General features: G+C 30.7%; 71 protein-coding genes and 3 pseudogenes (2 of these 74 only partly in view). 46 read left to right on the top strand and 28 right to left on the bottom strand.

From position 1 onward, the window contains the following. Window positions 1–287: the beginning of an alpha/beta fold hydrolase gene (locus ACI48Q_RS12915; RefSeq protein ID WP_474919489.1), read on the bottom strand. Its footprint begins 658 nt before the window's first position; only the first 287 of its 945 coding nucleotides appear in the window; its start codon is at window positions 285–287; its stop codon lies beyond the left edge, outside the window. Beyond that, the gene (locus ACI48Q_RS12910) at window positions 268–912 is read right to left on the bottom strand and encodes a TetR/AcrR family transcriptional regulator (RefSeq protein ID WP_474919488.1); all 645 of its coding nucleotides are present in this window, start codon (window positions 910–912) and stop codon (window positions 268–270) included. The genes ACI48Q_RS12915 and ACI48Q_RS12910 overlap by 20 nt, the downstream gene beginning before the upstream one ends. A 297-nt stretch (window positions 913–1,209) precedes the next feature. On the opposite strand from ACI48Q_RS12910, the gene ACI48Q_RS12905 reads away from it, so the two are divergent. The 4 genes from ACI48Q_RS12905 to ACI48Q_RS12890 all read left to right on the top strand — a co-directional run bounded on the left by ACI48Q_RS12905 (window position 1,210) and on the right by ACI48Q_RS12890 (window position 3,902). Beyond that, window positions 1,210–1,665 (top strand): hypothetical protein, encoded by a 456-nt coding sequence (locus ACI48Q_RS12905; protein ID WP_474919487.1) that lies wholly within the window; start codon window positions 1,210–1,212, stop codon window positions 1,663–1,665. Between the two features lie 280 nt (window positions 1,666–1,945). Continuing rightward, window positions 1,946–2,554: a GNAT family N-acetyltransferase gene (locus ACI48Q_RS12900; protein ID WP_474919486.1), complete on the top strand. Its 609-nt coding sequence runs from the start codon at window positions 1,946–1,948 to the stop codon at window positions 2,552–2,554. Between the two features lie 398 nt (window positions 2,555–2,952). Next, the gene (locus ACI48Q_RS12895) at window positions 2,953–3,429 is read left to right on the top strand and encodes a GNAT family N-acetyltransferase (protein ID WP_474919485.1); all 477 of its coding nucleotides are present in this window, start codon (window positions 2,953–2,955) and stop codon (window positions 3,427–3,429) included. 8 nt (window positions 3,430–3,437) lie between these two features. Further along, window positions 3,438–3,902, top strand: coding sequence for a lysostaphin resistance A-like protein (locus ACI48Q_RS12890; RefSeq protein ID WP_474919484.1), 465 nt, complete (start codon window positions 3,438–3,440; stop codon window positions 3,900–3,902). Window positions 3,903–4,444: 542 nt separating this feature from the next. Here the strand turns inward: ACI48Q_RS12890 and ACI48Q_RS12885 are convergent. After that, complete coding sequence (locus tag ACI48Q_RS12885; RefSeq protein ID WP_474919483.1) at window positions 4,445–4,993, bottom strand: VanZ family protein; 549 nt, start codon at window positions 4,991–4,993, stop codon at window positions 4,445–4,447. A 470-nt stretch (window positions 4,994–5,463) separates the two neighbouring features. On the opposite strand from ACI48Q_RS12885, the pseudogene ACI48Q_RS12880 reads away from it, so the two are divergent. The 3 genes and pseudogenes from ACI48Q_RS12880 to ACI48Q_RS12870 all read left to right on the top strand — a co-directional run. Next, a pseudogene (locus tag ACI48Q_RS12880) lies at window positions 5,464–6,072 on the top strand (IS1595 family transposase); the annotation flags it as partial. A gap of 81 nt (window positions 6,073–6,153) precedes the next feature. Then, window positions 6,154–6,429 (top strand): nucleotide modification associated domain-containing protein, encoded by a 276-nt coding sequence (locus ACI48Q_RS12875; protein ID WP_474919482.1) that lies wholly within the window; start codon window positions 6,154–6,156, stop codon window positions 6,427–6,429. A 366-nt stretch (window positions 6,430–6,795) separates the two neighbouring features. Continuing rightward, the gene (locus ACI48Q_RS12870; RefSeq protein WP_474919481.1) at window positions 6,796–7,131 is read left to right on the top strand and encodes a DUF6483 family protein; all 336 of its coding nucleotides are present in this window, start codon (window positions 6,796–6,798) and stop codon (window positions 7,129–7,131) included. 261 nt (window positions 7,132–7,392) lie between these two features. Here ACI48Q_RS12870 and ACI48Q_RS12865 read toward each other — a convergent pair whose 3' ends face one another. From ACI48Q_RS12865 to ACI48Q_RS12845, 5 genes are all read right to left on the bottom strand, one after another. After that, on the bottom strand, window positions 7,393–7,758 hold the full coding sequence (locus ACI48Q_RS12865) for a hypothetical protein (RefSeq protein ID WP_474919480.1): 366 nt from the start codon (window positions 7,756–7,758) through the stop codon (window positions 7,393–7,395). A 125-nt stretch (window positions 7,759–7,883) separates the two neighbouring features. After that, a complete protein-coding gene (locus ACI48Q_RS12860; RefSeq protein WP_474919479.1) occupies window positions 7,884–8,555 on the bottom strand; it encodes a methyltransferase family protein in 672 nt (223 codons plus the stop codon). Window positions 8,556–8,655: 100 nt separating this feature from the next. After that, complete coding sequence (locus ACI48Q_RS12855) at window positions 8,656–9,111, bottom strand: hypothetical protein (RefSeq protein WP_474919478.1); 456 nt, start codon at window positions 9,109–9,111, stop codon at window positions 8,656–8,658. A gap of 59 nt (window positions 9,112–9,170) precedes the next feature. Continuing rightward, the gene (locus ACI48Q_RS12850; RefSeq protein WP_474919538.1) at window positions 9,171–9,488 is read right to left on the bottom strand and encodes an effector binding domain-containing protein; all 318 of its coding nucleotides are present in this window, start codon (window positions 9,486–9,488) and stop codon (window positions 9,171–9,173) included. A 220-nt stretch (window positions 9,489–9,708) separates the two neighbouring features. After that, window positions 9,709–10,266 (bottom strand): DUF3795 domain-containing protein, encoded by a 558-nt coding sequence (locus ACI48Q_RS12845; protein WP_474919477.1) that lies wholly within the window; start codon window positions 10,264–10,266, stop codon window positions 9,709–9,711. 845 nt (window positions 10,267–11,111) lie between these two features. On the opposite strand from ACI48Q_RS12845, the gene ACI48Q_RS12840 reads away from it, so the two are divergent. The 4 genes from ACI48Q_RS12840 to ACI48Q_RS12825 all read left to right on the top strand — a co-directional run bounded on the left by ACI48Q_RS12840 (window position 11,112) and on the right by ACI48Q_RS12825 (window position 13,336). Beyond that, window positions 11,112–11,630, top strand: a complete 519-nt coding sequence (locus ACI48Q_RS12840) for a GNAT family N-acetyltransferase (protein WP_474919476.1) — start codon at window positions 11,112–11,114, stop codon at window positions 11,628–11,630. 229 nt (window positions 11,631–11,859) lie between these two features. Further along, window positions 11,860–12,090: an RNA-directed DNA polymerase gene (locus ACI48Q_RS12835; RefSeq protein ID WP_474919475.1), complete on the top strand. Its 231-nt coding sequence runs from the start codon at window positions 11,860–11,862 to the stop codon at window positions 12,088–12,090. A gap of 72 nt (window positions 12,091–12,162) precedes the next feature. After that, a complete protein-coding gene (locus ACI48Q_RS12830; protein ID WP_474919474.1) occupies window positions 12,163–12,561 on the top strand; it encodes a CPCC family cysteine-rich protein in 399 nt (132 codons plus the stop codon). A 1-nt stretch (window position 12,562) separates the two neighbouring features. Further along, a complete protein-coding gene (locus tag ACI48Q_RS12825; protein WP_474919473.1) occupies window positions 12,563–13,336 on the top strand; it encodes an alpha/beta hydrolase in 774 nt (257 codons plus the stop codon). A gap of 55 nt (window positions 13,337–13,391) precedes the next feature. Here the strand turns inward: ACI48Q_RS12825 and ACI48Q_RS12820 are convergent, their stop codons facing one another. The 6 genes from ACI48Q_RS12820 to ACI48Q_RS12795 form a co-directional block, all read right to left on the bottom strand. Then, window positions 13,392–13,619, bottom strand: a complete 228-nt coding sequence (locus ACI48Q_RS12820; protein WP_474919472.1) for a DUF2922 domain-containing protein — start codon at window positions 13,617–13,619, stop codon at window positions 13,392–13,394. Between the two features lie 54 nt (window positions 13,620–13,673). Next, window positions 13,674–13,895 carry a DUF1659 domain-containing protein gene (locus ACI48Q_RS12815; RefSeq protein WP_474919471.1) on the bottom strand — a complete coding sequence of 74 codons (222 nt, stop codon included), beginning with the start codon at window positions 13,893–13,895 and terminating at the stop codon, window positions 13,674–13,676. A gap of 85 nt (window positions 13,896–13,980) precedes the next feature. After that, on the bottom strand, window positions 13,981–14,199 hold the full coding sequence (locus ACI48Q_RS12810; RefSeq protein WP_474919470.1) for a DUF2922 domain-containing protein: 219 nt from the start codon (window positions 14,197–14,199) through the stop codon (window positions 13,981–13,983). A 69-nt stretch (window positions 14,200–14,268) separates the two neighbouring features. After that, window positions 14,269–14,493, bottom strand: coding sequence for a DUF1659 domain-containing protein (locus ACI48Q_RS12805; protein WP_474919469.1), 225 nt, complete (start codon window positions 14,491–14,493; stop codon window positions 14,269–14,271). 221 nt (window positions 14,494–14,714) lie between these two features. After that, on the bottom strand, window positions 14,715–14,891 hold the full coding sequence (locus tag ACI48Q_RS12800) for a YvrJ family protein (RefSeq protein ID WP_474919468.1): 177 nt from the start codon (window positions 14,889–14,891) through the stop codon (window positions 14,715–14,717). A 119-nt stretch (window positions 14,892–15,010) separates the two neighbouring features. Next, a complete protein-coding gene (locus tag ACI48Q_RS12795) occupies window positions 15,011–15,451 on the bottom strand; it encodes a hypothetical protein (protein ID WP_474919467.1) in 441 nt (146 codons plus the stop codon). Window positions 15,452–15,855: 404 nt separating this feature from the next. Between ACI48Q_RS12795 and ACI48Q_RS12790 the strand changes: the two genes are divergently transcribed. Then, the gene (locus tag ACI48Q_RS12790) at window positions 15,856–16,095 is read left to right on the top strand and encodes a hypothetical protein (protein WP_474919466.1); all 240 of its coding nucleotides are present in this window, start codon (window positions 15,856–15,858) and stop codon (window positions 16,093–16,095) included. A gap of 127 nt (window positions 16,096–16,222) precedes the next feature. Here the strand turns inward: ACI48Q_RS12790 and ACI48Q_RS12785 are convergent, their stop codons facing one another. Next, window positions 16,223–16,786: a sigma-70 family RNA polymerase sigma factor gene (locus ACI48Q_RS12785; RefSeq protein WP_474919465.1), complete on the bottom strand. Its 564-nt coding sequence runs from the start codon at window positions 16,784–16,786 to the stop codon at window positions 16,223–16,225. A gap of 244 nt (window positions 16,787–17,030) precedes the next feature. Here ACI48Q_RS12785 and ACI48Q_RS12780 point away from each other — a divergent pair, with 244 nt between their 5' ends. The 4 genes from ACI48Q_RS12780 to ACI48Q_RS12765 all read left to right on the top strand — a co-directional run bounded on the left by ACI48Q_RS12780 (window position 17,031) and on the right by ACI48Q_RS12765 (window position 19,621). Next, window positions 17,031–17,240: an N-acetylmuramoyl-L-alanine amidase gene (locus tag ACI48Q_RS12780; protein ID WP_474919537.1), complete on the top strand. Its 210-nt coding sequence runs from the start codon at window positions 17,031–17,033 to the stop codon at window positions 17,238–17,240. Window positions 17,241–17,470: 230 nt separating this feature from the next. Further along, window positions 17,471–17,827, top strand: a complete 357-nt coding sequence (locus tag ACI48Q_RS12775) for a M3 family metallopeptidase (protein ID WP_474919536.1) — start codon at window positions 17,471–17,473, stop codon at window positions 17,825–17,827. A 71-nt stretch (window positions 17,828–17,898) separates the two neighbouring features. Beyond that, on the top strand, window positions 17,899–18,849 hold the full coding sequence (locus tag ACI48Q_RS12770) for an ABC transporter ATP-binding protein (protein ID WP_474919464.1): 951 nt from the start codon (window positions 17,899–17,901) through the stop codon (window positions 18,847–18,849). Next, window positions 18,824–19,621 carry an ABC transporter permease gene (locus ACI48Q_RS12765; protein WP_474919463.1) on the top strand — a complete coding sequence of 266 codons (798 nt, stop codon included), beginning with the start codon at window positions 18,824–18,826 and terminating at the stop codon, window positions 19,619–19,621. Before ACI48Q_RS12770 ends, ACI48Q_RS12765 begins: the two co-directional genes overlap by 26 nt. 315 nt (window positions 19,622–19,936) lie before the next feature. On the opposite strand, the gene ACI48Q_RS12760 is transcribed toward ACI48Q_RS12765, so the two are convergent. Together ACI48Q_RS12760 and ACI48Q_RS12755 are read right to left on the bottom strand one after the other, a co-directional pair. Next, window positions 19,937–20,440 carry a zf-HC2 domain-containing protein gene (locus tag ACI48Q_RS12760; protein WP_474919462.1) on the bottom strand — a complete coding sequence of 168 codons (504 nt, stop codon included), beginning with the start codon at window positions 20,438–20,440 and terminating at the stop codon, window positions 19,937–19,939. 36 nt (window positions 20,441–20,476) lie between these two features. Next, window positions 20,477–20,962 (bottom strand): zf-HC2 domain-containing protein, encoded by a 486-nt coding sequence (locus ACI48Q_RS12755; protein ID WP_474919461.1) that lies wholly within the window; start codon window positions 20,960–20,962, stop codon window positions 20,477–20,479. A gap of 125 nt (window positions 20,963–21,087) precedes the next feature. On the opposite strand from ACI48Q_RS12755, the gene ACI48Q_RS12750 reads away from it, so the two are divergent. Beyond that, a complete protein-coding gene (locus tag ACI48Q_RS12750; RefSeq protein ID WP_474919535.1) occupies window positions 21,088–21,234 on the top strand; it encodes a peptidoglycan-binding domain-containing protein in 147 nt (48 codons plus the stop codon). 972 nt (window positions 21,235–22,206) lie between these two features. Then, complete coding sequence (locus ACI48Q_RS12745) at window positions 22,207–23,427, top strand: alpha/beta hydrolase-fold protein (protein WP_474919460.1); 1,221 nt, start codon at window positions 22,207–22,209, stop codon at window positions 23,425–23,427. A gap of 277 nt (window positions 23,428–23,704) precedes the next feature. Here ACI48Q_RS12745 and ACI48Q_RS12740 read toward each other — a convergent pair whose 3' ends face one another. Next, window positions 23,705–23,842 carry a hypothetical protein gene (locus tag ACI48Q_RS12740; RefSeq protein WP_474919459.1) on the bottom strand — a complete coding sequence of 46 codons (138 nt, stop codon included), beginning with the start codon at window positions 23,840–23,842 and terminating at the stop codon, window positions 23,705–23,707. A 234-nt stretch (window positions 23,843–24,076) separates the two neighbouring features. On the opposite strand from ACI48Q_RS12740, the gene ACI48Q_RS12735 reads away from it, so the two are divergent. The 9 genes and pseudogenes from ACI48Q_RS12735 to ACI48Q_RS12695 all read left to right on the top strand — a co-directional run bounded on the left by ACI48Q_RS12735 (window position 24,077) and on the right by ACI48Q_RS12695 (window position 34,264). Continuing rightward, on the top strand, window positions 24,077–24,748 hold the full coding sequence (locus tag ACI48Q_RS12735; protein ID WP_474919458.1) for a response regulator transcription factor: 672 nt from the start codon (window positions 24,077–24,079) through the stop codon (window positions 24,746–24,748). Between the two features lies 1 nt (window position 24,749). Continuing rightward, window positions 24,750–25,757 (top strand): sensor histidine kinase, encoded by a 1,008-nt coding sequence (locus ACI48Q_RS12730; protein ID WP_474919457.1) that lies wholly within the window; start codon window positions 24,750–24,752, stop codon window positions 25,755–25,757. A gap of 100 nt (window positions 25,758–25,857) precedes the next feature. After that, a complete protein-coding gene (locus ACI48Q_RS12725; RefSeq protein WP_474919456.1) occupies window positions 25,858–26,541 on the top strand; it encodes an ABC transporter ATP-binding protein in 684 nt (227 codons plus the stop codon). A 15-nt stretch (window positions 26,542–26,556) separates the two neighbouring features. Next, window positions 26,557–28,764, top strand: a complete 2,208-nt coding sequence (locus tag ACI48Q_RS12720; protein WP_474919455.1) for an ABC transporter permease — start codon at window positions 26,557–26,559, stop codon at window positions 28,762–28,764. Window positions 28,765–29,045: 281 nt separating this feature from the next. Beyond that, the gene (locus tag ACI48Q_RS12715) at window positions 29,046–29,480 is read left to right on the top strand and encodes a GNAT family N-acetyltransferase (protein ID WP_474919454.1); all 435 of its coding nucleotides are present in this window, start codon (window positions 29,046–29,048) and stop codon (window positions 29,478–29,480) included. Window positions 29,481–29,668: 188 nt separating this feature from the next. Further along, window positions 29,669–29,731: pseudogene (locus ACI48Q_RS12710) on the top strand (IS200/IS605 family transposase); the annotation flags it as partial. A gap of 36 nt (window positions 29,732–29,767) precedes the next feature. Continuing rightward, window positions 29,768–31,681: a S41 family peptidase gene (locus ACI48Q_RS12705; protein ID WP_474919453.1), complete on the top strand. Its 1,914-nt coding sequence runs from the start codon at window positions 29,768–29,770 to the stop codon at window positions 31,679–31,681. Window positions 31,682–32,138: 457 nt separating this feature from the next. After that, the gene (locus ACI48Q_RS12700) at window positions 32,139–33,251 is read left to right on the top strand and encodes a helix-turn-helix domain-containing protein (RefSeq protein WP_474919452.1); all 1,113 of its coding nucleotides are present in this window, start codon (window positions 32,139–32,141) and stop codon (window positions 33,249–33,251) included. A gap of 2 nt (window positions 33,252–33,253) precedes the next feature. Continuing rightward, window positions 33,254–34,264 carry an alpha/beta fold hydrolase gene (locus ACI48Q_RS12695; protein WP_474919451.1) on the top strand — a complete coding sequence of 337 codons (1,011 nt, stop codon included), beginning with the start codon at window positions 33,254–33,256 and terminating at the stop codon, window positions 34,262–34,264. 141 nt (window positions 34,265–34,405) lie between these two features. Here the strand turns inward: ACI48Q_RS12695 and ACI48Q_RS12690 are convergent, their stop codons facing one another. Further along, window positions 34,406–35,341 (bottom strand): choloylglycine hydrolase family protein, encoded by a 936-nt coding sequence (locus tag ACI48Q_RS12690; RefSeq protein ID WP_474919450.1) that lies wholly within the window; start codon window positions 35,339–35,341, stop codon window positions 34,406–34,408. A gap of 337 nt (window positions 35,342–35,678) precedes the next feature. On the opposite strand from ACI48Q_RS12690, the gene ACI48Q_RS12685 reads away from it, so the two are divergent. From ACI48Q_RS12685 to ACI48Q_RS12665, 5 genes are all read left to right on the top strand, one after another. Continuing rightward, entirely contained in the window at window positions 35,679–35,891 is a 213-nt protein-coding gene (locus ACI48Q_RS12685) for an AbrB/MazE/SpoVT family DNA-binding domain-containing protein (RefSeq protein ID WP_474919449.1), read from the top strand. A gap of 195 nt (window positions 35,892–36,086) precedes the next feature. Further along, the gene (locus ACI48Q_RS12680; RefSeq protein WP_474919448.1) at window positions 36,087–36,356 is read left to right on the top strand and encodes a hypothetical protein; all 270 of its coding nucleotides are present in this window, start codon (window positions 36,087–36,089) and stop codon (window positions 36,354–36,356) included. A 318-nt stretch (window positions 36,357–36,674) separates the two neighbouring features. Beyond that, the gene (locus tag ACI48Q_RS12675) at window positions 36,675–37,115 is read left to right on the top strand and encodes an LNS2 domain-containing protein (RefSeq protein WP_474919447.1); all 441 of its coding nucleotides are present in this window, start codon (window positions 36,675–36,677) and stop codon (window positions 37,113–37,115) included. A 345-nt stretch (window positions 37,116–37,460) separates the two neighbouring features. Continuing rightward, entirely contained in the window at window positions 37,461–37,853 is a 393-nt protein-coding gene (locus tag ACI48Q_RS12670; RefSeq protein ID WP_474919446.1) for a hypothetical protein, read from the top strand. Between the two features lie 363 nt (window positions 37,854–38,216). Continuing rightward, window positions 38,217–38,999, top strand: a complete 783-nt coding sequence (locus ACI48Q_RS12665) for a class I SAM-dependent methyltransferase (RefSeq protein ID WP_474919445.1) — start codon at window positions 38,217–38,219, stop codon at window positions 38,997–38,999. Window positions 39,000–39,292: 293 nt separating this feature from the next. Here the strand turns inward: ACI48Q_RS12665 and ACI48Q_RS12660 are convergent, their stop codons facing one another. Continuing rightward, complete coding sequence (locus tag ACI48Q_RS12660) at window positions 39,293–39,568, bottom strand: helix-turn-helix domain-containing protein (RefSeq protein ID WP_474919444.1); 276 nt, start codon at window positions 39,566–39,568, stop codon at window positions 39,293–39,295. Between the two features lie 279 nt (window positions 39,569–39,847). On the opposite strand from ACI48Q_RS12660, the gene ACI48Q_RS12655 reads away from it, so the two are divergent. The 4 genes from ACI48Q_RS12655 to ACI48Q_RS12640 all read left to right on the top strand — a co-directional run bounded on the left by ACI48Q_RS12655 (window position 39,848) and on the right by ACI48Q_RS12640 (window position 41,744). Further along, on the top strand, window positions 39,848–40,048 hold the full coding sequence (locus ACI48Q_RS12655; protein WP_474919443.1) for a hypothetical protein: 201 nt from the start codon (window positions 39,848–39,850) through the stop codon (window positions 40,046–40,048). A gap of 112 nt (window positions 40,049–40,160) precedes the next feature. Further along, window positions 40,161–40,346: a hypothetical protein gene (locus ACI48Q_RS12650; protein ID WP_474919442.1), complete on the top strand. Its 186-nt coding sequence runs from the start codon at window positions 40,161–40,163 to the stop codon at window positions 40,344–40,346. 208 nt (window positions 40,347–40,554) lie between these two features. Then, complete coding sequence (locus ACI48Q_RS12645) at window positions 40,555–41,082, top strand: histidine phosphatase family protein (RefSeq protein WP_474919441.1); 528 nt, start codon at window positions 40,555–40,557, stop codon at window positions 41,080–41,082. Between the two features lie 338 nt (window positions 41,083–41,420). Further along, on the top strand, window positions 41,421–41,744 hold the full coding sequence (locus ACI48Q_RS12640; protein ID WP_474919440.1) for an antibiotic biosynthesis monooxygenase family protein: 324 nt from the start codon (window positions 41,421–41,423) through the stop codon (window positions 41,742–41,744). Here the strand turns inward: ACI48Q_RS12640 and ACI48Q_RS12635 are convergent. Then, window positions 41,737–41,892, bottom strand: a pseudogene (locus tag ACI48Q_RS12635) (TrmO family methyltransferase domain-containing protein); the annotation flags it as partial. The gene ACI48Q_RS12640 and the pseudogene ACI48Q_RS12635 sit on opposite strands and share 8 nt — an antisense overlap. 163 nt (window positions 41,893–42,055) lie before the next feature. Between ACI48Q_RS12635 and ACI48Q_RS12630 the strand changes: the two are divergent. From ACI48Q_RS12630 to ACI48Q_RS12615, 4 genes are all read left to right on the top strand, one after another. Then, window positions 42,056–42,274, top strand: a complete 219-nt coding sequence (locus tag ACI48Q_RS12630; RefSeq protein ID WP_474919439.1) for a hypothetical protein — start codon at window positions 42,056–42,058, stop codon at window positions 42,272–42,274. A 457-nt stretch (window positions 42,275–42,731) separates the two neighbouring features. Further along, the gene (locus ACI48Q_RS12625; RefSeq protein ID WP_474919438.1) at window positions 42,732–43,388 is read left to right on the top strand and encodes a hypothetical protein; all 657 of its coding nucleotides are present in this window, start codon (window positions 42,732–42,734) and stop codon (window positions 43,386–43,388) included. Between the two features lie 94 nt (window positions 43,389–43,482). Continuing rightward, window positions 43,483–44,055: a dTDP-4-dehydrorhamnose 3,5-epimerase gene (gene rfbC, locus ACI48Q_RS12620; protein ID WP_474919437.1), complete on the top strand. Its 573-nt coding sequence runs from the start codon at window positions 43,483–43,485 to the stop codon at window positions 44,053–44,055. Window positions 44,056–44,169: 114 nt separating this feature from the next. After that, entirely contained in the window at window positions 44,170–44,778 is a 609-nt protein-coding gene (locus ACI48Q_RS12615) for a GNAT family N-acetyltransferase (protein ID WP_474919436.1), read from the top strand. A 319-nt stretch (window positions 44,779–45,097) separates the two neighbouring features. Here ACI48Q_RS12615 and ACI48Q_RS12610 read toward each other — a convergent pair whose 3' ends face one another. Next, window positions 45,098–45,919 carry a MerR family DNA-binding transcriptional regulator gene (locus ACI48Q_RS12610; RefSeq protein ID WP_474919435.1) on the bottom strand — a complete coding sequence of 274 codons (822 nt, stop codon included), beginning with the start codon at window positions 45,917–45,919 and terminating at the stop codon, window positions 45,098–45,100. A gap of 508 nt (window positions 45,920–46,427) precedes the next feature. Between ACI48Q_RS12610 and ACI48Q_RS12605 the strand changes: the two genes are divergently transcribed. Further along, entirely contained in the window at window positions 46,428–47,171 is a 744-nt protein-coding gene (locus ACI48Q_RS12605) for a class I SAM-dependent methyltransferase (protein WP_474919434.1), read from the top strand. 135 nt (window positions 47,172–47,306) lie between these two features. Here the strand turns inward: ACI48Q_RS12605 and ACI48Q_RS12600 are convergent, their stop codons facing one another. Both ACI48Q_RS12600 and ACI48Q_RS12595 read right to left on the bottom strand, forming a co-directional pair. Beyond that, window positions 47,307–48,251 carry a DMT family transporter gene (locus tag ACI48Q_RS12600; protein WP_474919433.1) on the bottom strand — a complete coding sequence of 315 codons (945 nt, stop codon included), beginning with the start codon at window positions 48,249–48,251 and terminating at the stop codon, window positions 47,307–47,309. A gap of 262 nt (window positions 48,252–48,513) precedes the next feature. Further along, window positions 48,514–48,915: an Rrf2 family transcriptional regulator gene (locus ACI48Q_RS12595; RefSeq protein WP_474919432.1), complete on the bottom strand. Its 402-nt coding sequence runs from the start codon at window positions 48,913–48,915 to the stop codon at window positions 48,514–48,516. Window positions 48,916–49,113: 198 nt separating this feature from the next. Here ACI48Q_RS12595 and ACI48Q_RS12590 point away from each other — a divergent pair, with 198 nt between their 5' ends. Further along, window positions 49,114–49,455 carry a sigma 54-interacting transcriptional regulator gene (locus ACI48Q_RS12590; RefSeq protein WP_474919431.1) on the top strand — a complete coding sequence of 114 codons (342 nt, stop codon included), beginning with the start codon at window positions 49,114–49,116 and terminating at the stop codon, window positions 49,453–49,455. 198 nt (window positions 49,456–49,653) lie between these two features. Here the strand turns inward: ACI48Q_RS12590 and ACI48Q_RS12585 are convergent, their stop codons facing one another. Both ACI48Q_RS12585 and ACI48Q_RS12580 read right to left on the bottom strand, forming a co-directional pair. Then, window positions 49,654–50,034: a VOC family protein gene (locus ACI48Q_RS12585; RefSeq protein WP_474919430.1), complete on the bottom strand. Its 381-nt coding sequence runs from the start codon at window positions 50,032–50,034 to the stop codon at window positions 49,654–49,656. 47 nt (window positions 50,035–50,081) lie between these two features. Then, window positions 50,082–50,408 carry a cupin domain-containing protein gene (locus ACI48Q_RS12580; protein WP_474919429.1) on the bottom strand — a complete coding sequence of 109 codons (327 nt, stop codon included), beginning with the start codon at window positions 50,406–50,408 and terminating at the stop codon, window positions 50,082–50,084. 295 nt (window positions 50,409–50,703) lie between these two features. Here ACI48Q_RS12580 and ACI48Q_RS12575 point away from each other — a divergent pair, with 295 nt between their 5' ends. Beyond that, complete coding sequence (locus ACI48Q_RS12575; protein ID WP_474919428.1) at window positions 50,704–51,033, top strand: winged helix-turn-helix transcriptional regulator; 330 nt, start codon at window positions 50,704–50,706, stop codon at window positions 51,031–51,033. A gap of 500 nt (window positions 51,034–51,533) precedes the next feature. Here the strand turns inward: ACI48Q_RS12575 and ACI48Q_RS12570 are convergent, their stop codons facing one another. Beyond that, window positions 51,534–51,998: a GNAT family N-acetyltransferase gene (locus ACI48Q_RS12570; protein WP_474919427.1), complete on the bottom strand. Its 465-nt coding sequence runs from the start codon at window positions 51,996–51,998 to the stop codon at window positions 51,534–51,536. Window positions 51,999–52,203: 205 nt separating this feature from the next. Here ACI48Q_RS12570 and ACI48Q_RS12565 point away from each other — a divergent pair, with 205 nt between their 5' ends. Next, window positions 52,204–52,362 (top strand): hypothetical protein, encoded by a 159-nt coding sequence (locus ACI48Q_RS12565; RefSeq protein WP_474919426.1) that lies wholly within the window; start codon window positions 52,204–52,206, stop codon window positions 52,360–52,362. A gap of 337 nt (window positions 52,363–52,699) precedes the next feature. Beyond that, a complete protein-coding gene (locus tag ACI48Q_RS12560) occupies window positions 52,700–53,623 on the top strand; it encodes a S66 peptidase family protein (RefSeq protein WP_474919425.1) in 924 nt (307 codons plus the stop codon). A gap of 684 nt (window positions 53,624–54,307) precedes the next feature. On the opposite strand, the gene ACI48Q_RS12555 is transcribed toward ACI48Q_RS12560, so the two are convergent. Then, window positions 54,308–54,703: a DUF3888 domain-containing protein gene (locus ACI48Q_RS12555; RefSeq protein ID WP_474919424.1), complete on the bottom strand. Its 396-nt coding sequence runs from the start codon at window positions 54,701–54,703 to the stop codon at window positions 54,308–54,310. A 237-nt stretch (window positions 54,704–54,940) separates the two neighbouring features. Here ACI48Q_RS12555 and ACI48Q_RS12550 point away from each other — a divergent pair, with 237 nt between their 5' ends. Then, a protein-coding gene (locus ACI48Q_RS12550) for a GNAT family N-acetyltransferase (RefSeq protein ID WP_474919423.1) crosses the window boundary here: on the top strand, window positions 54,941–55,067 show its 5' portion. Its footprint extends 281 nt past the window's final position; only the first 127 of its 408 coding nucleotides appear in the window; its start codon is at window positions 54,941–54,943; its stop codon lies beyond the right edge, outside the window.

Genomic DNA, 55,067 nt, shown 5'->3' with positions numbered 1-55,067 from the left:
TTTCTGCGATCATCTCCAACAAGTTTTTTTAAACTAATAAACCCTTGGTCATATCCACCAAAAATACCATGAGAAATTAGAATTACTTCTCCACGCCCATCTTCCACATAGCTCATTCTTCCAAACTCTGTATCTATGGTTTTTGCATGATATGCTTCAAGTTTTTTATTGGCGATTTCCATGTCAGTACGATAAGAGTAAAATATAAAAATACAGCCGACAGCAATCACAAAAAGCAGTAACAATAGACACACTTTTTTAGTCCTCCTATGATTTATTTGTTTCATCACTATGCTCCTTTACCAACGTATAACTATGTGAAAATGCAAGTACATGTTTTTCTATTATCGCTTTTAAGTTACTTAATTCTTCGTCATCTGAATCATATTTGAATAGCAATAAAAACAAAGGAGAATAAAAATGCAATGCCATGATATAAGGGTCTTCTTTTATAAAAAGTCCTTTTTTAATAAGTTCATTAAATAGTTTGGTTTCATAATCTAAAACACTATCTATAAAAATTTCTCTAAATAGTTTTGATACATTAGAGTTGGCATATTGCTCTATTGTAAGCATCTTTCTGAATTTAGATACTATTTCATCTTTTAAATAAAAGGAGAAAAGATTGTAGCACATGGCAGATAAAGTATTCATACTAATTTTTTGGTATTTTTCAACTGTTTCCGATGTTTCTGGTATAGTAAGCGAATTTCTTGCATTTTCTATTCGCTCTGTTACCTGAACTAGAATAGTGTCGAATATACTTTGCTTACTTTTATAGTGATTGTATAACGAACTGTCTTTTATACCAACTGCATTAGAAATTTGTTTTACAGACACTCCCTCATAACCATATTGAGAAAACAATGTTAGAGCCTCTTTCCATATTTTTTCTTTTGTATTATTTTTCATATAGCACCTCATTTCTGCATAAGTTAATGCCTAAAATAATAAAACTAGTAAACGCTAGTTTAATTATACTAGTGTTTACTAGTTTAGTCAAGCAAAGCAGTTATAATCTTATGGTGCTGGTTTTTGTTGGCTCAACATCCGAATACAAATCTATTCAAAGTATGTATTAGATTTAAGGGATAACTTTCATATTCATGCAATATTTGGTACAATATACCTTAAGTATGATTAAAATGAATTTATTTTATTAGACAGAATAAAAATTATTTATATGCTAATGAAGGGAGTAATTTAAAAATGGTACATTTGGTATATTGTGATGATAAAGAAAAGGTTTTGGAGAAAATCCTTGATGGTACCAAAATTATGATTGTAAGAGGTGCTGCAGGAAGAAAAATTCCTCATAGCAGAGTTTTTGAAGATGAAACGTTATACTTTATGAAAAAAGGAACAGGTAAGATATCTGCTATGGCTACGGTAGTAAGTGTTCAAAATTATATTAAATTGACAGAAGATGAAATTGTAAAAACACTTGAGGATAATCAAAGTATGCTTAATCTATCTAATAAGCAAAAAGAAAGATGGCATAAAAAATGCTTATGCTTAGTTGAGTTTAAAGATGTTAAGGAATTTGCTCCTTTAGAATTTGATCGTCAAAATAATATGGATGACTGGCTAATCATCGAAAAGATTGAAGATGTAGTGGTAGGCACTAGTATTCCATATAATTATAATAATTCTAAGTTTAAATAGAGTTAATAAGGAAAAATTTATAATAATAGTACTCATTATTCTTATCAGGCGATGTAAGTAAAAAGTTACGTCGCTTTTGATTTATATAACGATTTTGAAAGACTGAAAGAAGGGGCGGTTATAGATTCAGAAAATGGATTTTATAAGGATTTATTAATTTTTAAGATGATAGCCAAAACAACACAAGGCGATGATGAAAATGAATTAATTAGCCCTTGGTCTGAAATGAAGTATATTGACAATGAATTTTTAAGTAGAGTCATAAAGGAGGGCTATTAACATGAATTACTTAATCAAAAATGTTTCATCCAAACAAGAACTTGAAAAGACGTTTGATTTCTTTAAAATGATTTTTATAGGTATGCCTGTTGTCGAAAATCCAGAATACTCCCTTGAAAAATGGGAAGAACGGATGAAAAATCACGGAGATCTGATGCTGTATGCAAGTTTAGACAGTGAAGTAATAGGTATTGTTTTTGGTAGGATTAATGATAACTACAGTATTACGATCGGGCCGGTCGCCGTGCACGAAAATTATAGGGGTATTGGAATAGCAAAAGAGATGATCTTTCTGCTTGAGGAACGGGCGACACATTATGGGATTCATTCTATCAATCTTGGTGCGGTTGAATCTGCCGAAAGATTTTATAGCAAACTTGGGTATACAGGTTCATTGTTAATACAATCTCAAATCCATAGCATAGAGCAACTGCTTTCATTAAACAATAGATATAAGGTTGAATTCACAAATATCTACAACGGCAAAGTTAGTCAGGTGTGCTTGGAATTGACGGAATCAGATAGAGATTTACAGAAAGAATATGAGGCCGCTTTTCCAGGTTGCTACACCCAAATGATGTATTGGAAAAATATTGGAATTACAAGTTAAAACACCCATACACTAAGAGTATTTCGGTGTGACAAAAACGTCCAAGGTTTTTTTATTGGTAAACGGTTAATAACTTGTCAAGGTGACGAGATATTAACCGCTTACATAGAAATAGATAAAGAAAATAATTTATATACGTTTGTAAGAATAAATAACAATCCTTTTGACACTCTCTATGGAGAAGGTAAAACAGAAGAAGAACTAAGGCGAACTGGGGTTTTATTAGATAAAACACAATTCCAATGTTTACAGGAAATTGAGGATTTTAAATCAAACAATCCAACAGATCTTAATAAGCATGTAGTTGAAACATTACTATGATACTTATTATAGGTATGTTGTAGATGAGCATGCTATGGCTTTAGAAGAAAGATTAAGCCAATCAGATAGGAGGTTATATGGAGAATTTGATAAAACTTAGAGTGTTTAGAGATGAGGATATGGGTTTGTTCAAAAAGTGGTTGTATACCACTCATGTTGCAAAGTGGTATCATGAACCTTTGGATTGGATATATGAGGTTGAAAATCGAAATAATGAGTTTATTTGGTTACACCATTACATTGTGGAACATGAAGATAAACCGATAGGTTTTTGTCAGTTTTATGAGTATTATAATAGCGGTGAAACTTGGCATGGAGATACAGATGTCGATGGCACATATAGCATTGACTATATGATTGGAGAACCGAATTACCTGGGAAAGGGTTTGGGCAAGCAGATAATTAGGGCTTTAGTTTCAAAAATAGGTCATCATAATAATGCAAAACGAATTATCGTTCAACCAGAGGAGGAGAATAAGGCTTCTTGTGGTGTACTGCTATCTTGCGGATTTGAATTTGATAATCAAAACGAAATCTATATAAGCGTATTATGAGCATGATTATGAAGCTTGATAAATTCCAATTTGTAGTGGGGATTAATTATATTATAATACTTTTATTTTTTACATTAGCAGTAGGAATTTCAGAAGAGATTTATTTTAGAGGAATAATTTTAAAACTGTTAGAAGAAAAATATCCTATAAAAAAATCTATTATTATTTCTGCTTTAATATTTGGAATAGGTCATATAGCCAGTGTTTTGGCTGGTGGAAGTATTTTAGCAGTATTATTACAAATAGTAAATGCCTTTGTGTTTGGAATAATTGCTACTGAAATTGTTACTATTACAAAAAGTTTAATACCAATAATTATATGGCATTTCGTATTTAATTTTGTAAATCATATTACATTAGCAACTGGAATAAATGAAATAATTGCTACTGGATTTCAAGAAATTATTATGATTATTTATGCTTTTTATTTATGGAGCAAAATACCATTAAAAAATACGGATATAGTGAATTGATGAAACTATAAGTTATGAGCATACTGTGAGATTCAGTTTGCTTGCAACATTTATATTTTAGGAATTAAAAGTTATAAACAATTTTACTAGCGACAACATATAAATGCTGATACCGATGCAAGTAAAAATATTCTAAAACAAGGATTGAAAGAACTAAAAATAGATATGATGAACAGTTTCAAAGATTATAAAAAAGGGTAAAGAGGAAGAAACCCGCATGAAATCTATATATTTATATATTCTTATATTTATATAAATATAAGAATATATAAATATGGGGCTGTGGCACAATAGCTAAAATTTAAAGTGTAAAATTTAAAATGAAGGATATAATTTCAATGAAATTATTAGTAAATTATAATTATAAAACTTCTTCAAAGAAGTTTCCACCTTCATTTTACATTTTAAATTCTAAATTTTTAATTGTGCCACAGCCCCAATGAATAATGTAAGAATATTGTGCATTAAGTTTGCTGTAGATTATGCTTAATTTCTACGTTCCTTTTGTGTAGGGTATCTTCTTGAATATACAATAAAGATATTCATAATCTCAATCTCACTGCGAATAATAAATATAATAAAACAGGTAATCCTATTGCAGATATTATTGTGATTGCAACACGTACTTTTTTCTCATCTCGTAATATAAACAATAAAAACTTATACCCTAAAATACCAACTAATCCACCCAAACAATTTAAAATTATGTCATCAATGTCTGATGCTCCAATGCCTAAAAGGCCCTGAATGATTTCGGTAAATAAACTCACTATGAATATAAATAGCAGATTGGTTATTATTTTTTTATTGTTTTTGAATAATGACAAATATGTACCAAGAGGAATAAAGATAACTATATTGCCAACCACATTACTAAAAGCGAATCTTTTTATAGTGGCAGAGTTGCTAAATATATATTCCTTTATACTATAAAAAGGAATGAGATTGATTGACCTATCTAAAGTCCTTTGACTATTAAACAGATCCAAAAGCGAAACTCTTGATAAGAACAATAATTTAATTAAAAAAAGTATGTAACAAATGAAAACTCCATATAAAAAGACTGTTTCAATTCTCTCTCGTTTATTCATAATACCTCCATTTTTCATTTCATCCCTGCTTATTCTCTGACGTTCAGTTTATAATTTATTTCCTAAAATTCCTTAAAGCATCTTCTAGCTTTGTGTCTATGGTATGGGTCATAAATCATAATAGATGATAAAGTTGTTTTATATGTTTTAAGCCTACCTGAAACTTAATTATATCAAGACTTTTAAATGTATAAAATCAAAATAAATAAATTTTCAAAATAAGTTTACAAAGTTAAATAAAAAATCCTTCTTTATAGGTGTAATTACTCAATCCATTGATTAATAAAAAAAATGCAATTTCTATAGATATATTATTTTCCTATAATCATAAATTTTAAAATTTAAAAGCGTAGAACTAAAAGAAATAACAAAAGAAGAATTATCACAGTAATATTAAATTCTAAATTTTTAATTGTGCCACAGCCCCAATGAATAATGTAAGAAAAATGCGTACTAATTATATACCAAGGATACAATATGCCAAGTGCATGATAAATGGCTATTCCATAAGAAAATGTGCAAAGGAAGTTAAAATAAGCATACCTACATCATTCTATTGGAGGCATAAAGTATTAGACGCAATTAGAGCCTTTATGGGTATCGGAAGCGTAGGTGGCGTTATAGAGGTTGACGAGGCTTTCTTTAGGGAGTCTTTTAAAGGCAACCATAAGAAAAGCAGTACCTTTACTATGCCACGAAAGTCCCATAAAAGAGGCGTTAAAGGCAGTTTTAGTAGTAAGACCGAAAAGAGAAAAAGGGGTATATCCAAGGAACAGGTCTGTGTTCTTTGTGCTATGGATAGAACAGGAAATCTTATTACAGAACTTATATGCAAAGGAAGAATGAAACATATAAATTTAGAAAGGCTCTTTACTTGAAGGATTGAGGATGAAGCCATCCTTTGTACGGACTCCCACAAGAGTTATATTCAGTTTGCCCAAAATTTAGGCATTGAACTTCAACAGATTAAGCGTGGCAAGCATAAAGAAGGAATATATCACATACAGCATATTAATGCTTTCCATAGCAAACTCAAGAAGTGGATGGATAGGTTTAATGGTGTTGCAACTAAATATTTGAAATATTGTGATTTTGTACTGTATAATATAATAAATGAACCTTTGTAGTAAATGACGAATCAAACGAAAGGAGTATTTTATATGGAAAAAATTGACCGACATAAGGAAATATGTGAAAATTTAAATAAGATATATACCGCAAAGAATAAAGATTATGGAGATAGTTTTAGCGAGGGATTTCAAGAGTATGGTCTTGTTATGCCTGCAATTAGATTAGAAGATAAATTGCGAAGATATAAGCAATTAATTAAGCAGGATGCTGAAGTAAAAGACGAGAGCATTATAGATACGCTATTAGATTTAGCCAATTACTCTATCATGACTATTATTGAAATAGAAAATAGAGATAAAGAGTAATAATGAACAATATTCAAAAAGTCGAACTAAAGGAACTCCAGAAGGAGTTCCTTTAAAAATGCTATAATACCAACACTGTTCTTTAACAAAGCCTATATTTAAAACATATATATTTCAAATAATATTGATTAGTAATATTATAAAATTTTATTTGAATTCTATTAATTTTGTAATATAATAAAAATAATATTTTCATATAAAATAAACTATACATAATAAAGGAAGACATACATATGAAAGACGCAAATTATTTTATAGAAAAACTAACTAGAGCCTATTTTTAAAATTAAATAATCAAGAGAATTTACACAAATAATAAACATAAATTGTCAAAGGCATTAATAAAAAAAAATAAGGTGGAATATTATGAGTATCAAAAAATCTATAGATGACTTAGGAAAACTATTTGGTAAAACTATTTTAGAAAATGATGAAAAAACTGATACGGAAAAAATTGGTTCAACAGGTTTATTTAAAATAATTTTAAATAAATTATTTCATGAAGGCAATTATGATAAAGCAGAAGATTTAATCTTTGAGGAATTAGAAAAAAATGATTCTCCTGAAGTATATGAAATAGCTGTGGATTTTTACAATGCATTGCTGAAAAAAAGTGATGAAGAATTGAATGAAAGTAACTTTTCAAGAGATGAAATTTATCAAGGATTAGAGGATATAAAAAAGTTTGAAACTGATTTATAAATCTACTGAATATAAAAATAGCATATATTAACGAAGTACCCTCAAAATATTAGTTATTTTTGCTTAACATTTTGAGGGTACTTTTATAATTTTCCTTCTTTGCTATCTTTGTTGAATCTATATATCCATTTTTTTAGAGGTTACATAAGAGCCCTAAACCACAAATCCTAATTTATATTACTCAATCTCAAATTAAAAAGAAGTCCCATACCTAAATAACCAATTCCATTTTTGTAATTTAATAATTTAACAAATCCTAAATTAATCTCTTTTACTAATTTCATCTGTTATTAATGATTTTGATATATACATCGCTTCTATTATGTTCTTAAAGCGCTTGTGATAAGAGGTACCCTCCTCAAATTTTGATTGTGCTTTTTCACATTTACTGATAACTGAAGATACTGGGCGTAATGCTTCTATCAATTCTTCTTTTGTATATTTATCTATAACATTTTCATCTGTTATTAATGATTTTGAAATATACATCGCTTTTATCCTATTCTTAAGGAGTGTGTGCTGAGAGGTACCCTCCGCAAATTTTGGCTGCATTTTTTCACACTTACTGATAGTTGAGGATACAACTCGTAGTGCTTCTATCAATTCTTCTTTTGTGTATTTGTCCATATCATTTCACCTCAAATTCATAATTTATCTAGCTTGTATTATAATACAATTGTTCTTAACCGAAAATAGTTCACTGACAAATTCTAATTTATATTACTCAACCTCAAATTGGAATTTGATTATTATTACCAAATAAATGGAACCAAGCGATATCTAACCTCTCTCGTATAGTCCATATATCCATTTAATCCTGTTTTCAGCATCTTATCCTCAAGATATGTCCGAATAACAATGACAACCCCAATAACAACAGCAGTTAATATCACATATTTTGATGGAAATATCAAAGAAATAGAAACACACCAAATCAAAATTGCCAAATATGTAGGATGTCTAATTATTGAATACGGATCTTCTTTGCATACACTTTGTTTCCTGTCGGTTTGAAGTCTTGCTGTAGATTCCAAAAAGGTATTCACTATCATTGCTCTTAATGTGAAAATTGTCGCAATAATATATAAAGCAATACCTATCCAATAGAAATTATCAAGTTGCAATGTTTCATAGCATTGTCCCGCTACAAAATATATACCAAAATACGCTAAAATCCAATATATCGTTAATAGTACTTTATCCCATATAGGAGAATCAGTATTTACCTTTCTTCTTTCCTTAATTGTCGTAGAATTTGCTTTATACATAACTATTCCAGAAATTACTGCAATCAGTATGTATAATATGAAATATATAATTTCCCGAGTTCCGTATATCCAAGATGATCCAATAAGAAATAACATTATTCCTAAAATCCGTTGTACAATAACTCTTAAGATATAATTTATTGCCCCTCTATCCATATGCTACACCTCACCTACAAATTGGAATCTGTAGAAAAATATAAACTGGCTTTGTCATAAATGACACCTTTTACTTTAATTAGAATTTATCAGCTTTTAACTATACTATTCTAGATTGTTCAAACAAGTATTTTTCTACTTCATGTTCAGTCAAATACTTTATTTTAGTATGTGGAAAATCTTCATATTCCTCTTTTATATAAATAGGCTCCATTAACTCACAACTTTTATCTTTATTCTTACCGATATATATTTTTAAATCTTCAATACTTGCAAATATTTTATATGATTTTCTACCTTTACTATTAACTAATTCATAAATTCCACAAGGCTTTTTCATTGTAAAATCAGCAGTTCTTAAATATATCTTTGCTATTTCTAAAGATTTAAATGGGAAATTCCATCTCTGTACCTTTCGCTTTTCATCTTTATCAATACAGATACATCTACCACAAGTTCCACAAATATATTGTTCATGACTTTCTAAACACCCTTGTGGTTTTAATAATGGAGTAATACGACTTTCCTCGCTATAACATTCTTTACATATACTCATATTAATGTTCCTTTCAAATTACTATTTATCATGATTAACCTTAAATAAGAATTTGGAGTTTAACATTTTCGATTCTTCTCTTTGATTGCAAAAATAATATCTACGGTTGGGTGTTTTTCTTTACTTTTTTCTGTATGAAACTCATATTCCATATTCATGCCTTGATATTGACTTATTGGAAGCCATTTCGTGTAGAAATACCGCTTTGCTTCTCCAATGGAAGCACCCCAAAAGAATCCGAATTTAGGCTTTATTGTGATTTTTGCATATTTACCAGCAGGTAAGGTCAAACTTTTTAAGCCGTTGTTTTCAATTGTACTTTCTATAAACATTTCAAAGTTTTTTGATGTTTCATCATAATTTCTTGATAAAACAATATATGGTAAAACTGTTCCTTTTGAAGAGCAAATTGTGTTGTAGTATTCTTATGAAAGAGTATCTATATCATTCGAAATTGTTTTATCATTAGATTGCTTCCACAATCCATAGACGCTTTTTTCTTCTAACTCCATAATTTCAACATTAAGACTTGCCATGTAAAATCATCCCTTCAAATCTCTAATTTATATTACTCAATCTCAAATTGGAATTTGACTACTACTTTTCACTGGTTTTCTTATTAAGTTTTAACACAATATTTCGACTTACTGCCATAGATTGAAACAGGTTTACTGCAAGTACAGCTTTCTCTTTTAGTGTTAGATTATCTGATTCTGTTTCAGTTGCAATTTGCTCCACTACGGATTTTACATCTTGCAATTCTAAAAGATTAACAGCTATACAGAAAAAATTCTTTCTCCGCCCATCATTGTAGTTCGTCAATAAATATTTTAATATTTCTATTTTTTCAGCCAGTTGAATTTGATAAGCGTCTATTCCTATTTTTTTGACCTTCTCCAAATCCTTTAACTGATTGCGGTGAGTAATAAAAGAGTCAAACATATCTATATCATCATATTTTTCACAAGGGTATTCATCACAAAAATGGCAATATTCAATTCCGCCATGCTGTACGCTACACCTTGCAATTCTACATGACTGATTACCTGCCCCACCACCACAGCCAGGGCAATAGTTATCCAAGTGCATTGGACATAAACCGCAATTTAAGCCACATAGAGAAAATAAAGGATAGTTCCTTTTGAAATTTTTCATTTATGTACCTCCTCTGTTAAATTCCCATTTATTGGTAAAATTATATAAATAACTGCTAGCTCGCATTTTTTTACTGAGACGAACCAAATATCAAGTAAATTATAACATATTTTACATAATTTCACTGAATATTGGAGTGAGTAAAACTATTTTATAATATTAAAATTTATTTCCTAAAATTTCTTAAAGCATCTTCTAGCTTTGTGTTTATGGTATGGGTTATAACTCATAATAGATGATAAAGTTGTTTTAACATGGTGTTGATAACGAACTATATATTATTACTCGCAAACCGTTTCGAAAGCTTGATTTACTAAGGCCCTATTCAAGTAAAAAGCTAAAATACAACAACTCGCTTCTCTCGAACAGGTTGTATTTATTAACGCTTTTTCCTTTCATAGGACCTAAGTAAATCTAAGCTTTCTGCAAATGGTTTAAGTGTAAACTTAGTTTGATGTTATCATCAAACTTTAGTTGAACTTACACAGAGTGCGCTTCGCAATAATATATAGTTCTAAAATCAACAATCGTTTAAAACAACGCCAAATATATAAATATGGGGAATTGGAATTTACCCTTGATTATATCTCTTTAATAGAGGAAGGAAGAAAAGAGATAAAGTTTTTATGAGGTCTGACCTTATAGGAGGTGACTGGAAGGAAATCTCCTTGCTACAAAAAAGGGATGATATAACTGAAGTAAGCCTAATCTGATGAAATATTATTATACTTTCATGGGTTTAATTTACATAAAATACTATAAATGATATAATTTGAAATAGAAATTGCTTTCTCCCTGGTAGTGTAAAAAATTATTCATTAGAGCAATAATGAAGGGGGTTAATTATGATGATAAAAAATTTAGAAACAAATCGATTAATCATTAAAAGAACTAAGAAAGAAGATGCTGACTTTTGTCTGGATATATGGCTGGATGATGAAATGGGGAAATATTTATCAGATCCACCTCGTGAAAAAGTAAATGATACCTATTTGAGATGGAAAGAGAATGTAGAAATTTATAATGGATGTTATTATTTTGTTGCAGTTTCAAAGGAAACTGGAAATTATATTGGAACATGCAGTGTTGTTCCAAGTGAAGACAAAATGCATTGGGATTTAGGCTATGCCATTCATAAAAACTATTGGCGTCAAGGGTATGCTACAGAAATGATAAAAGCACTAATTGATTTTTGTCATATTAATGGCGGAAAAAAAATAACTGCTCTTGTGGCACAAGAAAATATTGGTTCAAATGCAGTATTAAGAAAACTTAACTTTTATATTGAAAAAGAAGGTACTTTTAAAAAATGTGGTACTGATATTATATATGACGAGTATACATACAGACTTGACTTAGAATAATCTTAAACGTCAAAGTGTGTCCTGAAGAAATGATAAAGTCATTTCATGCTTTATAAAAGATGAGGGAAGGCCCCTCGAAGTCCATATTCAGGTATAGGTTTCAAAACACCTTTATGTGCTGTAATCAAAAGTTATGGTGCTGAGCGTAAAGGCAAAAGGCAAAATACATTAGTCAGGTGGGTGCCATAAAGCTGAAGGAAAGTTGTTTGTAATATCAAAACATCGGGTAATGAAGGCTTATAAGCTTGTAAAAGCAAATAGAGGAGCTGGAGGCATTGATGGAATAGAATTTAGAACTTATGAGCAGAACTTGAAAAATAATCTATACAAACTGTGGAACAGAATGTCATCTGGTACATATTTTCCAAAGGCAGTAAAAGGTAGGAGATGGACAAACTATTTTTCACATTATTGCTCAAGTGAAGCAAGAAAAGTTTTAGATTACATATTTTTAATTTGAATCAAGATAAAAAAATTGAATTGCTTAAAAATTTGTGGCATGACCTGAAGTGTACTAAACTGGAGGTTGATTATGGAAATTGTAAATAATACAAGATTTCTCTGTCCTTGTTGTGGCTATCCAACACTGGATGAGAGAGCGGCCTATGATATTTGCGTTCTATGTAATTGGGAAGATGATGGTCAAGATGATTTAGATGCTAATATAGTTAAAGGTGGACCTAATAGTGATTATTCACTTACAGAAGCTAGAGAGAATTTTAGAAAATATCTTGTAATGTATTCTCCAGATAGAGACATGAGAATAACTGGTTATGATACAAAAGAGGAAGTAACAGTAAAAAAAGAACTTATTGAAGTATACAATGAAATTATGAAAGAAAAAAATAGTACTCAACTTAATAAATTTTGGAATTTAGCATACAACCTAGAAGATAGATTGGACAAAATTACATCTGAAGGAGGAATATAAGATGGATACAAGGTATATTATTTCAAGTGACGGAGCAAAGATTGCTTATAGTGTAGCTGGTAAAGGACCTGCATTGTTATTGGCACATGGAGGCGGAGGACGTTATAATAGAAAGTTATGGAATGATACTAACTGGGTTAAAATTTTAAGTGAAAGGTTTTTTTTAATAATGCCAGATATAAGAGGATATGGTGATAGTGATAAATCAGAAGAACCTAGCTTTTATTCAGTAGAAAATATAATGGAAGACTTTAACAATATATTAAAAGATTGCAATATAGAGTCCTGCTATTATTTTGGTTGGTCATATGGAGCAACAATAGGCTTTCAGATGTTAAAAAACAACAATAAAATAAAGAAAACTGTATGTGCAGGTAGCTGTTTGGGAGATTATTTTTTTAAATTTGTTGCACCAAATATGATAGATAAATATGAAAAATTTAATTATCATAAAAGAACAAATTCACTAGATGAAGTAGATTTAACATATGAGGATAAGCTGTGGATTAAAGAAACAAACTTAGAAATATTAATCGCTCAATATAAAGCATGGCAAAATTGGCCTTGCATAACGCCGGTGGATATTGATACCAAGTTAGCTATTTATTCCGGGACAAATGATAATAGTCAGTTGTTAGAACAGCTAAATTTTCAAAAAGAAGAATTAAATAAGCATAACATAAATTTAAAAATATTTAATAATTTAAATCATTATGAACTAATAAGTAATGTGGATGTGGTGTTACCTTGGGTGTTAAAACAGTTTAATGAATAACTTTAGTTCTGCAAAATAAAAACCATGGAATTTTAAGACTCCATGGTTTTTATATTTACCTAATATTTTTATACTCAGTAACTCCCTTAGCCGTAATGTAAGCTGAATCTTTGGCAAGGAAAGGACCAGCTTTTCCACAGAGTACACCAGTTGAAATAATGTCATTCATAACAGCATTTATATCTTCAGAGCTTATGTCTTCCCTAATATTAGGAACAGTTACTGCAGTTTTAACTTCACTTGAATCTCTGAATATCATGGTTAAGTATAGAGAATTTTCCATAGGGTTTACCTCCTTTTATTAATTCTCTTCAAAACTAAACATTACTCGGTTCCTTTATTCTTCTACTAAAGATGAGGTTACTACCTTTAAAATATCAAAGACTCCATATGGAAACAGTATTGACATTGATAGTCCTAAACTAAAAATAGCATCGTTTGATGCAGATGAACTACATTTCCATGAGGTAGATTTTAAAATATCTTTTCCATCTTCAGTGAATCCTACCTTATAGGCAAGAACAAAATTAGTTGAATTAACTATAGAACTTATAGCCATAAAAACACTCCTTTCATTATTGAAATTTGGAATACCTGCTTAAAAGAGCTAGTTCAAATTGAACTTAGCTCTTAAAATTCAAACACTACTGAATGTCAAATTTAGTAACTTGTCTTTCAGTAAGTTGAGCACCGTATTTAGAAGTCAAAGCTCCACTTTTAGTAGTAAATACATCTTTAGCTATAATAGTATCCATTAAAGCAGATACTTCTGTTTGAGATATAGCACTTTTAACTCCTGAAATACTCATAGAGGCTTTATCACCACTAGAGGTTATAAAAGTCATAGTTAAGGAATACTCCATAAATTCATCTCCTTTCTATTAAAAATTTAGGGTTACGTGTAGTAAGCGAACATGCCAAATTAAAGTGGCTTAGGCATTAGCAAGTTTTGATGTTTCATTTATGAAGTAATCTCTAGTTGGTTCACTTAAAACACCTTTTATAGCTTCTGCAACATCAAAAACATTTTGTGGAGAAGCATTAAGCTTTACACCAGAAAAGTTCTTTTTTCTGTACACAGCAGCACCAGCTTTGTCAGTTCCATTTTGCACTTCAACACTTAAAGAAGTAGCATTTAAAACCTTTGAAACAGCCATGAAAAACACCTCCTTTTTTGAATTTAAGTTGAGATTTAAATTCCATCTTATATTAATAAGTGGAATGTCTGCTTACATGTAGTAAGCGACCATACCAAATCAGCCAAGTAGGTAAGCTCAAATTGCTAAATCAAAGATTTAGATTTTCACTTAAGATTTGGAATGTCTGCTTAAGATATATGCAGATGGAGAAACCTTTCTTGGGATTTAGGAAAAATTTATTAACTATTTTCATTATCTATAACAACTCCAAGCTTAGTTGAAATTATAGTATTGAGTTTATTTATAGATGCTGTTAAGCTAGTAATATTTTTTTCAAGACGGGTTAATAAATAAGCACAAATTGCTACTGGAAACCCTACATTGGCAAAAAGATTAACAAGCTCATTTACTTCCATAGAAACCACCTCCTTCATATATGTAAAATATATGCATTGCTAAGGAGCATTTAGGGAAGTTAAAAGTTATTTTTATTAAAGGGTTTGTTTTAAAGGCTTGTTGATTTTAGAACTACATATTAAAATAAGTTCTTATTAAAAATAAGATTATAGTAGTGTGTTATAGCATCATCAAGAATTGAGCTTAGGTAGGCATTAACATCAGGGTGAACAGATTTTAACTCATTAAGTTTTCTAATAGTAGATTTACGAAGAACATAAGTCCTCTTAACATCAAAGGGTTCTCCATCGATAGGAGGAGTTACTCCATTTGGAGCTAATTTGCCCACCCTATTATCAGGAATAAAGTTAGGAGAATTATCCTTTGGAGAGTGTATAGGTGAATAAGGTTGAACATATTTTTCAAAGGACAAATCCATTGGTTCATTTTCAGAACCAAAACTGAAACTGGCAACAGGAGTGCCACATATTACATCACCATTAAATCCATTGTCCTCCTCATAACATTCATAAGAAAGTTCTTCTATATCTAAAGAGTTATTTGATTTTTTTCTAGCCACTTTAAAATCTCCTTTAATAGTTTTATTTAAAGCTATGTTTTAAAGCATAGCCTATTTGAAATATATGTACTAAGAGAAGTTTTTCTAGATATTTTAAAGCTTGAAAAATATCAAGTGATTCTTAGCTTCAGATGGAGTTTGCTTAAAAGGAATACCTTACTCCAGCTGAAGCTTAGAAGAACTTATCCAGGCGCGTAGCAGTGCTTAACTCCCACTTATAGAAGATGGGAGTGTTAGCAATGGTAGCGATCGGATAAAAATCTGGGCAAACCCGCATGGAATCTATATATTTATATAAATATATAAATATATAAATATGCGAACAGAAAGAATCTTATAGGTGCATATATTTTTCTTAGAGAATTATTATTTAGATTTTGAAATAATTGTAAAGGAGTGTTAATATGATTAAAAACAAGATTACAGTAGCTTATGATGAAAGCCAAAGCTTTGATAAAATGCAAATAGCTTTAGCTATTAGAAACTCAACCTATGAGGACAATTTAGATTGCCCTTTGCTAGTAAATAACATAATAAACAGTTGTGAGGGCTGCAATTTAAAATTTATCTGTGAAAAAATAGATGATGTAGCAGAAGAATATTTAGAAAGTACAACAAAAATCATAAGTAACTTTAGTTTTTAATAAGCAGGTTGAGCTATTTCATTAAAAGGAGTCACTAAAAGAAATTTGTCCATGCAACTGACGTGTTAGGACAATTTTTCTCAGTGACTCCTTTGCCATTCATCTGATATGCTGTATTTTAAAAACTTCAGTTACTAGCCATCATAGCTTTTAAGTTTTTAAGAATGTTATTTTTCATAGTTGTAGCTTTTCCATAGGATAAATCTTTATAGGCAGCATATTGTCTTAGGGAATGGTTTTTATAATAGATAAAATTAATTAGTTCTTTCTCTTCTAAGGTTAAGGTTGTAATAATATTCTTAATTTCTGTAATGGAAATTTTCCTTAAGATTTCATCTTCCGTAGAATCCTCATTTGATGGAAGTGTTTGTTCTAAATTGCTGCTTAAGGCTAATGTAGGAATGTTTTTAGTAGCATTTGAGGCAGATCTTATTAAATAATTCATGGTGTTTTTAATGGCATTGGTAGCATAGGCTACAAATCTATGCTTCTCTAAATCATATAATTTGACACATTTAAATAAGGTTCTGTAGCATTCATTTTTTAAATCTTCAAATTCAAAATGCTTTACATAAGATTTTTTTATTAGATTAAGAATAAAGGGGGTAAATTCAGCTGCTAAAGCTTCTTTAGCGTCATTATCTCCAAGTTTACACCGTGCGGCTAAGGTTTCAATTTCAGAAAAATTCATAATTTTCTCCTCTCAATTTAAAATTCTTTAGGAAGTGCATATATTCCTAATGAGGAGGGGAATCAAGTGAAACTTAGCTTCAGAGGGAGTTTGAACTCCACTGAAGGTTAGTTGAACTTATCCTTCTGGATAAAATGGGGAAGGGATTAAAACTCCCTATAGATATAGATGATAATGCTTCCAAAGGAGGACATGGAACAGAGGTACTTACTTATCCTGATAAAGAAACCTAGGGGTTTCAAAGATAATTCTTCCTGAAATTATAAGTCTTGGATTTAGAAACAGAGGGACGAGAGAAAGAACTGATTTAAATGTGCTTAATGAAACAGAAATGCCAGCTATTTTAATTGAATGTGATTTTTGTGATAGCCAAAAAGATATGGGAAATTACAACTCAGAAACCATGGCAGAGGCCATATGTAAAGGAATATACAAAGATTTCAACCTGGGATAAAAGTATTTGCTTAATTAGAGGACATAGGCCATAGAAGAAGTATTTATTATTTAATATCAACTAGGGCCTATGCTAATTAAATGGGGATATGCTTTATGATATGGATTAATGAAAAGCTAGAAAAGCTTTTAAAAAATCTCCTTAAGAAGTGATATAAGAAGGAGATTATAAAGTGAAATCACAAACATTTGTTAATATAATTATAAAGTAAAAATATGTAAAAGTCAAAAATTCCTTATGTACTATTCTTAAACAGGAGAAAATCACTTAATGCTAATGTTGAAGCTTTGCTTAGAGAATATTTAATAAAAAATGCAAAGGATAAAAAGGAAAAATTATATTTTATAAATGCTGACTTCTATATTTATCAATATGCTACAGTTTTATCAGCAGGTACATCAATTAGCAAAATGATAATTGAAGAAGGAGAAAGTGCTGTAGAGAGATATAAAAACTTCTTAAAGAGTGGAGGACGTGATTATACAATGGAACTCCTTAATAAAATGCATGTCAAATACATCTACATTGAAGGAATAAGCGATTCAGAAAATAACAATGAAAGTAATAATATAATATTACAAAAGTAACGGAAGAATGTGAGTTTCATCATTTGTAAAAATAATGTATAAGATATAAAATATGTATAAGAGGTGATTTTATGAAGGCTATAGAGGTTAATAATCTAGTAAAAACATATGGAAAAACTACAGCAGTTAATGATATTTCATTTTCCATTGAGAAAGGTACAATATGTGGAATATTAGGACCTAATGGTTCAGGAAAAACAACAACAATAAAAAGTATTTGCAATTTAATAATTCCTGATAAGGGAAGTATAAAGCTCTTTGGAAAGGATAATAAAAAATCTATAAAGTATATCTCAGCAGTATTTGAAGGAACTAGAAATTTATATTGGAGACTTACTCCAAGGGAAAATTTACGTTATTTTTCGGGGATAAGAGGCCTCGGTGGAAAAAATATAGAAAAGGAAATAGATGAGTTATTAGCTAAATTTAATTTAACAGAGAAGGCTAATGTAATAGTAAATAACTTGTCAAGGGGTATGCAGCAAAAGGTAGCCATTGCTACCACTCTAATTTGCAATACAGATATAATACTATTAGATGAACCCACTTTAGGCCTAGATGTTGAAAGTGTTTTAGAGATAAAGAGTTTATTAAGAAATATAGTAAAGGATATGAATAAAACTATATTGTTAAGTACCCACGATATGAATTTAGTACAGGATATTTGTGATGATGTAATAATTTTAAGTAAGGGAAAGATAGTTGCTGAAAATACTGTAGAAAATCTTTTAGATGCTTTTAATTTAAAAACATATCAAATAGTTTTAACAGAGACCTTGTCTGAAGAAGATAAGAAATATTTATCTTCCCTAGGATATGAGTTTTATTTTAATGATGAAGAATTAACAATAGAAACTGAAATATTTGAAGGAAAAAAGTTATATGAAATCATAGATAAATTTAAGGAAAGAAATATTTTTATAAGTGAAATTAAACAAAAAGAAATTGATTTTGAAAAGATTTATTTAAAGGTAACAAGAGGGGAGGAGAATTTAAATGACAAGGACATATTATCTGTTTAAAGTGTCTTTAGAGCGAGCATATAAAGAGACTATTAGATATAAATTTGAAATGATATCAGATGTTTTTAGCTATTACTTCTTATTTTTGGGAATGTTTTATGGTTTATCATTTTTTGGTAAAAGCATGGATGTATCGGTAATAAACTTAGACAATACCCTAGAAGGTTTTATTATTGGATATTTTGTTTGGTTAATAATAGCCATGGGATATTCAGATATTGCTTATAGTGTTACAAATGATGCAAGTAGGGGAACTTTAGAGCAACTAAGTATGTCTGATGTAGGACTTAGTAAAATATTAACAGTGAGAAGTATATGTAATATGCTCGTAAACTTAGTAATTTGTTTTATAGTACTACTAGCAGTAATGAAAACTACAGGATATCATTTGAAAATAGATATAGTGGGTTTGTTAGTACCTATAGCTTTGGGAATATTCAGTATGTTGGGATTGTCTTTGATGTTAGGAGGATTAGCACTTATATTTAAGAAGTTAAAATCATTTTTAAATATTATACAGTATTTCTTATTGGCATTAGTAATTCCAGGTAATAACGCTTTTTCTGAAATGGTAACATTTGTACTTCCCTTTAGACCATCTATTGAAATGATATATGACACAGTTTTAGGGGGAACCAAATTAAGTGAATTTTCATTGATAGATTATGGAATGATTATTGGTAATTCTATTATATATTTTATTTTAGGAATATTAATCTTTAAGAAGTGTACTAAAGTAGCTAAGAGCAGAGGGCTGTTAGGTCAATATTAAAATGAATTTATATATACACTGAAAGATTGTATTTAAGGGAAGTTAGAAAACTTAACAACATTTGGTGCTGTAGCAATATATATTCTTTACTTGAGAGTGAATATAATATTGATAAAATGGTTCTTTCCAATGTTAGCTGAATATCTTCAATATCTAATTTATTATGATATTGAAGATATATTTTTAAAAGAGGAAATCTTTTTATAATTTTTTAAAATTCATCTAATGAGTATAAAAAGCAGGATGCTAGTATCATCCAGCTCCCTGTAGTGTACAATTCCAGTTGTTTAGGCAGCTGGAATTGCTAGCAGCTGTTCAAGGTCCGTAAATAAGTACATTTTTTACTACGGAAAATATTGAATTGAAGAACAAGGAAATACATATAAAAGAAATAACCAATACCCATTTTTTATTTATTTTTTTATACCACCAAAATCCTGCTATTGCAAAAAATAATGGGAATCCAAATTTTATAAGTATAACCACAAAAACAAAAAAGAGCAAAAATAGTGTGAATAAAGCTTCATCAGTATTTTTTTCAGTATAAAACAGACAAATAAAAAGCGTAATAGCATTAAGAACAATGCAGGACAGTAAAATATTTCTACATTTTTTATGTATTCCTTTTAAATAATCTATTTTTCTTTTTTCAACGGGATTCACTTGAATAAATGTATTCATATTTTCCCACTCTTTTTTACAGTAAACACATTTATTAAGATGCTCACTGACCAATTTTTCACTTTCACTGCTAAGTATGCCTTCAATATAATTTGGTAATAAATCTTGAATAATTTCACAGGATATATTTTCTTTCATAACTGTAACCTCCTTATATAGAAAAAACTCTTATTGTCAGGAAAAACGCCATAATAAGAAGAATATTTCAAATGTAATCCATATTACCAAAAATGAGATAATAACATTGGGCCAAAAGGCACTTTCTTTTTTAGGAATGGTCTTTCTCCATAGGATAGCCACGAAGGTTCCTAATAAGGGTAAAAAGTATATGCCTACATATACGGGTAATATTGAATAACTACTCATTGATCTGTAAGAATTTAAAAACATAGCTATACCTATTAAAAGGATTCCAAGTACAATAACTGTAATGAACCAAGTAATTAATTTCTTTTTTAATATTTTTATAGAAGCAGTTTCACTTTTAATCGCTTGTCCGCTTTTTCCTCCAATTTCATAAAGTTTTTTATACTCACTTTGGCAGGAATTACATTGGCTTAAATGTTTTTTTACATATATATTAGTTTCTTCACTTGCAATTCCATCAAAATATATAGGTAATAGATCTTTTACTGTGCTACATGATAAATCATTATTCATTTTTCATCCTCCTTATAATTTTTGATTTCCCCCTAATAACTTTTTAGGAATAGCTGGCACCTCCCATAATATATCGATATTTTAGTAATTTATTTATAAAAAATTAGTTGTAATAACATTTATATATAGTAAGCATTGATATAATTTATATATCAGTTCAAAATATAAGCCTTATTCAAGAGAAACTTATAGAAAAAGGATATAGTGTTGGACTTTGTGAAGTTGATGGATATTTTGGATATAGAACATTAAAAGTAATTAAGACGTTTTAGGGATGTAAGTGAGTAGATGGTATTACAGAGGATAGGACTTAGGGTAAAATAATGTAATAATTCATTTTTATTTGTACATAATCATAAGTCTTGATCGAATTATTTTTTATAGTATCAACTATATAGCCAGCTTTTGATTTAAAATCAATGAATTTTAAATTATAATCCTATGATTTCAAGTTTTTTCTTCATGTGAAATATATTTTTCTCATTGATTTTTCCATACAACGCATTAGAAGTAATTATATTATATAACAATATATGTAATAATATAAGTGAAAATAATTAATATTGAGGCTTTTAAAAACATATACATATAGTTCAATCGGTCTAATGTGGACATTATTAAAAGAAAAGTTATAGTGTTATAAAATATGAATCGAATGGATATTTTATATCCATTTCCCGAAGTTGATTTAAGTCCATTATTATTTGTGAATATGTCATTGATAAAGAAAGATTAAAAAATGGAAAATTTTTAAATCAAAAACAGTAAAAAGTGATATTTTTGCTTATAAGAATTATTTTACTTTAAAGGAAATAAGTTTATTAAACAGAATAGTAACTATGTATCCTAATTATGCTGAAAATTAAGTAAAAAAGAAAAAGAACCATGACAATGGAAGATTGAGCAAAGAAATTTAATTCTTTTTTACAATTTAATCAATATGAACTTTTAAATAATTCAGGAAAAGTTACAGCTGAAATTGCAAAAGCTTTTTCTGAAAGTGAGTTTGAAAAATATAGAATTGTTCAAGATAGATTATTTGAAAGCGACTTTGATAGGCTTTTAAAGCAAGCTGAAAAAGAAATTTAAAGCAATGTTATAGAAGTTAAAGATATGATTTAAGTAGAGTAGCAATTAAAAAAGGAAATACTTCAATAAGATCTTGAATAATTAGTTTATAAAGAATTAAATTGTATCCAACATCAATTAGGTGTTGGATACAAGATTTTAAGGAGGAAAAAATCATGTGTAAAAATAAATTTTATAGTGAAACTATAGTGAATCTACAGAATGAAATAAAAAATGGAAATGAAGATGCAATACAAAACTTTTGGGACAAAATTGAGGTTTTAGGAACACCTATAATAGAACCCATCAAAGGGGATGACGGTAATGCCTTAATTACATATGTTTACAAAGGTGATGGAAATACAGAAAATGTTATAGTAATGCATCCAACATGTTGGAAAGATTATAAAGATAATATGCTTATTAATATTCCAAATACAAATGTATGGTATAAAAGTTATGTTTTAAGAAATGATGTTAGAGGAAGATATGACTTTTCAGTGAATGATTCATTAGATGAAGATTGGGAAAAAAGGAGTAATAACATAATCTATGATATACATAATAACAATAGGATTATATTTAAGGATGAAGAAGGCAATGTGGACTCCACGGTATCATACTTTGTAATGCCAAAAGCGGAGGAATATAAGTGGACAATAGAGAGGGATACAATTAATAAAGGTTCACTAGAAACACATGATTTATATTTTAGAGGATTAAAGGACAAACGTAAAATATATGCATATAAACCTTATAATTATTCAGCAGATAATATTTATAAATTACTAGTATTAACTGATGGAGATACATATCTTGACGTACTTTCTGCAAAGAATGTTATTGACAATTTAATTGCAGAAGAAGCTATACAACCCATTATTGTTATATTAATTGATGGTGGAGAGAATAGAAATGAAGAGTTAATGTGTGATGAAATTTTTGCAAACTGCTTAGCGTTAGACATAATGAATTGGATAAAAGCTAATTTTAATGTAAGTTATAGAGCAGAAGATACTATTATTGGAGGTTTTAGTTTAGGTGGATTATTTTCTGCTTTTATGGGTCTAAAATATCCTGAAATATTCGGAAATGTTCTTTCACAATCTGGATCTTTCTTTTGGAGTCCTAATGCACCAGAAGAGATTAATTGGATATTGAAAAAATATAAAGAAGCTGAAAAATTGCCTACTAAGTTTTTTCTGAATGTTGGTGTACTTGAAAATATGGAATATCCGCCATATTCAAGTATGAAGGATGTTAATAAAGAGATGAGGGATATATTGATTCAAAAGGATGGATGTATTATAAAATATGAGGAGTTTAAAAGTGGACATGATTATTTATCGTGGGGAGAGACTTTAAGTAATGCATTGATTTTTTTATTAGGAAATTAACAGTGAAGTAAATAAAGGGTGGCAGCCTACTTCGCCAAGAATCAAAAATAGAAAACCCTTCGGTGGTTCCATATAATTTTGAAATGTGGTTGCCTGTTGAGAAGAAATAAGGCGTAAAGCAGACAATTTTCAGCTTTTTCATATCTTATAAGTCCATAATTAAATAAATCTAAAATTATTTCCTTCCACTATTTATTAGCTAATACTTTATCAAAGGAAACCAATCTTACCAATTGAATCTTCATCTGTCAATGTAATACTATGAATTCCAGCCTCATTAAATTTTCTTGACATATAACTTAGTATGAAATTCAATGGTGTTTGTGGCAATAAATACCTTCTTATCTTCAATTATTTTCTTTGGTTCTAAATTGAAATCAACCTCTGTTGAAATTACTTCCATCACATGATACATTATTTTTATAAACTCCTTAATCACCTAAATTCGTACAAATATAATCTTTGTATTTGTATGAGTTTAGGTAATGAAGAAGTGATAAAGGAATAGAATTAATTGAATAAGAAATAATTGTGAACGTGAAATAAATAGGAAAGTAGCAAAAGCTTTATGGCGAAGTTGCGGTAAAAATATTGATGAGTTTGATAAAGTGATTTAGAAGATATGATAGTGAGAAGGAGAAGGATACATATGAATAAAATTCTAATTGTGGAAGACGACAAAGAAATAATTGAAAATTTGACATATCTTTTAAAGGCGGAAGGTTTTTCAGCAAAAGCAGTAACAACAAGGACGGAGGCAATAGAAATCCTTGAGAAGGAATCCTTTGACTTGGTTTTGCTGGATTTAATGCTTCCGGATGGTAATGGATATTCTATCTGCACTACGATAAAACACAAGAATGATATACCAGTTATTTTTCTAACTGCTGTAGGAGATGAGGCAAGCATTGTTACGGGCTTTGATTTGGGTGCAGATGATTATATTACAAAACCGTTTAAACCATTGGAACTGGTATCCCGTGTGAAAAATGTACTAAGAAGGAGTGGAAAGAGCCAATCTGCTTTTCAAATTAATGATCTGAAAGTAGATACCATAAGAGGTGTTGTAAGCAGGAACGGCAAAGAGATTATGTTTTCTGCGTTGGAATATCGCTTACTGCTCGTTTTTTTAAATTGTCAGGGTGAGGTCCTTTCCAGAAATCGCTTATTAGAGGAAATATGGGATATAGCCGGTGATTATGTGAATGATAATACTTTAACTGTCTATATTAAGCGATTGCGGGAAAAAATCGAAGAAGACCCGGCGAACCCTGAGATTATTAAAACAATCCGGGGGCGAGGATATAAGGTGGGTGATTGATATGGGATTTGTCAGAAATCCGGAAGTAAAAAAGCAGATGATTATTTATCTCGTTTTTTTAATAGTAGTAGTCTTAGTAGCACTATCTTGGAACCTCTATTTTGGAATATATGTACTTACCATTTGTCTGTTTATTGGGACCATTTTTTTTCACTTTACAAAAAAGCGATATGACAGGCTTTCTGAGTTAAGCTTTCAATTGGATCAAATATTACATGGAAACGGAAAAATAGATTTGATTCCTGATGAAGAAGGGGAACTGGCAGTCTTGAGCAGTAAAATTTACAAAATGACCATACGGTTACGGGAACAGGCGGAGAATTTAAAGAATGATAAAATTTATTTAAGTGAATCCCTTGCTGATATTTCCCATCAGATTAAAACACCATTAACTTCTATTCGTATGCTCGTTTCGAGATTGCAGAGTGAAGAGTGGGAACCACAGGAGAAAATGAGGATTGCTTATAAAATAAACCGTTTTCTTTCAAGAACTGAGTGGCTTATTACAGTTTTATTAAAGATAGCAAAATTAGAATCCGGAACAGTAGAATTTAAAAGGGAGCCTATCCATGTTTTGGAACTAATAAAGAAGGCGACGGAACCTTTGGAAGTACCGATGGAACTTAAAAACCAATCAATGAATATAAAAGTAAAAGAGGATATTCATTATATTGGCGATTTTCTTTGGTCAATAGAAGCTGTGGGGAATATCTTAAAGAATTGTATGGATTATACACCGGAAGGGGGAAGACTAAGTATTTCGGCAGAAGAGAATCCAATTTATACAGAAATTGTGATCAAAGATACTGGCTCGGGAATTTTACCGGAGGATTTGCCCCATCTTTTTGATAGATTTTATAGAGGGAAAAATGCTGGCGGGGAGAGTGTTGGTATTGGACTTGCCTTGTCAAAATTAATTATTCATAAACAGAATGGAACAATTAAAGTCAGCAATGGAGCAGAATGCGGTACTGAATTTTATATCAGATTTTATAAGGGAGCCGTTTAAGGCTTCCTTTTTTATTATAAAGTGACATTTTTGTTATGAAAAATTCACCAGATTGTAAGACGGAAAATGTTATACTAGTTAAAAAATAGGGGGTAGCAAGATGGAGATCTTGAAAGTAGAAAAATTATGCAAAGTCTATGGAGACGATAAGAATCAAGTAGAGGCATTAAATAATGTTTCCTTTACCGTTGAAAAAGGAGAATTTGTTGCTATTATAGGTCAGTCTGGTTCGGGGAAATCTACGCTGCTTCATTTGATTGGTGGGATTGATGTGCCGACTTCTGGTAAAATTTATGTGGATGGAGCAGATGTGTATTCAAAGAGCAGAAAAGAACTGGCTATTTTTAGACGCAGACAAGTGGGGCTGATTTATCAATTCTACAATTTGATTCCTGTTCTTAATGTGGTGGATAATATGACACTGCCGTTGAAATTAGATGGGCAGAAGGTAGCACAGGAACGCTTAAAAGAATTTTTGGAGATATTAAATCTGCAAGACAGAGCAGAGCATTTGCCCAAGCAATTATCTGGTGGACAGCAGCAACGTGTTGCTATCGGCAGGGCGCTTATTAATGCCCCGGCACTGATTCTTGCTGATGAGCCAACGGGAAATCTGGACAGCAGGAGTAGTCAGGAGGTTATAGAACTGCTCAAATATTCCAATAAAAAATATAAACAGACGCTGATAGTGATTACACATGATGAGAATATTGCGCTGCAGGCAGATAGGATTATCCGTTTAGAAGACGGCAGCATTGTTTCTGATGAACCGATTACCAGATAACAGGAGGAAATGGGTATGATGTGGAAAGAGTATTCCAAAAATTATATAAAGAATAATAAAGTATCTAGTATTTCCATTATGGCTGCCGTTTTGATTGCATCTTTATTTATTTCATTTATATCCACACTTTTTTATAACATGTGGACTGATAATGTGAGGCAAATTATCAGTAAAGAAGGAGATTGGCAGGGAAAGTTAGTTGGAAATATTTCTAATGAGGATATAGAAGTAATAGAAAATCATCCTGATGTAGAAATGGTGATTGTGGGAGAGACCGATGAAGAAAATAACAGGGAGTTGCTTATTTATTTGAAGAACCCAAGAAATATTTATGGTACATTACCGGAAATCTCAGAACAAATTGGGCTGAATATAGGAAGATACAGCACAGCAGTGCAATATAATAACCTGCTACTGACGCAGTATTATATTTATTCACCGGAAGAAAAAGCTGATCCGCCAATGCTTATGAGCCTTTATATTGTAGTGATGCTTCTGGTTTGTATTTCTTTAATTTTGGTTATATACCATGCCTTCGAGATGACCGGTAATGAAAGACTACATCAGCTTGGAATTTTGCAAAGTGTAGGTGCTACGCCAGGACAGATACGAAGGGTATTGATGCAAGAAGCACTTGCTTTAAGTTTTCTGCCTGTTTTGCTTGGAATTGCAGCGGGGATAGGATTGACTTATGGATTTGCGCAAATGGCGAACTTTATAAACAAGATGACAGGTATAGAAAGGATGGAATTGGACTATCATCCACTGATATTTCTCATAACGCTGTGTGTATGTCTTTTGACAGTATGTATGGCTGCACGAAAGGCGGCAAAACGGCTTAGTAAAGTAAGTACTTTGGAAGCGGTCCGTGGTGGAACAGAGCAGGAGATAGGAAAGGTGAAAAAGTTTTGTTTGTTTTCTGAACTGTTCGGAGTGGAATGGGAACTTGCCCGGAAATTTTTATATGTCCGAAGAAAAGCCTTCCGAACATCAACAATTTCACTTACCATTTCGGTTTTGGTATTTAGCATATTCCTGAATTTTTGGGCTTTATCTGAAGTCAGCGTAAAATATACTTATTTTGAAAAATATAAAAATACATGGGATTTGATGATTGCGGTCAAAGAACAGTCAGATATGGATGATATATTGCTGTCAGAAATAAGAAGTATACAAGGGGTTTCTGATTGTACAGGATACCAGAAAGCGAAGGGGTTCACCTGGCTGACAGAGGACATGCTGTCAGACAAGTTGCGGGCTGTTGGAGGCTTGGAGTCTCTAGAAAATACTGGGATAGAAAAAACGGAGGACAGATATCTGGTAGAGGTTCCAATTATGATATTGGATGACGAAAGTTTTGATGATTTTTTAGTTCGTGCAGATTTAGATTCCGGGAGTACTGTGGGAGTAACGCTGAATCGGATTTGGGACAATATCCATAGCCATTTCCGAGAATCAGAATATCTTCCTTATATCAAAGAAAAAAATCAGGTTCTGAAGGTGTTTGCAGATGCAGGACATACATCTCCACAGGAGGAAGTAGAATTAGAAATAGATGGATTTACGGATGAAACGCCAAATCTGAGGGAGGGATATGAGGAGTTTTCATTGACTCAAATTATATCTGAGAGCACATATCAGGAAATATCAGACGTGATTCATACAGACGAAATTTATTATCAGATTAGGGTTATTTCAGATGAAAAGATTGCCAATATTCAGAAACAGGTAAGTGGGTTATTAGATGGAAAGTATGAATATAAAATGGAAAATAGAAAAGAAACAGAAGAACGTGAAATCGTTATGCGAAAAGGGTATAAACTGGTTGTAGGCAGTCTGTGCGGCTTGTTGGCCTGCATTGGTATTGCAAATGTATTTGCAAATACACTGGGTGGCATTCATTTGAGAAGGAGGGAGTTCGCCCGCTATCTATCCATAGGATTTACACCAGGTGGGCTAGCAAAAATTTTGGCCATAGAAGGCAGTATTATAGCTATAAAACCTATCTTGATTAGTTTGCCATTTAATATACTTTTTGTAGTGTTTGCTGTAAAGGCAAGTAAACTTCTGTATCAGGATTATTTCTCTGTTATGCCAGTGATACCGATGGCTATTTTTGCAGGATTGATGTTGATGTCTGTGGGGCTGGCTTATTATATCTCAGGTAAAAAAATTTGTGGAACTAACATTATTGAAGGGTTGAAAGATGATACTATGTATTAATATTGGGTTTTTGAAAAAGAGTAGATTGTAAAGAGAAATAATAGTAACTGCACTGCATAACCTGGTTCATTTGTGTTGTTTCTAATTTTTTTGATAACATTCATGAAAAGATGAGCTGGCCAAGATTCAAATTGTAGAAGAGAGCAGAATTAAAGACAGGGAATTGCTATATTTGTAATATTATTGAATATATGTTACAATAAGTTTGTGTCAAACTATGATGTAAAATAATTAAAAATTGTCAAAACAGCAATTATTTACAGGGTATATGGGGGAATAAGATGATAAAAAAATTTGAGTTAAGTGATTTGACTGCATGTGCAGAAATTATGATGTCAGTATATAACAATGAACTTTGGCAGTGTGACTGGTCCTTGGAGACAGCAAAAAACTATTTGCAGGATTATGTAGAATGTAAAAAATTCATCGGTTATTCATTGTGGATAGATGGTGTAATCAAAGGTGCTATATTCTGTCATGAAAAAATTTGGTGGAACAATAGTGAGGTTTTCATTGATGAAATGTTTATCTCTCCTGAACTTCAAAGACAAGGTTATGGAACAAAAATTCTTAATGAAGTGGAAAATTATATTAAAGAACATAACTTAGCAGGTTTTACATTATCAACAAACCGTTTTGCACCTGCGCCGAATTTTTATAAAAGAAATGGTTTCTTAGATGCTGAACATGTGCTTTTTATGTACAAAATAGTGTAATAATTTTTATAGAAAACAAAGAGAAGGGTATAATCTTTAATATGTATTCTTCTTATATTAAGAGTTATAAGTGGGTGATCTCACTTATGATTTTTTTTATGTAACGAATACTATGGCTAGGACCGTGGTTCTAAAAAGCTTTTAGCTATGAGTAGAAAAAAATAAACCAAAAGATAAGCGTAGTTTAGTTTATGGGATATTTAAAAGGAAAAAGTTCGCTGATGATTTTTGATAGACATGTAAATTTAAAATAAAATTTAACTATATTAAAAAAGTAGGTGGAAAGTATGAAAAAAAGAGAAGTCAAAATGAATGTATTTAGTAAAAGAATAATAATTAGTTTTATACTTATAGTTATGGTTCTAACATTTACCTCTTGTGCTAGCTTAAATAAAATTGAAGGAAAGGCTCTTAAAAGATCCCAAGATACAGAGTTTGCATCAGACAGTAAAGTTATGATAGAAAAATTAAGTGAAGTTCAACAGAAAAATTTGCAGACTTTAGCAAAGGTCTGGGGATTTGCTAAGTATCGTCATCCAGACATTACAGCGGGAAATATTAATTGGGATGCAGAATTATTTAGAGTTATGCCAAAGGTACTTGAGGCAACAACCAAGGAAGAAGCTGGAGATATCATGGCTGCATGGTTAAATCAGTTTCCCTTTGAGGTTAATACACTTAGTAAAGAACAGGAGGTTCTATATGGTCAGTTAGAAGAGAAGGCATACTTAGAGGTAAATCTTTCGTGGATAAAAAATAGACAAGCTCTTGGAAATAATCTTGGTGACTATCTTGAAAAATTATCAAGAGTAAAAGTAACCGATAATGATAATGGATATGCTGTTTTTGAAAGAGGGCATATTGTTAATGTATCCTCAGATTATCTTATGGAGGATTCTATTAAGTATGAAGACACAGGAATGAGATTGCTTGGATTGTTTCGTTATTGGAATATTATAGAATATTTCTATCCATATAAAAATCTCATGGATGAAGATTGGGATCAAGTACTTTATGACAAGATTCCTGAGTTAGCACTTCAAAAAGATAAGGAATCATATGTATTATCTATTGCAAATCTTACCACATATATTCATGACTCTCATGGTTTTTTTTATGATAACTCTAATGTGCGACAACAACACTTTGGAGCATACAAACCCAATGCGTCAATATTTAATATAGATGGTCAGATTGTCATTGCTGGCATGGAAGATAAGTCACCTTTAAAGTTAGGAGATATTGTGGTAGCTATTGATGGAACTACTATAGAAAAGAGAATAGAGGAATGTAAAAAATATATATCAGTATCAGATAAAAATCGTTTTACAAATGCTTTTGCAGATTACCTTTTGCGTTCTACAAAAGAAGCAGCTGAAATAGAGGTAATAAGAAATGGTGAAAAGTTAAACTTGAATGTTCCATGTTATGATGATAGTAATGATGATGTAAAAAAACTGGGTCAAGATGAGAAAAGTGGCTTCATGGCAGATAAAAAAATAGGCTATCTTAATATAAATACATTTGAAAGTGGAGATTTAGATAAATTAATGAAAAAATTTAAAGACACAGAAGGGTTGATTATTGATCTGCGATACAATAATGCAAGAATGAGTGACTATATGAAACTTATTAATTATCCTATAGGGGAGTATATAAAACCTGAAATTTCTGAATATCAACAATTTTATTCAAGTAATAGTTTCGAACCAGGGAAATTTTCAAAATCAGCCATTAACAGTTCAGGAAGAGGATTCATAGAGAAACATTTGGACAAAGATTTAGGTTTATCAGATTCAATTACATTTAGCAAAATGTTTGATAATGGCATTATTAGAACCTCATTAGGAAAAGTAAAAAATAGATATCAGTATAATGGTAAGGTAATCATACTGATGAATGAATGTACGCAAAGCTACTTAGAGACAATGGCTATGTCTTTTATGGATGCACCAAATGCAACGGTAATAGGAACTCCTTCTGCAGGAGCTAATGGCGATGTTATGGGAATTACACTTCCAGGTGGTATATGGACATGGATATCAGGGCAAGGAGTAACATATATGGATGGAAGTCAGACACAGAGAATAGGTCTTAAACCTGACATAACTGTAAAACAAACTGTGAAAGGAATTGCAGAGGGTAGAGATGAGATTATAGAAAAAGCAATAGAGTTAATCACGAAACCAGAGAGTAAATAGCAATACTGCAAAATAAGTAAGGACACTAATTAATAATGTGATTTTAAATTTATAATAAATGAGTGGGTGGAGAATTATATTTATGAAGTGTTTTTACCATGACGATGCACGTGGAGACGGTTGTCAGGATGCAAAGGAAAAACAGTTAGAACCTTGAGAAATCAGGGTTCTTTTCTTATGAAAAAACTTATATGTTTCCAAAGGCATAGTTAGGAAATAATGAAAATGATATAATTAATTTTTTTCCTCATTATTTCAGCTACTGGAGCAAGTTCAAATTAGAAATATTCTATATTTCTTTACAGTTGATTTTGTCAACCAAAATCGACTGTAAATCCTTTGAGTTCTTTAACCACAGTAAGTATAATTAAAATAAAAGACTAACTAATATTAAATCATTTTAAAGAAAGTGAAATTATAATGAATTTATTATATGTTCATTATACAAGGTGATGATATGAAAGAAATAAATATTGCTAGAACACTTGTAGATAAGAGAAAAGAAAAAGGCATTACGCAAGAGGAACTAGCAAAATATATTGGTGTTTCAAAGGCTTCTATTTCTAAATGGGAAACAGGACAAAGTTATCCTGATATTACTTTTTTACCACAGCTTGCTGCTTATTTTAACATTAGTATAGATGAATTAATGGATTATAAACCACAAATGTCAAAAGAGGATATTCGTAAGGTTTATCATAAATTATCAGATGATTTTACATTAAAACCTTATGATGATGTCTTAAATAATTGTAGAGAGATAATCAAAAAATATTATGCTTGTATTCCTCTTCTGTTGCAAATGGGAGTTTTGATACTCATTCACAGTGATCTAGCAAAAGACAAAGAAAAAACTACTTCCTCAATAATGGAAGCAAAAGAGCTCTTTATTCGAGTAAAAGAGGAAAGCAAAGATATAGAGATCATCAAACAGGCAAAATATATGGAAGCGAGTTGTTATATGGCTCTTGGTGATTCAAAATCGGCTCTTGAGTTGCTCAAAGGTATGAATAGACCTCTGTTCCCTATAGAAACACTTCTTGCATCTACTTATAAGATGGAAGGAAAAATAAATGAGGCAAAAGCCACATTGCAAATTGGAATATGCCAATATGTTGTTGCATTATTTAGTCTTTTTCCTTCGTATCTTATGATGTGTATCGACGAACCTGAAAGATATGAGGAAGTGCTACATCGTGCATTCTTAATAGATAAAGCCTTTGATATAAAACATCTTTCGCCCAAAGCTTTCATAGAACTCTATATAATAGCTGCATATGGATATATAATGCAAGGTAATTCAGAGGAAAGTCTTAATATGTTGCAGAAATTCACAGAGCTTGTCACAAGCAATACTTATCAGTTCACACCTCACGGTGATAATTTTTTTGATTCAATTGGCGATTGGTTGGATGAACTAGATTTAGAAAGAGTACTGATTAAAAATGAGAAAACAATTAAGCAAAACATGGTAGATTTAGTGCTCAATAATTCTAAATTTTCGATACTTGCTAACGAAGATCGCTTTAAGAGCATAATAGAAAAATTGAAGACAATTAAAGGAGAATAACAATGAAAACTAGAATTAAAAAAATAGGAAAAATAATTCTCTGGATTATAGGTGTTATTGTAGGTTTGATAGCACTAGCTATGCTCACAGGTTTTACGTTGCATAATACTTATTATAAAAATCAGATAGAGAAAATAAAACCTTATGGTAAAATGGTCCAAGTGGATAGTAAAAATATGCACGTTTATTCCATGGGTGATGGGGAGGAAACAATTGTACTTTTGCCTGGTCATGGTGTTCCATTACCATCAGCTGATTTTGCTCCACTGATGAGGAAATTAAGCGAAAAATATAGAGTTGTAACAGTAGAATATTTTGGGGTTGGATTTAGCGATGAAACGGACAAGTCACGTACTTGTGAAAACTATATGAATGAAATTAGAGCATCTCTTGACAAGGCAGGCATTAAACCTCCTTATATATTAATGCCCCACTCAATATCTGGTGTTTACAGCGAGTATTACGCTACAAAATATCCAGAAGAAGTTAAGGGTATGATTTTATTAGATACTACCCCAACAGCATATACAATGGAAATACCAAAAGAGATAATTAGAGCTTATAATATGTCAAAATTCATACAAAACATAAGCTTGCAACGCTTACTTTCAAGCTTTGATAATGAAGATGTATTGATAGAAAAAGGTTTGTCTCTAACTACAGAAAATGGTAATACACAGAAGGAAATAGACGATTATGAAAAGTATAAGAGTTACACTGTAAATGATACAATCATTGAGCAGCTTGGAAATCTTAATCTGTGTATTGAAGAAGTTAAGGATTTACCATTTCCAGAGGATATTCCTGTGCTAAAAATTATGGCTAAAGAAACAATTAAAAGCAAACAAAGTTCTGAAGATATACAGAGGAAAGGATCTGAAGAAGCCCACTTAAAGCGTTTGGGCGCTAACACATCCCATGTTATACTTGATAGTTCTCACAATTTGATTTATCGAAACCAAATTGAAGAGATTAAAAGGCTTACAGATGAATTTATAGAGAATTTGAAATAATAAAGGTTGATTTGGTGTAGAAAATGAGTATAATCTACACTCATAATTAAGATGCATCTTACTCATATTGCACATTAGCAAGTAAATAATTAATAAAAAAAGACCTGAATCCTTGAAATGTAAAGGAATCGGGTCTTTGAACTATATGGTTTCCGTGTGCCAAAGGCAAGCTGTCTTAACATGTAGGTCATCATAAGTTTTATAGAAGTATTCACAAGTATTTGTATTAATAAATGCTGTATATTTTGTATAATCATAGGTGTTTCGACTTGTTATAACAGCTCCCTTTGGTATGGAGACACTTTCCATGATATGAAAGCATGCTGTAATTGCTTCTCTGCTATCCTTGGGTTTTGGTATATGTGTTTTTAGATAAGCGGTTCGGACAAAGCGTTCTGGAGAGGTAAAGCCACCCGGTAGAGCCATTGTTCCTCCAGCCTGACCAAAAGGAGTTAATCGGATATTATCCCAGAAGACTTCCTCTGTTTGTGTTGGAGAAGCATCCATATAGTTTCTTAAATTTGTTATATGCCAATGAAAATCAGGGCTATTGGACATAACACCAATGGGATTATCTAATAACTCTAGCCCCCTCTTGGTAGGTTCAATTATTACACAGGCTCCACTTCTGTCGGTGGCAATCCAGTGTAAGGGTGCTATGGTATTAGTAACAGGATCCGACATACCTACTATAGTGATATCTTTTAGTAGAGCAGGTAAATCTTTCACAGAAGCACATCTGCCCAAGATATAGTGGAGAAAATCAATGGATGCAATGGGTTGGGTGCCCTCATGAGTTGGTTGTGTATCATACTGGGCATATCCGGCAAAATATAAGACCGCTGCTGCGAAACCTTTTTCATTGACACCATCAAAAAGTCCAAAAATCCCATCAAGTTCCTGACCAAGGCCCATAAATCGATAGGAGTTTCTAATTTGAGTATTGTTCAAGTTGTTACACCATACATGGGAACTGGGAACTACATAAAGCTGAGGTATAATATCATGTGAAAAATCCATAGTTCTTCCAAAGAATAGTTCCTTGGATTGGGATTGTAAGGTCATTGCTGTACACATAATTAATATCCTTTAAAACATTATTTATATAATAATATATGAAAATGAAAAACTAATGTGAACATATTGTATTTCATAGCAGGGTTAGAATAAAATATCTTTCATAATCTTCAGCGTTAAAAAATCACAGAATGTTTTTATTATACTAACACCAATATGGAGCTGATACATTTTGAAGCTATTGGTATTCATGGTGTGGACTTAGATGGGCATACCATCTTTAATATGGCAAAGGAGCTTTACTCTGGAAAGGAACACATTGCGGTTTCTGAACTTAGCAATACGGAGCTGATAAACGATAAGCTCTTGCGACTTATTATCAGGAATAGTAAGAAGAGTGGACGAGCTAGGAAGGGCAGTTATTCCAGTGGAACTTAGAGGGACTTTAAACATTGATATTAAGGATCTATTAGAAATTTATGTGGATGGGAAACAAATAATACTTAAGAAATATGAGCCTGCATGTATTTTCTGCGGAGAGGCTGAGGATGTTATTAGATATAAAGGTAAGGCTGTTTATAAGGGTTGTGTAGAGCATTTAGGGGAGTAGTGCACAATTGCATCATAGGACGAACTAATTAATAAAAAGTGTTCTTTGCAATGAAAATAGAACAGTTTTTATTTTCATTGGCAGCTGTGAAGTAAGTCATGTATCGTTGAAAACTGAATAGTACGGTATTTACAAAATATGTTATAATTAATTCATGATAGTAAGATATGACGGACCAGAAGGGAGGAGATTGTTATGGATTATGGTACAATTTTATTTTTTATTATCATAGGAATATATTTTATAATTAAGTTTAGTAAAGATAAAAAGGGTTTTAATTTACTTATAGTTTTCATGGCTATTACAGGAATTTTTTACAGAAAATCTTTTGGCATATATAGCAATGTAGGTAAAACAGCACAAATAATCATTAATATAATATATTGGACTTCTTTATTGATTTTATTGATAGTTTATTTTATTAATGAAAAGAATAAGAGAAAAAAGCAGACCAATAACCTTTGAAGTTAATATACAAAGGAGATAAAAACATCTGACATATGTAGACATTAGGACATACTATTCTTATTTAATGACTAAAATTAAAAATCGAATATTTTATGCAAATACCGTATTATTCAATAAGAATAAGCGGTATTTTTTATGTCGCAATTCAAAAACAGGATGAACTAATAGGCTCATCCTATGAATATGTTGCGAACTAATTAATAAAAGTGTTCTTTGAAAATTGAATAGTGCGGTATTTACAAAATATGCTATAATTAATTCATTATAGTTTTATTTTGCGAAGCATAATAAATATTATTGTATGGAGGTTAAATTATGGATGCTATTCTTATATTCATTGATGGAACTATATGTGATACAAGACATCGCCATCATTTATTTGGAACTACCGATTTTTACAGTGAGGGTGAAATTCTGAATGATTTGCCTACTCCAAACAGTATTAACTGCATAAGAGAGTTATCTCAAAAATATAAGATAATATATATTGGAGCACGACCTGAATGTTACAGAGATATTACTAAAAAGTGGATTACTCGTACTGGATTTCCAGATGGAGAGGTCTATTTATCAGAAAGTCAAAATGAAAGATTAGAAATCGCTAAAAAGCTAAAAGAGCAATATAATATCATAGCAGGAATAGGTGATAGATGGGATGATAATGAATTACATTTAGAAATAGGTTGTACAAGCATAATATTAAAAGAGTTTTATGGTAATTGGAATATAGTACGAAAATATGTATCGAAACAATAAATCTAAATATTATTAATTAAAATATACAGCGATATCGTAATCCTATGTCACAATATTCTTATTTAACGACTAAAATTAAAAATCGAATATTTTATGCAAATACCGTATTATTCGAATGAATTCTACGGTATTTTTACGTCGCAATTCAAAGAAAGGGCGTAATTTGAATATAGGGTGAATTAATTGATAAAAATGTTCTTTGCTATGAAAATAGAACAGTTTTTATTTTAATTGGCAGCTGTGAAGTAAGTCATGATTCGTTGAAAATTGAATAATACGGTATTTACAAAATATGTTATAATCAATTCATAATAGTATTTTAATGTGATATGAGGGGAGGATATTTTGAAGAGGAATATAGCAGTAATTTTTATAAGAATTCTTTATATACTATTTGCAATTGGAACTATAATTTTACTCTGGATGGCTTATAAAGATATAGACAGTAGAATTGCTTTCAAATTTGGAATTGGCTATGTATTCTTAACTTTCTTTTTGCTTTTGTATGTTTTTTTCATTACTATTTTAAATTCAAGAAAGTTAAAATGGGTTGAAATAAGAAAAAGACTAGTTAAATTTATTGCTTTGTTTATCTTATTTAGTGCTTTAAACTATATTCTTGATTGTGTTTTTAGACATTCAAACATAGATTTATTTAGAGTGTTTTCTAGTGCAGTGGGTTTGGCTTTTGGTATTTCTTTTATTGATGTTATTTTCTTAAAAAAGAAAGAGAATTAGATTAATATAAGACACAAATTTCTTAAATGATGAAATCAATATACAATTAAATAATTTATTCATAATACCGTATTATTCAACGTGAATATGTGATATTTTTTAATTCATCCTATGATGATAAGACAACTTAAATTTAGAAATTTAAATCACGAATAATGTTCCTTGATAATTGAATAATACGGTATTTAAAAGTTGAAATTGCATCATAATTATGGGAATTAGTGTAATATAATAGAGAATATGTTATACTCTTATTGTTAATTAAGACAAAATAGTTTTATAATGGGACATATGAAAGATGTAAAACAGCTCAATAAATAGTAATTTGCCGAGGAGATTATTTATATAATGGGAGGGTAAAAAATGTCAATAATTAAAGGTTTAGAAACCACATTTAACTCTGTTTACACTGAATACGACAAGTGGCGTCCGGATTATGTTAAAGAGCTATATGATGATATTTTTAATGTAAAAGAAATAAATCCGTCAAGCAATGTGCTTGAGGTTGGAATAGGAACTGGACAAGCTACGTTGCCGATACTTAAAACAGGTTGTAGTTTAACTGCAATTGAATTAGGTGACCAATTAGCGGAATTTTCAAAACATAAGTTTAAAGATTATGATAAATTTAATGTTAAAAATTTTGCATTTCAAGATTTTGAGTGTCCTCCTAATTCATTTGACCTAATCTTTTCAGCAACAGCCTTTCACTGGATTCCTGAAGATATAGGATATACCAAAGTATTTGATATACTAAAAAGTGGTGGTGTTTTTGCACGATTTGCTAATCACCCATATAAAGACAAGAAACGCAATAACATACATATTGCATTTGAAAATATATATGCAAAGTATATGCCTGGTTCATTAAGGGGAGATGAATATAGTGAGGAAAATGCCAAAAATATAGCAGATATAGCTTCCAAATATGGATTTATAGATATAAGTTATAGACTGTATCATAGAACAAGAACTTTTACAGCAGATGAATATACATTATTATTAGGTACCTATTCAGACAACATTGCTATTGAAGAAACGACAAGAATGAAATTCTTTGATGAAATAAGAGAAGCGATTAATGATAACGGCGGTATTATTACTATATACGATACAATAGATTTACAACTTGCAAGAAAACCATAACTTCCTATTATGAGCATAACAGGAAGTTCGCTAAATTCTAATTTGTAGAATTGATGTAACATAATTTTAGATTCAGTTCTGTCATATCTTTCTTATTTAATGACTAAAATTAGAAATCGAATATTTTATATAAATACCGTATTATTCAGAAATGAACTGCTCCCTGTTAAGTAGACAATGGAAATAAAAAAATTAGTTTAAACGGCTAAAGCCCTAAATTTCATTGGCTGAGGCCGTTTAATTTTTTTTGTAATCTTTTAGTATTGTAGAAGTTGATGTATTTATCAATTGCATTATATTGCACTTAAATATGCCTTCTGCGAATACTTTCTTGATAAATATTCTTTAATAGCACGCTCCTTTAATTCTTTTGAATATTTTTTACATATTCTAGATTCTTTTAATCCATCTATTCCATACCTCTCATAGTTGTATCTCCAATCGTAAAAAGCATATGCACTAATCTTAAACTTAGTAATAGTATCATGTACAGTACCCATTCCATCTTTGTAAAACTTCAAAATTTCGTATTTTTCCTCTAAATGTATATTTAGTTCTTTTAGACACAAAAATGCTCTCCTTTCAAGCAACAGATTTCTATTTTTTAATCTGTCTACCTTAAGGGGAGCATATCAAAAAAGAATAAGCGGTATTTTTATTTCACAATTCGAATATTTACCAAATCAAAAATGCTCTTTGAAAATTGAATATTGCGATGCTTAAAAATAAAATTATAATTCATAAGTGTAATTTTAGGGTGTTAACAATATGGACAATGTGCTAAAATTTTTATATGTTAATAAATAAATGTATGTTAGTAATCATTTATGTTTGATAGAGGTGACAATATGATTAAGAAAAGCTGTTTTATAATTTTGGGCATAACATTAGGACTATTAGTTAAAACAGTAACTAAGAATATTTTTCCACAGGTTGCAGGTACACTATATGTTGTATTAATGCTATTGTCTTTAGGATTAATTATAATAGCATTAACGTTTGCTTTTAGAATGTCTGACAGAATAAAACAAAAAATTAAGTACAAGTAAGATTATAAATATCTAACATAATAATTAAAAATTAATTTGCTAGAGCACCGCATTATTTAAGTTTGGATTTTGAGGTGTTTTTATTTCGTAATTCAAAAATAGAGGGATAAAAGTGAAATATAAGTTAGAACTACAATTCAAAGATAAACCTCAGTGTTCTTCATGTATATTGAGCGGAGTTAGAGGGTTTGATTTGAATGGAGAAACGGTTATGGTTTGTTACGGGTTATCACGTAGACTTAAGTGTCCTGAAGAAGGTTGTAGGAAGGATTGTCCTTTGAAATTGGTTTCTGAGTAATTCGGAATACAATTAAAGTGCGTAATTTGAATATATAGCGAATTAATTAATAAAAATGTTCTTTGCTATGAAAATAGAACAGTTTTTATTTTCATTGGCAGCTGTGAAGCAGGTCATATATCGTTGAAAATTGAATAGTGCGGTATTTACAAAATATGCTATAATTAATTTATGATAGTAAGAAAGTGCGTATTAAAGGGGGAGAATTATGACAGTATTTTATTTAATTAGACATGGAGAACCAACATATCAACCTGTTAATGATAGAAATTTTATTGGACATGGGTTGGATTTAGCACCATTAACTAAAATTGGAATACAGCAATTAAAAGAAACATCAAAAGACAATCGACTTAAAAATTGTGAAATTATTGTTTCATCACCTTATACAAGAGCACTTCAAAGTGCATCAATTTTATCCAAGGAATTAGGAATAGATATAGAAGTTGATGTTGACTTACATGAATGGATACCTGATATAATAAACTTTCAACATAGAACCTCAGAAGAATGTTTTTCCTTGAGCAGAGATTTTGATTTACATAATGGAATACATCCTAAGGGTGAGGTCAAAGTGTGGGAAACTAAGGAAAATATGAAGAGAAGAATAAATGGGGTATTGGAAAAGTATTTGAAGTATAGCAGAGTGATTGTAGTTTGTCATGAAATGGTTATAAAAACAATTGAGTATCAAGAGAAAGTTGCAAATGGTGAAATTATTGAATATAGCAGATAAATAAGCAATAAAAAAATAATAAACTTGATGAACAATTTTCTTATTTAACGACTAAAATTAAAAATCGAACATTTTATGCAAATACCGTATTATTCGAATGAATTCTACGGTATTTTTACGTTGCAATTCAAAAATATAGCGAACTAATTAATAAAATGTTCTTTGAAAACTAAATAATACGGGGTTAAAAACACAATCTACCCAAATTATCAGATGTGTGAATGGATATTTATTATGATGTGGTATAATTTTCATAGAATTGATTTTGCAGTGTAGTACATTGTTGTGCAACTGTTTAATTAGATAAAATAAATTCACTTTTGATTGGAGGATTTTAAATGAGCGAGATAGTAAAAACACCTAAAACACCTTATTATGCTGTTATTTTTACATCAATAAGAACTTCAGGTGATAATGGATATGAGAAAGTTGGAGATGATATAGCAAATATTGTTTCTAAACAAAAAGGTTTTTTAGGGACAGAAAGTGTTAGAGGCGAAGATGGATTTGGGATGACAATATCATACTGGGATTCCTTAGAAAGCATTGATGCATGGAAATATAATAGTTCTCATATGAAAGCAAAAGAAATGGGAAAAAAGATGTGGTATTCAAAATATATGATACGAATTTGTAAGGTAGAGAGCGACAATCATTTTTAGGCCAATTGGCACACCATTGAGGAACAAGAGGATTTTCTACTCTGTAAAAACTAGGAGTGTAAGGCTTAATATCTAACACAGGAGTTCCATCCTCAGCATCAATAAATGCCAGACCAATAATTCCATTTTGAACATCAAGATAGGTAACATATGCACAAGTGCTAGATGTAGTTCATGGCTCTTTTATTTTGTCATAAATGTGGAAAAGTATAGTTAAAACTTTTAAAGCTAAAAGAATATTTTATAACTATGTGTAATAACTTAAAACATTGAGAATAGATAATATAAAAAGAATACACAAGGAGTAAAGTATGATAATTAATTTTGAAGTTTTAAAAACTGAAAAGCTAAAGAAAGATTATGTTAATGAAAAATCTGCAATTAAGGGCTTTGTAAAATTTATTGCTTATGAATATAACGCAAATGAGTTATTGGTTTATGGCATGTTAAGACAATTTAATGATACTGAAAACTTTAAAGAACAAATTAAAGAAATGTTAAATGATTTAGAGTTTTTAAGGGATGGATAATTGTTAAAAGGTTGATCTTAATTATAAAAATATAAAATGTGCAAGTATATGCAAAGATATTTAGCGTGGTTATAAAAATAAAAAACAAAACTAAAGCCATGAACTCTAATTAAAGGGTTCATGGTTTTTGTCTTTCGAATATTTGGAAGTTATAATGAAAGAATGATTTAATTAAATGATATCCATATCCTTGAATTTTAAACAAAGGATTTTATGAATTTATGCAAAATATATTATAGAAAATAATTTCTAACATGTATATTTATAGCATTACTGATTGTAAATAATTGAATCTCAAAGTAAAATTTGTTAGCATATAGATGGAGGGGGAATTAAGTAATGATGAAGAATAAAGCAATTATGTATTTAGTATTTCTTATTTTAACATGCCTTTATTTAATATATGGAATAGTATCTTTAATTATCAATATTAAAACTTATAATAGATATAATAATAGTGGGTATTGTACTTTCTTTAGTAATTTTATTGGCAAAATTTCTATTTGATAAATACAAACATTATATTGTTTTAAGTAAGAAAGAGGAAAAGGGATTAAATAATGCTCCTTTAGTAATTCTATTGATAAGATTTTTATCTGGAAAATACAAACAGCATGTTGCTTTAAGCAAGAAAAAGAAAAAGGGATTAATTAATCCATATATATCAGAAGAACAGTTTAAACTAATGGATACAGGAAATCTGGTTACAATAAGAGTAAATGATTTTGTGTATAAGCCGTATGAAGAATGTTATTATGGCAATTTAAGTACTAGAAGGATAATACAGACTGAAACTGTAGGATATAAAGAGCGCCCGATGGGATGGGATCTTAATTGGGGGGAAGGTCATAATCGTAGACGTGAAAATAGATATTCTGAACCTGTTAAAAAGAATGTAGACTATTCATCAAGTGGTAAGTTTTTTATAACTAATCAAAGGATAATATTTATTGCATCAAGAAATGGATTTGAAATTCCATTAGATTATATAACTGCATTTAACACAACTAGGGATGGAGTTTTATTCCAAATAGGAGGCGATAATTATTATATGAAGATGTCGGGACAGAATTATCCCTATGCAATACTTACGAGATTATTAAGTCAAATTTAATTATTTTGTTTTATAATTAGATATTGAAAAGCCATGGATTCCAATTATGGATAATAGTTATAAGCAATTTTAATTCAATATATGGAGGTCAAAAATGGGACAATTCAAGTTTGAAAAATGTTTGAATATAGAAGGACTTTATACCATAGAGCCTAAAATATTTTTAGATGAAAGAGGTTATAATTTAGAGACATACAATTCTAAAGATTTTAAAGAAGCTGGACTTGATATGGAATTTGTTCAAGAAAATCAATCAATGTCTAAAAAAGGTGTTCTTAGAGGATTACATTTTCAAAAAACATATCAGCAAGGAAAACTAGTACGTGTCACAAGTGGTGAAGTTTTTGATGTGGCAGTTGATATTCGTGAAGGATCTAAAACATATGGTAAATGGTTTGGTGTTGTTTTATCAGCTGAGAAGAAAAATATGTTATATGTTCCAGAAGGGTTTGCACATGGTTTCTTAGTCCTTTCTGATACGGCTGAATTTGCTTATAAGTTATCTGACTATTATCATCCAGAAGATGAAAGCGGTATTCCTTGGAATGATAAAACAATAGGGGTTCACTGGCCCATTCCCGAAGGAATGAAGATTATAATATCTGAAAGAGATAGTAATCATCCCGCTTTTAGTAAAGAAATATCATTAAAACCTAAAAGAAAATAAGAATTAAATCTTCTTCAAAAAAATTAACAGCACCCATTGACTCTTGAGCAACTCAAGGGTTTATTCTAAGTATAGTACTTGAAAAAATCTACTTTTTAAAGGAGTAATATGCTTATGGATAATATTTATATTGAGAAGTATCAAAATACCGATTTTAGAGATGTAATTGCGTTATTAGTACAATCTTTTAAAAGCAAGTTTTGCCGACATCAAAAGCTAAGTGATAATGATATAGAAAATATTTTATATGCTTCTTGGCATATAAAATCTGATGATCCTGCGTATCTTCATTTTGTAGCTAAACAAAATAATAAGGTAGTTGGCGTAATTCTAATACGTTGCAGCAAAACAGAGAATACAAATAAAGACATTCCTATTATATCACTATGTAGACGATATGGTATCTACAATGTTATAATGATGTACACCAAAATGGCACTGTTAGAAGATCACAAACTAGAAGAAGGAGAATGCTATATAGAGCATATTGCGGTTAATGGAACGTGTCGCGGAAAAGGAATTGGCATGTTACTTCTTCAGCACGGAGAACAGGCATTATTAGATAGAGGGTATAAATCCTATACACTAGCAGTTGCTGGAGAGAATCCTGCAAAACACCTTTATTGTCGATTTGGTTTTGAGGATATAAAAAAGACAGAAAGTCGCTTAAAGAGATACTTTTTAGGAGAATCTCTATGGACTATAATGCAGAAGGTTTATTGATGATAAGTTTACAATGAAACACACATGAGGCTATGTTTTTCTTTTTTGAAAAGTGCAGCCTCTTTTTTTATTGTCTGATACAACAAAAAAGAATGGAGGAAAACAAAATGGTAAATGAAACAATGCGGGAGTGGGCTATACTCACTATGTTTGCTACTCGATATATCACCCTTTCTTACTACTACTGCAATGAAGAAATGTAAATTTACAAAATTACACAAGAGAAAAAACGCAGTATTAATTACTGCGTGAGTATAAAAAAATTGCTATTTTAGACAGTTTCGGAACTATCTATTTTAAAATATTATTCTCCTCTATTTCAGGGATTTTGAGAGAAATAAATTTCCACAAAGTATTCATGCTCTAAATTTTTGTGCAGTAATGCAAACTTATACTTAACCAATAATGTAGAGCCCTGCAAATGAAAATGCTTGCAAAGGTTACTTAGATATTTCAATAATGCTGCATGATTGCCCCAAAAACTTACTTTACCATGACATCCTGAAACTATATGCTGTGTTGCAACGCGGTTTTTTACTGCAAGCTCAAACTGTTTTTCAAGAGTAGATGGCCCTAACAAAGTCGAAGAAAAGGAAAAACCAGCTTCTTGTTCATTTTCCATAACTATGCCGTCTGCATCTTCCAGATAAAATACCCATTGTTCCATTGCTATCATTTCCTCAAATGATAGGGGAGAGTTTTTATCTTTTAGTATTTCAGATAAGTCCATCCGATAAATAATTGCATTCATTTCCTCAAATACAACATTATCGAAAGTGTAGTCATTCTTAAATTCTGAAATAGCGGAAAGAAACTTTATCATGTTATCAGAATACTCTTCAAGTTGATTTATTATTTGCTTTTTCTCGAGGATACGTTCTTTTTGTTCTTGTATCATTAAAAGATAATCATCAATGTTCTCTGAATTTAATCTTTTCTGCATTTGCTCTAAAGGAATTTCCATATATTTTCCGACCAGTATCATCTCCAAAATATCAAGATGTTCAAACGAATAATAGCGATAATCATTATCCTTATCTACAATAGGCTTTAGTAATCCTTTACGGTCATAGTGGCGTAAGGTATCCACAGATATTCCATATAATTTGCTTACTTGACCTATACGTAATAAATGCTGCATTTGTCATCCTCCATTACATAAAAAATTTAAATGAGCTGTTGACCATTGAGCTACTCAAGGGTTTATTCTTAATATAATACATGGAATTTATGTATTTGTAAATGAAGAGATGAATGGACAATAATTTGTTCAGTTGAGCTGTCATAGCGTGGCTGACAGCTCAAATTACAAAAGTAATCATTGTTGGGTATGGTAGTGCCAGGATCATTCTTAACAGGGTTATGATTGACGGTGACATATTTGTAAATCAGATGACACGAAGCATTGAAGTTATAGGGCTTGAAGATAGGACTAAATTGCAGGAATATATAAATAAAAGTGTTGATTCAGAAGAGTACATTACCAATATACAGAGATATTTGGGCAAATATTACAAAAAAAGCTTCATTATGTAGAAAATGTGCATATTGTTGTATATAATAATGAAGAAAGAGAGCATGTCCGATTAAAGCTAAATGAAGCAAAGGTGAGTTTGGATAAAATAAGTACATTTAAGTGGAGGGGTATTATGATAACACACAATAATCTCGAAGAATATAGAGACCCGATTAATTATGATCTTGAATTTGGTGGTGAAACTGATAAATATAATTTCTATCTTGAACTTGCTAAATTGAACACAGGAGAGGTTTTAGAACTTGCATGTGGAACAGGATTAACTACGATACATTTAGCGAAATGTGGAATAAAGATTTCAGGCGTTGACATTGCACCAGAGATGCTTAAATATGCGAGAATTAAAGCAGAGGGGTTACCTGTGACTTTTATTGAAGGTGATGCTAGAACCTTTGAATCTGAAAAGTGTTTTTCTATGATATATTTAACAGGAAATGCATTTCAAGCATTTTTGAGTGATGAAGATCAAATTTCATTACTTAAAATGGTTTACAAGCATTTAAAACCAAATGGGATATTTGCATTTGAAACACGTAATCCCATGGGAACTGATTTATCAAATCAAGAGGAAACAAATTGGGGGAATTTTATCGATAAGGACGGAATACTAGTTCAGGTATCTGGAACACAATTTTATGATGCAGAAAATCATATAATGCATTGGGTAACTTTTCGTGATTGGGGATTTAAGAAAACTACTTCTCGAATTGCTTGTCGTTTTACTGATAATGATACTCTTAGATCATTATTAAATAACAATGGTTTTAATATTGAAAATCAATACTCAGATTGGAATAAAACTCCCTTTTCACCTTTAGTTCCTAACATTATTAGCGTTTGTAGAAAGTCAGGATAGCCTTTTTACTAAAAGTAGAACAAGTGAAAAAATAAGTATCATAACTATAAGGATTTAAGAAAAAACTACCAAGCTAGCATAACTTGGTAGTTTTTAAAATATATTGAATAGGTGTCTAGTCTGACATATATAAGATTACAAGAATTTAACAAACATTATTCCAATAAGCGTCAATACTAGAGCGGCGATTCTTCTACTATCAATTTTTCTTTTTTGTAAATTAAACATTCCAAACTGATCGATTGTTAATGCCATAATCATTTGTCCCAACAGGAAAACCATAGTAGTTAGAACCGATCCAAGTAGAGGCAATAAGACAATGTTACCTGTTACAATAAATATGCCAAATATACCTGCCATGTATATCCAAATAGGAATACGATTTTTTTGAGTGTCATACAAAGGAAACTCTAAGCGACGTTGAGTAATCAATATCAAAATAATCAAGATAATTGTGCCAACAAAGAAAGAAATAAAAGTAGCTCCTAAAAGAGAGCCCGTTGCAACGCGAAGTTTTCCATTAATAGCGGTTTGCAATGGTGGTAAAAATCCAGCTAAAACACCTAAAATTATCCAAATAATTTTACTATCCTTTTTCTCTTTTTCTGATGTCATAGTTAAATCTCTTTTCTTTTTAGGTTGAACCAATGAAATAGCTAAAATCATAATAATAGTCCCGATTGTTCTAGTAATACTAATAGGATTAGCTGGTACACCAAACCACCCAAAGTGATCGATTAGAATTCCTAGAATCATTTGCCCAGTTACAGTTACTATTGTTGTAACTGAAGCACCAAGTTTTGAAAAAAGAATGATATTAACCACATTAAAGCCAACACCAGCTATTGCTCCACCGATAAAAACGTACAATGGATATGAAAAATCAATCCCAACACTGATTCCTACAGGATCTACTATTAAATTTATAATGAGTAGTATCACCGTTCCTAAAGAAAATGCAATAAGTGAAGCTGTTAAAGGTGTTTTTGAATAAGAGCTTAAACGAGCACCTATAGATGCTTGAATAGGAAAAAACATTCCGATAATTACCCCCATAATTAAGTAAAGTATGATTTGCATAAATTTACCCCCTTTTATTTTTTACTTGTAATGATAGGATTAAAATTTTTTTAAAATAACAATGAAGAATCAGTTTTTTAATTTCACCTATCAAAGTAGAGACAGATGAATAGACTTTTTCTATAATACTGTTTTATATTTAGAATTGATGGAAGATATTTAGCCTAATTAAATTTGAGATTTATCCATATCAATTTAAAACCATGATTCAAAGATTTAAAAGACTCTTTATATCTGTAATTCATTTAAAAATAAGAGTGGATTATAAATCCACAGGTATTTTCTTAACAAGATCTGATATTCTTTGATTCTTTAACTCTTCCTCCATTTTTTCCTCTGCCGAAAGCATTATTTTCTTTATAACACATTCTGAAGGAGAATCTAAACAGCAATCAAATAAAGATGATTTACCTTCAATAGCATGTATGATGTCCAAGAATGAAATATCTTCCCAATTTTGACTAAGGGAATAACCTCCGTTGACACCTGAAGAAGAATTAACCATTCCCTCCTTAGCTAACTTAGTCAATATTTTGGACAAGTACGTTGGAGAAACTTTTTGTTTTTCTGCTAAATCCTGTACACTAACAAGTTTATTTGGTGTGTCCATTGCAAGAAAAAGCATAGTGTGAAGGGCATAATTTGTAGCCTTTGAATATTTCATAATGTGTGAATCACCTCCAATAAAAGACTTAATATATCTATAATAACTTTAAATCTATCGCCTTGTCAAATGGTTTTTTTATTATTTATTTATGATATACTGAGTTAAATTAAAGAGATAATAATATAAAATGAAAGTTATATTTTAGAAGTATTGAAAGTTATAGTTTATTAATAAAATTTAGAGGAAGTGAATCAGTTGATAAATAAAGCTCTTAATAATGCATTGAATTTGTATGACGAAATTGATTGGATTATTATTGTTAATAAGGAAGGTATCATAGAATACAGCACTTTGTATGATACTAAACAGAAGGAATTTAAAAACGAAAATAGAACAGGAATGCATATACCTCTAAAAGATATCATTACCAATGATCCGATTATGCTTGAAATTAAAGAAAAGATTTTAAGGGTAGGCAAAACTGATTCATCTGTTCTTATTTCAGGAGAAACTGGAACGGGGAAAGAGCTTGTTGCACAATCAATTCATTTTCATAGCCAAAGAAATCAGATGCCATTTGTCCCTTTAAATAAGTAGTGTCTACAGAGGATCACAATTGAATAATCTAGTGGGTAAAACTGCTTCATTAATACTCGTCCTCTTTAAACTTGGAAGGCAATTTTAAATAAGACAATAAAAACCACGACAATTTGTAATTGTCGTGGTTTAACTGCATTTTTAAAACGGTAAATAGACAACATTTAGAACTTCAAGTAGTTTTCTCCTTGATTTGATTTAACCTCGAAATTCGATATGTTCGTCATCTGGACCTTTAAAGACAACTCTTTTCCAACCCTTTTCTTGAGGGGTTCTGGGACTGGGAATATGCGGCTCAGTAACAACAGGTATACCCGCTTTTATGAGTCTATCGTAATCTGCATCGAAGTCATCACTAATAAGGCAAAAGTGGTATCCCGAATTCACTTTTTTCTTTGTCCAATTCTCAAGTTCTAATACAGTCTCACCTAGTTGAAGATAGACAACTTTTTCAATCTCAGGTACACCAGGAACATCGTGTTCAAAATATTTTTTAAACCCAAAGTTTTTCTCATAAAAGTCAATAGACTTTTTTCTATCTTTTACAGAAATTGCAATATGATCAATGTGTGTAAACATTTATTAATACCTCCTAGTTCATTATTTAGTGTTTATAAACTCTGTATTCAGTTTTCTTTTGGTAATGTCATTTTAATCTGCAATACCACCCAATTGGAGGAAGTCGTATTTTGGAATCCATGTTTTTCATCATGAGGGGAAAAAATTATGTCTTTTTCTTTTACAAGCATTGGTTCGTTGTTTATAGTAATGGTGCCTTCACCAGAAATTACATAAAAAACTTCGTCGATATCCGAATGTTTATGATCAGGTGTTGTTTGTCCAGGGGCGTAAAGCAAAAGGCCTATATCTAGCTGACCTTCTTTAAATATTTCTTTACGGGCACTTTTGCCAACTGCAAAGTCTAAAATATTTTCAATATTAATTTTTTGCATAACAAATTCTCCTTTTTTATATAGTTTTGTTGTATTTATATTTTTAGTCAATCCTCTGTAATTTTTATAATCCCTTTTCTAATTATTGGGGAACAAAGGTTGAGATAGGAATAGCTAAACAAAGAGCAAGTATCCACTCTTTTATCCAATGAATAAATTACAAGCGCTTGAATTTACAAATGAATTACTATAAAATTATCATAGTATGGTTACTTTCTTTTTACAAGAAGGCACTTTTAAGTTCAATACTAACCAAACAGTAAGTATTGAATAAAGATGAGTTGGAGGGAGCATAATGCCATGTGATAAATCATGTCCTATTGAGCATACTGTAAATTTAATAGGGCATAAATGGAAAGTCTTAATAATAAGAAATCTGCTTAATAACGGAATCCAAAGATTCTCTGAACTAAGTAAAGGAATTAGTGGAATAAGCCAGAAGATGCTAACGCAGCAGCTTAAACAGTTGGAGTCAGACGGAATAGTTGATAGAAAGGTCTATCCGGAAGTACCACCGAGGGTAGAATACTCACTGACGGAACTCGGACACTCATTGAAACCAATCTTAGATTCTATGAACACATGGGGTGTTGCACACATTAAACAAATCAGAACTAAACAATAAAAATCAATTTTAGTAACTTTTGAAAATTTAACTCTCTAAAGAGCTATTATATTTTTAAACATACCTATTTAGAAAGATATCCTACAACATACTGCGGATATCTTTATCTGCATCAAATCATACTAATTATTATGTATTTCCAAAATCCTAAGGTCTATTCTTTGGTTTTCTAATTCGCGTTTAGAAGGTTTTTTCTTTAATATTGCTTGATATTCATCTTATTATTATGAAATTAGAAAGACAGAGGCATTGAGATGAAAAATCTTGATGCCTTCGTTTTAATATAAATCCAAAATACAATTTAATAAATCTGCCATTCAGAACATGGGGGAGATTATCCACACACATATGATTAAAATACGACATAAATAGGTCTGAATTTAAAGAGGAAATCATATGGGACTTTGGAAATGTAATTATGGAACTATGGTTGAAATGATATTTAATGAACAGGGTGATTTTGTGAAGCCGGATGTGATGATATGAGGGTCATGCTTGCTTTATTCAAGCGAATAGTCATAGCGAATGAACCCTTTGTGATGCGCAATCTTGTCATAGAGAACACGAGCGCTGGCATTGTCTTGGTGAGTTTGCCAATAGAGTTTAGAAGCATTATGTTCGCGTGCAGCTTGAGCTACTTGCTCAATGAGTGCGCGAGCTACCCCACGCCCACGGGCAACATCATCGACAAAGAGGTCTTGTAGGTAACAGACTTTTTCCATCCAGATAGTACGATGAAACAGGTAGTGAGTGATACCAATCAAGTTTCCTTGAAGATATGCGCCAAAACCGAAGATTTCATCGGAGTTCAGCAAGTGGTTCCAAACCTCATCGTATTCGGAGTCGGAGAGTTCAGTATCGTAAAAGGTTTTGTAACTTCGAGCCAAAATGTTCCAACGGTTACGGTCCACTGCTCTTAGCGGCGCTATGTCAATTATAGTTTGTTGATTCGATATTTTCGTCATCTAATAATCATCCTCCCAATTATATTAATTGCATTTAACTAGTTAATTGTAGTGTGCAATATAGGATTTTCACGGCTCCAGAGATATTTGAATTAAACATCACGCATGTTTAATTTTACCATATATTTGAAACAAATAATAGAAATCTTCACTAAAAACTATTAGACATGTTTCAAATATTAGGGGTAACAAGGAGTAAGAAAGAATGGTGAAAAGTGTTCTTTGGAAGTATGATAAAGAATTTGGGATTGCATACTTTTGCCCAAGTTGCAAAATATTTCTTTGTGACGTGGGAAGTTGCAGGAAATGCAGTCAAAAGTTAGATTGGGATAATAAAGATGAGTATAAAGGAAAAGTTAAGTGAAGTTAATTCACATTATGAATATAAAGGTGACGAAACTTTTGAAACAAAAAGTACTAATGATGTTCTTTGCTACGAAAATAAAATAAATAGCAGCCATACCTTGACAATTTAATATTCTTAACAATTCAAAAATCCTCATAGCAAACTATTGTGATACATCGCTTGCCCATTTTCATTGGCGGCTGTTAAGCAAATCATAAATGGTTGAAAGCGAATAATACCATGTTTAAAAATAGAAGAATTTATATTCTTATACAAAAGATATAAGTAACAATGATTACCTTTATATAATATCCTAGTAATAATGAAAATTAAGTTATTTAGAAGGTGAATGAGTATGGCAACGAGACCACAAATTTTACGTGCAGGAGATACAATTGGAATAGTTACTTTAGGGAGTCCATTATCTGCGAATTCCATTAATAGAGGTATACAGACTCTTGAGAATATGGGCTTTAATGTAGTTTTAGGAGAATACGTATATTCTTATAATGGATATATTGCAGCCACAGAAGAACAGAGGGCCTCTGATTTGATGGAAATGTTTAAAAACCCTGAGGTGAAGGCTATTATACCCTCAAGGGGTGGAGTAGGTGTTGCAGGTATTATACCATATCTCGATTACTCTGTTATCGCACAGAATCCCAAAATTGTCACAGGGTATAGTGATATAACAATTTTATTAAATGTTTTGTATATGTGGGCTAACTTAATTACTTTTCATAGTCTTCTTTTAATAGACTTTAGACCGACTACTCCTGCATACAACTTCGATCAGTTTTTCACTGCTACGTCTACACTTACATCACCAAGGGAACTTGAAAATCCTCCTGGAATGCCTCTAATAAGCAGAGTCCCTGGAAATGTAACGGGAGCTATAGTAGGAGGTAACCTTACATCTTTTGTAGATAACCTTGGCACCCCATTTGAGATTGATACTAGAGGAAAGATAATATTAATCGAAGAAGTTCATGAGCCTATTAATACAGTTTACAGGTATATAAACCATCTAATATTAGCAGGTAAATTTAAGGAGTGTGCAGGGATCATTATGGGTGAATGTACGAATTGTACCATTGCATATGATAAGTCATATGAAGATTTAATTAATGAAGTTATGATACCATTGAATAAACCCCTTATGACAAATTTAGCATCAGGACATGGCACATACAAGATGGCTATACCTATAGGTGCTCAAACTAACCTTAACACTTATAACAATACATTGACAGTACTTGAGCCAACAGTGAGTATATAAAATTTTTCATATCAAATTCTGATGGGCATCACTATATGTACATCAATGCCGACAATTCTGATTTAGCGTCACAACTGAAAAAATAAAGGAAGAATTCACAGCAGTATAGAGTATATAACCCCTCAGCAGTGTGAAGATAGAGTTAAAAAAGTTTCTTAACGACCTTCGGAAAATTGTGTCTAAAATATTGACATAGATCCATCTTTTTTGAAATGTAACTGTAAAAATTTTGAATAAAAATTTATGCGATGATATTATTGACAACTTCCACATACAAGAAATTAAATAAAAGTTATTAGGTAAGTCATGATAAAAACAGCATTAGTTTAGTAAAAACTAATGCTGTTTCTTTGTGACTTATGATGAATAATGGATTGCTAAAATAATATTCATATTTTAAAATTTGGCTTTGTTTCAAATGATTGTTGATTTTAGAACTATATATTATTGCGAAGCAAACCATTTGCAGGAAGATTAGATTTACTTAGGCCATATGAAAGTAAAAAGCGTTAAGAAATACAACCTGTTCGAGAGAATCGAGTTGTTGTATTTTAGCTTTTTACTTGAATAAGGCCTTAGTAAATCAATCTTTCGAAACGGTTTGTGAGTAATAATATATAGTTCATTATCAACACTATATTAAAACAAAGCCAAATTTCAAACAAGGAATTGACATGAGATATATTAATATTCCTTCATATCAGTAATAGTTACAGATTTTCCATTTATATTTACAATGATATCATAAATTCCATAAGGAGGCTCATAAGATTGAAGAGGAAATGTACGGACATTTAATTTAATTTGAATGCTATCATCTGGTAATTTTGTTATTGAAGTAATAATTATATCATCTAATTTAAACATTTCATGTGAGATGTCTCGTTCTTCGAAAGCTTTAATTATATAAGGAACAAGTAAAGAAACAATAACATTTTTTTCGAGAGTCTTACTAGTTGACTCTGGTTGAATAATAGATGTACATATATCAAAATTAGTAATAGCATATGATGGAACAGAAGATAAAAAATATAAAATTAATGTAAGTGTTAAAATTAACGCACTAGATTTTCTAAACATAACATCACCTCAACCTTAGGTTTTACCGTATAAGAGAAAATATACAGACAGATAGAACTAAAGCCATAATTATAATTTCAATGGCTATACTTTTCTTATTAGTTGGATGTGGCAATTCTAAAGGAAAGGATGTTACAATAGATTCTATAAAGTAATCAGTGGTTAGTCTTGATAGAGAAGGAATAGGATAGTAGGTTTGCAATGTAAAGTAAAATAAAAGAGGGAGGAAATTTTAATATGAATATAAATGTTTTATATGAAATTCCAAGTGCACAGGAATATAATAATTTACGGATAGTTTCGGGATTGAGTTCAAAGGATGAAGTGGCATCGGAAATAGGATTGAAAAATTCTATTTTTATGG

It is taken from the genome of Clostridium sp. LXY-7 (assembly GCF_056172015.1).
The sequence above is the reverse complement of the archived record's forward strand: the minus strand, read 5'-3'. Positions and strand labels throughout refer to the sequence as shown.

Excerpts from the sequence above, each read along its gene's own strand:
- ACI48Q_RS12910 (WP_474919488.1), bottom strand. The coding sequence starts at position 912 with ATGAAAAATAATACAAAAGAAAAAATATGGAAAGAGGCTCTAACATTG.
- ACI48Q_RS12905 (WP_474919487.1), top strand. The coding sequence starts at position 1,210 with ATGGTACATTTGGTATATTGTGATGATAAAGAAAAGGTTTTGGAGAAA.
- ACI48Q_RS12900 (WP_474919486.1), top strand. The coding sequence starts at position 1,946 with ATGAATTACTTAATCAAAAATGTTTCATCCAAACAAGAACTTGAAAAG.
- ACI48Q_RS12895 (WP_474919485.1), top strand. The coding sequence starts at position 2,953 with ATGGAGAATTTGATAAAACTTAGAGTGTTTAGAGATGAGGATATGGGT.
- ACI48Q_RS12890 (WP_474919484.1), top strand. The coding sequence starts at position 3,438 with ATGAAGCTTGATAAATTCCAATTTGTAGTGGGGATTAATTATATTATA.
- ACI48Q_RS12885 (WP_474919483.1), bottom strand. The coding sequence starts at position 4,993 with ATGAATAAACGAGAGAGAATTGAAACAGTCTTTTTATATGGAGTTTTC.
- ACI48Q_RS12875 (WP_474919482.1), top strand. The coding sequence starts at position 6,154 with ATGGAAAAAATTGACCGACATAAGGAAATATGTGAAAATTTAAATAAG.
- ACI48Q_RS12870 (WP_474919481.1), top strand. The coding sequence starts at position 6,796 with ATGAGTATCAAAAAATCTATAGATGACTTAGGAAAACTATTTGGTAAA.
- ACI48Q_RS12865 (WP_474919480.1), bottom strand. The coding sequence starts at position 7,758 with ATGGACAAATACACAAAAGAAGAATTGATAGAAGCACTACGAGTTGTA.
- ACI48Q_RS12860 (WP_474919479.1), bottom strand. The coding sequence starts at position 8,555 with ATGGATAGAGGGGCAATAAATTATATCTTAAGAGTTATTGTACAACGG.
- ACI48Q_RS12855 (WP_474919478.1), bottom strand. The coding sequence starts at position 9,111 with ATGAGTATATGTAAAGAATGTTATAGCGAGGAAAGTCGTATTACTCCA.
- ACI48Q_RS12845 (WP_474919477.1), bottom strand. The coding sequence starts at position 10,266 with ATGAAAAATTTCAAAAGGAACTATCCTTTATTTTCTCTATGTGGCTTA.
- ACI48Q_RS12840 (WP_474919476.1), top strand. The coding sequence starts at position 11,112 with ATGATGATAAAAAATTTAGAAACAAATCGATTAATCATTAAAAGAACT.
- ACI48Q_RS12835 (WP_474919475.1), top strand. The coding sequence starts at position 11,860 with ATGAAGGCTTATAAGCTTGTAAAAGCAAATAGAGGAGCTGGAGGCATT.
- ACI48Q_RS12830 (WP_474919474.1), top strand. The coding sequence starts at position 12,163 with ATGGAAATTGTAAATAATACAAGATTTCTCTGTCCTTGTTGTGGCTAT.
- ACI48Q_RS12825 (WP_474919473.1), top strand. The coding sequence starts at position 12,563 with ATGGATACAAGGTATATTATTTCAAGTGACGGAGCAAAGATTGCTTAT.
- ACI48Q_RS12820 (WP_474919472.1), bottom strand. The coding sequence starts at position 13,619 with ATGGAAAATTCTCTATACTTAACCATGATATTCAGAGATTCAAGTGAA.
- ACI48Q_RS12815 (WP_474919471.1), bottom strand. The coding sequence starts at position 13,895 with ATGGCTATAAGTTCTATAGTTAATTCAACTAATTTTGTTCTTGCCTAT.
- ACI48Q_RS12810 (WP_474919470.1), bottom strand. The coding sequence starts at position 14,199 with ATGGAGTATTCCTTAACTATGACTTTTATAACCTCTAGTGGTGATAAA.
- ACI48Q_RS12805 (WP_474919469.1), bottom strand. The coding sequence starts at position 14,493 with ATGGCTGTTTCAAAGGTTTTAAATGCTACTTCTTTAAGTGTTGAAGTG.
- ACI48Q_RS12800 (WP_474919468.1), bottom strand. The coding sequence starts at position 14,891 with ATGGAAGTAAATGAGCTTGTTAATCTTTTTGCCAATGTAGGGTTTCCA.
- ACI48Q_RS12790 (WP_474919466.1), top strand. The coding sequence starts at position 15,856 with ATGATTAAAAACAAGATTACAGTAGCTTATGATGAAAGCCAAAGCTTT.
- ACI48Q_RS12785 (WP_474919465.1), bottom strand. The coding sequence starts at position 16,786 with ATGAATTTTTCTGAAATTGAAACCTTAGCCGCACGGTGTAAACTTGGA.
- ACI48Q_RS12770 (WP_474919464.1), top strand. The coding sequence starts at position 17,899 with ATGAAGGCTATAGAGGTTAATAATCTAGTAAAAACATATGGAAAAACT.
- ACI48Q_RS12765 (WP_474919463.1), top strand. The coding sequence starts at position 18,824 with ATGACAAGGACATATTATCTGTTTAAAGTGTCTTTAGAGCGAGCATAT.
- ACI48Q_RS12760 (WP_474919462.1), bottom strand. The coding sequence starts at position 20,440 with ATGAAAGAAAATATATCCTGTGAAATTATTCAAGATTTATTACCAAAT.
- ACI48Q_RS12755 (WP_474919461.1), bottom strand. The coding sequence starts at position 20,962 with ATGAATAATGATTTATCATGTAGCACAGTAAAAGATCTATTACCTATA.
- ACI48Q_RS12745 (WP_474919460.1), top strand. The coding sequence starts at position 22,207 with ATGTGTAAAAATAAATTTTATAGTGAAACTATAGTGAATCTACAGAAT.
- ACI48Q_RS12740 (WP_474919459.1), bottom strand. The coding sequence starts at position 23,842 with ATGTATCATGTGATGGAAGTAATTTCAACAGAGGTTGATTTCAATTTA.
- ACI48Q_RS12735 (WP_474919458.1), top strand. The coding sequence starts at position 24,077 with ATGAATAAAATTCTAATTGTGGAAGACGACAAAGAAATAATTGAAAAT.
- ACI48Q_RS12730 (WP_474919457.1), top strand. The coding sequence starts at position 24,750 with ATGGGATTTGTCAGAAATCCGGAAGTAAAAAAGCAGATGATTATTTAT.
- ACI48Q_RS12725 (WP_474919456.1), top strand. The coding sequence starts at position 25,858 with ATGGAGATCTTGAAAGTAGAAAAATTATGCAAAGTCTATGGAGACGAT.
- ACI48Q_RS12720 (WP_474919455.1), top strand. The coding sequence starts at position 26,557 with ATGATGTGGAAAGAGTATTCCAAAAATTATATAAAGAATAATAAAGTA.
- ACI48Q_RS12715 (WP_474919454.1), top strand. The coding sequence starts at position 29,046 with ATGATAAAAAAATTTGAGTTAAGTGATTTGACTGCATGTGCAGAAATT.
- ACI48Q_RS12705 (WP_474919453.1), top strand. The coding sequence starts at position 29,768 with ATGAAAAAAAGAGAAGTCAAAATGAATGTATTTAGTAAAAGAATAATA.
- ACI48Q_RS12700 (WP_474919452.1), top strand. The coding sequence starts at position 32,139 with ATGAAAGAAATAAATATTGCTAGAACACTTGTAGATAAGAGAAAAGAA.
- ACI48Q_RS12695 (WP_474919451.1), top strand. The coding sequence starts at position 33,254 with ATGAAAACTAGAATTAAAAAAATAGGAAAAATAATTCTCTGGATTATA.
- ACI48Q_RS12690 (WP_474919450.1), bottom strand. The coding sequence starts at position 35,341 with ATGTGTACAGCAATGACCTTACAATCCCAATCCAAGGAACTATTCTTT.
- ACI48Q_RS12680 (WP_474919448.1), top strand. The coding sequence starts at position 36,087 with ATGGATTATGGTACAATTTTATTTTTTATTATCATAGGAATATATTTT.
- ACI48Q_RS12675 (WP_474919447.1), top strand. The coding sequence starts at position 36,675 with ATGGATGCTATTCTTATATTCATTGATGGAACTATATGTGATACAAGA.
- ACI48Q_RS12665 (WP_474919445.1), top strand. The coding sequence starts at position 38,217 with ATGTCAATAATTAAAGGTTTAGAAACCACATTTAACTCTGTTTACACT.
- ACI48Q_RS12655 (WP_474919443.1), top strand. The coding sequence starts at position 39,848 with ATGATTAAGAAAAGCTGTTTTATAATTTTGGGCATAACATTAGGACTA.
- ACI48Q_RS12645 (WP_474919441.1), top strand. The coding sequence starts at position 40,555 with ATGACAGTATTTTATTTAATTAGACATGGAGAACCAACATATCAACCT.
- ACI48Q_RS12640 (WP_474919440.1), top strand. The coding sequence starts at position 41,421 with ATGAGCGAGATAGTAAAAACACCTAAAACACCTTATTATGCTGTTATT.
- ACI48Q_RS12630 (WP_474919439.1), top strand. The coding sequence starts at position 42,056 with ATGATAATTAATTTTGAAGTTTTAAAAACTGAAAAGCTAAAGAAAGAT.
- rfbC (WP_474919437.1), top strand. The coding sequence starts at position 43,483 with ATGGGACAATTCAAGTTTGAAAAATGTTTGAATATAGAAGGACTTTAT.
- ACI48Q_RS12615 (WP_474919436.1), top strand. The coding sequence starts at position 44,170 with ATGGATAATATTTATATTGAGAAGTATCAAAATACCGATTTTAGAGAT.
- ACI48Q_RS12610 (WP_474919435.1), bottom strand. The coding sequence starts at position 45,919 with ATGCAGCATTTATTACGTATAGGTCAAGTAAGCAAATTATATGGAATA.
- ACI48Q_RS12605 (WP_474919434.1), top strand. The coding sequence starts at position 46,428 with ATGATAACACACAATAATCTCGAAGAATATAGAGACCCGATTAATTAT.
- ACI48Q_RS12600 (WP_474919433.1), bottom strand. The coding sequence starts at position 48,251 with ATGCAAATCATACTTTACTTAATTATGGGGGTAATTATCGGAATGTTT.
- ACI48Q_RS12595 (WP_474919432.1), bottom strand. The coding sequence starts at position 48,915 with ATGAAATATTCAAAGGCTACAAATTATGCCCTTCACACTATGCTTTTT.
- ACI48Q_RS12585 (WP_474919430.1), bottom strand. The coding sequence starts at position 50,034 with ATGTTTACACACATTGATCATATTGCAATTTCTGTAAAAGATAGAAAA.
- ACI48Q_RS12580 (WP_474919429.1), bottom strand. The coding sequence starts at position 50,408 with ATGCAAAAAATTAATATTGAAAATATTTTAGACTTTGCAGTTGGCAAA.
- ACI48Q_RS12575 (WP_474919428.1), top strand. The coding sequence starts at position 50,704 with ATGCCATGTGATAAATCATGTCCTATTGAGCATACTGTAAATTTAATA.
- ACI48Q_RS12570 (WP_474919427.1), bottom strand. The coding sequence starts at position 51,998 with ATGACGAAAATATCGAATCAACAAACTATAATTGACATAGCGCCGCTA.
- ACI48Q_RS12565 (WP_474919426.1), top strand. The coding sequence starts at position 52,204 with ATGGTGAAAAGTGTTCTTTGGAAGTATGATAAAGAATTTGGGATTGCA.
- ACI48Q_RS12560 (WP_474919425.1), top strand. The coding sequence starts at position 52,700 with ATGGCAACGAGACCACAAATTTTACGTGCAGGAGATACAATTGGAATA.
- ACI48Q_RS12555 (WP_474919424.1), bottom strand. The coding sequence starts at position 54,703 with ATGTTTAGAAAATCTAGTGCGTTAATTTTAACACTTACATTAATTTTA.